Origin of the sequence: Georgenia sp. SYP-B2076 (assembly GCF_003991205.1) — a bacterium.
In the GTDB taxonomy this organism is placed as follows: Bacteria; Actinomycetota; Actinomycetes; order Actinomycetales; family Actinomycetaceae; genus Georgenia.
Window position 1 is genome coordinate 1 of record NZ_RXOZ01000007.1, and the last position, 54,851, is coordinate 54,851.

A 54,851-nucleotide genomic window follows, 5' to 3' on the forward strand; every position below is an offset into this window, starting at 1 on the left:
AAGACCAGCGGCGACTTCCTCGTCCGCCAGATCACCAACGGCGTGTTCGAGTGGACCTCCAAGCTCACCGGCCACACCTACCGCCGCGAGACCGACGGCTCCACCACCGCCCTGCACCCCACCACCCGCACCCCACAAACCCCACCACCACCAGCACCCTGGACCACCACCCGCACCCCCTGGCCCACCACCACCGACCGGGCCACCAACAACAACGACCCAACCACCAACAACGACGACGAACCGCCGTTCTGACGCAGGACGGCCTGTCCAGGGAATCTCGGCGTAGCCGCCTGCGTACGGACGCGCAGACTGGTACGCCGTCAGCCCGGTGAGGTCCTGCGCGATACCGACGCCCGGCGACCGGCGCGTGCGCCAGTCAGAGCACAACGACCGAGATGCCGCCGTCGCCGTACCCGCGGATGGTCACCCCCGTGTCCACGCGGCTGCCGTAGCCGCGCAACCAGCCGGCGACATCGGCCGGGAGCAGCTCCTGCGGGCCGTGCACGCGGAAGAGGCGCACGTGCGGGGCGTCGTCGGCGTTGAGCAACGACGCGGTCACGTTGAGGATCTCGGCGACGTTCTCGGTCAGCGGCTCCGAGAGGTACTGGTTCTCGATGGCGGCCTCGGCGGTGCGCGGCGGCATCAGCGCCAGCGCCGCGGCGGCGCGCGCGGCCAGCGGCATGTCCAGCGCCACGAGCGCGGCGGTGCGCAGGCCCGTCGAGGTGTACACGCCGACCACGACGCCGCCGGGCGTGGCGGGGGTCAGCGGGTCGATGGAGCCGGTGGCGGCGACGTCACGGCCGAGCATGCCGTGCAGCATCTCTACCAGCGCCTTGGTGCTCGGCAGGGGCGTCTCTCTCATCCGAACAAGGGGGCCAGGACGTCCCGGAAGGCCTCGGGGGTGAACGGCTTCGCGATGAGGAACTGCGCGCCGGCGTCCTCGGCGATCTGGCGCATCTGTGTCGACCCCTCCGACGTGATGAACCCGATCGGAACGTCAGAGCCGCCCGCGCGCAGCGCGTGCACCACGTCGAGGCCCGAGAGGTTCGGCATGTTCCAGTCGGTCAGCACCAGGTCCGGGGACTCGCGATGGGCGATCTCGAGCGCCTCGACGCCGTCGGCCGCCTCGAGGACCTCCCAGTCGTCGTAGCCTGCCTGGCGCAGCGTGCGGACGATGATCCGGCGCATGACCTTGCTGTCATCGGCCACAAGCACCTTCATCTCTTCCCTCCCTACCCGTTGCGGGTGCCGTCAGCGAGCCCGAGGACCGAGACCGTGATGCCGTGCCCCCGCCAGTCCAGCACCACCCGCACCTGGGTGGTGCCACCGGGCTCGGCACGGTCGACCTCCGGCAGCCCCAGCGAGCCGCCTGCGGACATCCGGGCCTTGAGGTTCCCGGCCAGCATGTTGGCCACCTCCCCGACAGCATCCACCACCTCGGCCCCGTCGAGCTCCTCGCCAGGTTCGGCGCCGACGAGCGCCCGGGCGATCTGGTCCGCGGTGGCCGCCTCTGCGGAGAGCAGCACCCTGACAGGGTACGTGCCCGCAATGTCCACCCACGCGTGCAGCGGGGTGACATACACCGGCGTCTCCCCGCCCCGGCTGCGCAGCAGCCCGGGCTCGCCGTCGACCATGGTGGCGAAGACGTCCGTGCAGACGTCGACGACGGCGTCGGGGCCGGCCCTCACGCGCGTTCTCCGTGTCCGGTCAGGCCGAGGAGCGTGAGCTTGTCCCGCAGCTGCTCGGCCGTGAAGGGCTTCGTCAAGTACTCGTGGGCACCCGCGGCGAGGGCGCGGACCACCTGATGGTGCTCGCTCTCCGAGGTGATCATCATCATGGTCACGTCGCGCCACTCCCGCCGGGCCCGGATGGCGCCGACCAGCGCCAGGCCGTCCATCACCGGCATGTTCCAGTCGATGCAGATCAGGTCGAAACCGTCCGCGCCCCCGACACCGTGGGTCTCGAGCAGCTCCAGCGCCTCGTGGCCGTGCCCCGCCTCGGCCGTGGCCAGGCCGTGCTCCGCGAGCATGCCCGTGATGATGCGACGCATCGCGCGGGAGTCGTCCGTCACCAGCGCCCTCATCTGGCACCTCCGATCGGTTGGTAGATGGATGTGCCCCGGATCGGCACGCGTTCCCACGCCTCGTCGACGCCGAGGGGCGTCTCCGCGGCGCCCAGCACGAGGAAGCCGCCGGGTGCGAGGCGCTCGCGGACGCGGCCGAGAACCAGGGCCCGGTTGGGCAGGTCGAAGTACATGAGCACGTGGCGCAGGAAGACGACGTCGAAGGTCTGCGGCAGGCTCGTCGCGCCCCCGAGGAGGTTGTGCCGGCGGAAGTCGACCCGGGCGCGGACCTCGTCACGGACCCGCCAGCCGCCGTCGGCGCGGCGGAAGTAGCGAGCACGCGCCTGGCGGGGCAGCCCGCGGCTGACCTCGAGCGCGTCGTACCGTCCGGCCTGCGCGCGCTCGAGCACCGCGCTCGAGATGTCGGTGGCCAGGAGGGAGAAGGTCGAGACGCCGGCGTCCAGCAGGACCATCGCGAGGGAGTAGGGCTCCTGACCGGTCGAGCACCCGGCCGACCACAGGCGCGGACCGCCGGCGCGCGCGGGCAGCGTCGGCAGCAGCGCCGTCGGCACGACGGCGAACGGCTCGCCGTCGCGGAACCACGAGGTCTCGGTCGTGACCATCGCCTCGACCACCCGCTCCTGCTGCGCCTCGTCCTTGCGCTCACGCAGCAGGTCGATGTACGCCTCCACCGCGCGCCTGCCGCGGATGCCCTCGGCGCGGGCGAGAGGGGCGAGCCGGGCCCTCACGAGGTACTCCTTGCCGTCGAGCTCGACGGCGCTCGCGCGGCGCACGAGCTCGGCCACGTAGTCGACGGAGCGCGCGGGGAGGCTCACCGTGCCGTCACCTCGACCGGTGCCCCGGCGCGGGCGATGCCTTGGGCGAGGTTCTCGAGCGAGAGCACCTGGTGCGCCAGGCCCGCGCCGGCGACGGCGCCGGGCATCCCCCACACGACGGAGCTGGACGCGTCCTGGACGTGGACGGTGCCGCCCGCGGCCACGACCGCCCCGGCGCCCTCGCGCCCGTCCAAGCCCATGCCGGTCAGCACGACGGCGTGCACCGCGGCGCCGAAGGTGGCGGCCGCGGAGCGGAAGAGGACGTCCACCGAGGGGCGGTAGAAGTTCACCGGCGGGTCCTCGGTGACGACGGCGCGCGGGACGCCGCCGCCGGGCGCGACGACAAGGTGGCGGTCCCCGGGCGCGATGTAGGCGTGCCCGGGTTCGAGCGGCCCGGTCGTCGCCTCCCGCACGGTCGTCGGGCCGATCCGGTCGAGCCGGCCGGCGAGCTGCCGGGTGAAGACGGGCGGCATGTGCTGGACGATGAGGATCGGCACCGCGGGCGGCTCGCCCAGCGACCGGAAGAGGCGCGCCAGGGCCTCGGGGCCGCCCGTCGACGAGCCGACGACGACCATGCGTGCGGGGACCACGAGCGGCCGGGCGGCGGCCCGGACGAGGGCCGGCCTGGTCAGCGCCTCCGGGGCCGCCCTCGTCCCGCCGAGGGCGTGGATGCGCGGGAGGAGGTCACCCGTGAGCTGGCGCAGCGACTCGTTCAGGCTGGTGGTGCCGGAGGGCTTGGTGACGTAGTCCGAGGCCCCGGCGGCCAGCGCGTCGAGCGTCGCCGACGCGCCCTGCTCGGTCAGGGTCGAGAGCATGATGACCGGCACGCGGATCCCGGCGGCTCGCAGCGCGCGCACCGCCGCGATGCCGTCGAGCTCGGGCATCTCGACGTCCATGGTGACCACGTCCGGGAGCAGCTCGACCACCATCGCGAGCGCGCGGCGCCCGTCCGAGGCCGTGCCCACCACCTCGATGTCCCGGTCCCTGCCGAGCGCACCGGTGATGAGACGGCGCACGACGGCGGAGTCGTCGACGACGAGCACGCGCACCTTGCGCGCGTCGCCTTCGCCGTCGCCCGCGCCGAGGGCGCCGTCCCGGGTGAGCATCAGTACCGGAACTGCTCGACCCGCGCGCGCATGTCGCTGGACATGCGGGCAAGCTCGTCGATCGAGAGGTTCATCTGGGTGAGCGCGCCGTAGCTCAGCGCCGTGGTCTGGGCGACGTGCGCGATGTTGGTGGCGATGTTCATCGACCCGTCGGCCACCTCCTCCACCCCGCGGAGCATCTCGTTCGTGGTGGCGGTCTGCTCCTCGACGGCCGAGGCGATGGTGAGCTGGTAGTTGCTGATGGACGCGACGATCGCGGAGATCTCTCCGATGGCCTCGACGGCGCCCGCGGAGTCCGCCTGGATGGCCTGCACCCGGCGGGCGATGTCCTCCGTGGCGCGGGCGGTCTCGCGGGCCAGCTCCTTGACCTCGCTGGCGACCACGGCGAAGCCCTTGCCCGCCTCCCCGGCACGCGCCGCCTCGATGGTGGCGTTCAGCGCGAGGAGGTTGGTCTGCTCGGCGATCGTGGTGATGACACGGACCACGTTGCCGATCTCCTGGGAGGAGGCCCCGAGCTTCGTGACGGTCGCGTTCGTGGAGGCGGCGACCTCGGTGGCGCGGGTGGCGACGTCGGCCGCCTCGTTGGCGTTCGTGGCGATCTCCCGGATGGAGGCGCCCATCTGCTCGGCGCCCGCGGCGACCGCCTGGACGTTGTGGGACACCTGCTCGGCGGCGGCCGCCGCGGCGCCGGCCTGCTCGGTGGTCTCCTCGGAGCCGCTGGCGAACTGCGTGCCGGCGGCGGAGAGCGCCTGCGACGCGGCCGCCACCGAGCTGGCCGTGCCCGCGACCTCGGCGACGAGCACGCGCAGGCTGGCCTGCGCCTTGGCCAGCGACCTGGCCATCCGCCCGACCTCGTCCCGGCCCGAGACGTCGGCGGGCACGGTGAGGTTGCCCTCCGCCAGTGCGGCGACGGAGCGGCCGACCTTCTCCAGCGACCCGCGGATGGACTGGCCCAGCCGGTACGCGGCGAAGAGGGCCGCGACGAGGGCCAGGGTCGAGGTCGACAGGAGGATGAGCATCCCGCGCTCGGTCCGTGCGTGCGCCTGCGCGGAGACGTTGTCGACCCACGTGTCGACCTCGACGCTGGCCGCGTCGAGCGCCGCGGTGTACCGCTCCGCGAGCTCTTCGCTCTTCCCCTCGGCGATGCGCGAGTAGATCTCCCGCAGGCCGTTCGGCACCAGGGTCTCGTCGCGCAGCACGCTCCACTCCGCCCACGCGGCGTGGAACTCCTGCCAGTGGGGGGAGTCGGCCGAGCCGGAGGCGTCGTAGGCGGCGATGGCCCGTTCGATCCCGGTGGTGACCGACGCCAGCTCGGCGACGAGCTCCTCCTCGGCCTGAAAGTTCGTCTGGGCTTCGATCTTCGCGACGAGGAGCTGGGACTTCAGTGCACCCGTCTCGATGGTGTTGCGAGTCTCGACGACCTCCCGCTGGACGGCGGCGAGCTCGCCCGTATCGCTGGCCATCGTCCGCATCACCGCGGTGGCGTAGAGCGCCGTGCCCACCACCACCACGGCGAGGAGGACGACGATCGTGAAGATGCGGGTCCGGATCGAGGTGAAGCGCAGACGGGTGCGCCGGGCGCGCGGCGGCCGGGTGCGGGCCCGTGCGGCGCGGGGCGCGCGCCGAGGGGGCGTGTCGTCGGACGCGGTCGCCGTGTCGGCCGCCGCACCCTCGCCCGCCACACCCTCGCTCGCCTCGCCGTCGACCGCCGGCACCCGGCCGGCGGGGCTGTCCGACCGGCCGGCGGGTCCGGGGCGGTCTGACAAGCCGGCGAGACCAGGGAGGGCCGCCCGGCCGGCGAGGTCGGGGCTCGTGGGAGTGCCCGGTCCACCCGGCGTCGCACCGCTGACCGGCATGCCGGCACCGCCCGGGGTGGCCGCACGCCCGCCGTCGCCCAGGGCCGTCCACGGGTGGGCCGGGACGATCCGGTCCCACGCCGGCGTAGTCGGCGTCGCGGCCGACGGCGCGGCCGACGTCGCGCCGGGGTCGGCCGGGTCGGTGCGGTCCTGGGCCTTCATGCGGGAGCTCCTTCGTGCTGCGGGGAAGTGGGTGCGGGCGCAGTCAGGGCGGCCAGGTCCAGGACCAGGAGCAGGCCCTGCGGCAGGGGGACCGCGCCGGTGATGTAGGTGCGCAGTGACGGGTGGAGCGTGCGGGGCGCCGCCTTGACCTGGTCCGGGTCGACGTCGACGACGTCCCCGACCTCGTCGACGAGCAGGCCGACCGTCTCCCCGTTCGCCTCGGCGACGATGAGCATCGGGCGCAGCTCCGCGGGCCGGGGCGGCAGCTGGAGGCGCCGGCGGGGGTCGATGCGCATGACGATCTGGCCGCGGAGGTTCGCCAGGCCGTCGACCTCCGGCGGGGCGAGCGGGACGGGCGTGCGGCGCGGTGCGCGCACGGCCTCGCGGACGCTGGCCACGTCCACGCCGTACCGGTTCCCACCCACGGTGAACGTCACGAGCTGGGTCATGACCCCACCAGCTCACGGACGGCGTCAACCAGGGGGTCGCCGTCCTCGCCGTAGAACCCCGGGGTGACGGAACGGACCAGCGCGTCGCCGTCGAGCAGCCCGGTGACGTGCTCGTCCAGGACGGTGGAGCCGATGAGCCCCGTGTCCTCGATGGCGCTGTGGCGGCCCTCGTCGTCCGCGACGATGTCGAGGATCTCGTTCACGACCATGGCCACGCTGCGGTCGTCGTGGTGGTACACGACGACCAGCAGCTCGGCGGGATCGGGGGCGTCGGCCACGCCGAGCACGCGGTCCAGCCGGACCAGGGGCACGATGACGCCGCGCAGCTGGACGACCTCGTGCCGGCCCACCCGTTCCACCCGGGTGGCGGCGATCCGCTCGATGCGGCTGACCGAGGAGATCGGGACGGCCACCCGCCGCCCGTCGCCGACGGCCAGCACGAGGACCCGCCGGGCCTCGGGGGCCGCCGGCTCCGGCACGGCCACCGGGGGCGCGACGCCCAGGACCGCGTGGGAGCGCCGGGCGACGGCCCGGGGATCCAGGAGCAGGGCCACCCGCCCGTCGCCGAGCACCGTCGCGCCGTTGTACGCGCCGACCTGCCGCAGCCGCTCGGGCAGGGGCGTCACGACGATCTCGACCGTGTCCAGGACGCGGTCGACGAGGAGGCCGAACCGGCGCCCGTGGGCCTTGAGCACCACGATGGTGCGGGCGCCCGCGCCGCCGCCGAGCCCGAGGAACCGGTCCAGCGCCACCAGGGGCAGCAGCTCGCCGCGGAGTCGGTACACCGGCGCGGGGCCGACGTGCTCGATCTCCTCTCCGTCGTCGAGCGCGATGAGCTCACGCAGCGCGGCCTGCGGCAGCGCGAAGGTCTGGTCGGCCGTCTCCACCGTGAGCACCGGCAGGATCGCCAGCGTCAGGGGGATCCGCAGGTGCCACGTGGTGCCCTCGCCGACCGTCGAGTCGAAGTCCACCGTCCCGCCGACGGCCTCGACCTTCGTGCGCACCACGTCCATCCCGACGCCGCGCCCGGAGACCCGGGAGACGCTCTCGGCCGTGGTGAAGCCCGGGAGGAACAGGAGCTGGAGGATCTCCGCCCGCGTCATCGTCTGGAGCTGCTCCGCGGTCCGCAGGCCGCGCTCGATCGCCCTGGCGGCGACCTTGGCCGGGTCGATGCCCCGGCCGTCGTCCCGGACCTCGATGACGACGTGCCCGCCGGCGTGCAGCGCCTGGAGCGCGACCGTGCCGAAGGGTGCCTTGCCGGCGGCCATGCGCTCGACGGCGGGCTCGATGCCGTGGTCGACGGCGTTGCGCACCAGGTGCGTGAGCGGGTCCTTGACGGCCTCGAGGAGCGTGCGGTCCGCCTCCGTGCTCCCGCCGACCATGCTCAGGTGCACCTGCCGCTTGCACTCCTCCGCGAGGGTGCGCACCAGGCGGGGCATCGACGAGAAGATCTGGTCGACGGGCTGCATGCGGGCCCGGAGCACGCCCCCCTGCAGCTCGCCGGTGAGCAGGCTCAGGCGCTGAGCGGCCCGCGTCAGCACGGAGTCGTCGCCCGCGTCGGCGATCCGCCCGATCGTGTTGCGTAGCACCACGAGCTCGCCGACCTCCTGCATGAGGTGGTCGAGGAGGTCCACGCGCACCCGGATGGTGCTGTCCGCCGGGCGCGCGGGCGCCGGCCCGGGGCCGGGCTGCGCCGACGCGGAGTCCGCCGCGGTCGCCGAGCCCTGGGTTGGGGCGCCGGGGACCGGTTCGGTATCGACGTCGTCGTCGGGGTCGTCGTCGGGGTCGTCGTCGAGGTCGTCGTCGAGGTCGTCGTCGGGGGCGTCGTCATCGTCGGCGTCGTCCGAGACCGTTCCGCGCGGCTCGGGCGCCGGCGCGTGCGGCCGGTCGGCGCGTTCGGCGGAGGGCCGCTCCGCCGTCGTCGACGCGGCGGGCGAACGCGTCGCCGATCCCGCTGACGGCCGCTCCGCCGTCGTCCCGGCGGCGGAAGGCTGTCCGGCGCCCGACCCGTCGCGGTGAGCCTCGAGCGTCGCCACGACCGGTTCGACGTCGACTGCGGCGTCGCCACCGTCCGACTCGATGGCCGCGAGGATGGCGCGGACCGTGTCGACCAGGGCGAGCAGGACGTCGGTGGTGGGGCCGTCGAGGAGACGGCGGCCCTCGCGCAGGTCGACGAGGAGGCCCTCCCCCGTGTGCGTCAGCCGCTCGAGGTTGCCGAACGCGAGGAACCCGCTCGTGCCCTTGATGGTGTGGATGGTCCGGAAGATGCGGCTCAGGAGCTCGCGCGAGCCGGGGTCGTCCTCGAGCGCCACGAGGTCCTGGTCGAGCTGGTCGAGGTTCTCGTAGCTCTCGACCAGGAACTCCTGGACGATCTCATCGATGTCGTCCAACCCACACCTCCTCGCGCGCCGACAGAAGGGATGCCTCCCACTGTGCTGACATCGGCCGCGAGCGCGACGAAATGAGCGATCGCCTGTACCAGCGTGACTGGACGTGCACAAGTGGTAGGGGTGGCGTGTCATCACCGCAACCCTGCGGCGAATGATGTGCTCCGAGTAGAAACCTCGGTCATAGCCTGAGGGAAGTACTCCGGAGGAGGCGGCGCGGACCCGAACGTGTCAGTGGGGCGGCGGGCCGCGCGGTGTCGGTCGGCTGCGGTGTCAGCCGGCGGGCGTGTCGCGGGGTGCGGTGAGCGCGCGCAGGGCGGCTACGGCGGCGTCGTCGGCCGCGCTAGCCTCGCGGTTGGCCTCCTCGACCGCCCGCCGGACCTCCGCCCGGTTGACGGTGACGCTGCGCGGCGCGGCGATGCCGAGGCGCACGGTGTCGTTGCGGACCTCGACAACGGTCAGGACGATGTCCTCACCGATGACGATCTGCTCGCCCACGCGTCGACTCAGCACCAGCACGCCGACGACACTACCGGGCGGGCGGGGGCCCGGACGCCGGTGAACCGCCGGCCGGGCGGGCGCGGGCCTCGTCGAGGAGGCACGCCCACACGATCCCGGTGGCCGGGAGCCCGTCCAGCCAGCCCACGGGCACGCCGAGGTCGAGGAGCGCCCCGGGGTGGCGCGCCTGCCAGGCCCGCTGCCCCGCGAGGGCGTCGACCCGGCCCGCCGCGAGCGTCGCCAGCTGCTCGGCGAGGTCGCCGGGCGAGCGCCGGGCGTCGACGGCGGCCCATACCTGGTCCGGGTCGAGGGCGGCGACCAGGCTCTCCGCCAGGCGCCGCTCGCCGCGGCTGGTGCCTACGCCGACGGCGACGAGCAGCGCCGTCCCCGCGCTCGCGCTCTCCTCCCGGAGGCGGGCGGCGCGCCGCGGGCTCGTCAGGCGCACGCCGGCGCCCGGCATGGTGGCCTCCGCGCCCGCGAGGACCAGCTGGAAGGGGTGCTCGCGCTCGCGCACGAGCATCTGGGCGCAGGTCTCGAGCACCTCGTCGGCCTCGCCGACGACGACCACCACCTTGCCCGGGCGCAGGGCCGGGGCGAGCGGCCGCGGCAGGCGGTCGGCCAGGGCCAGGAGGGCCGCGCTCACGTCCGCGGTGGCCGGCACCAGCCTGCCGGGCACGCCGAGGTCGCGCAGCAGCGCGGGCGCGGACGTCCGCGAGCGGTCGGCGCGGCCAGGCGCCCCCGGGGCCGTGGCGGGCTCAAACGCCGCGACGCCACCGCCCGGCCCGGTGGAACCCGAGACGGCCGCAGACGCGGCGGCCGTGCCCGTCTCCTCAGCTTGCGCGGGCTGAGGTGTCGGGCTCCCGGCCGAGCCGGGCGTGGGCGCCGAGGCCGCGCTGGGGGTGAGTGGCACCCAGCTCGGCGCGCCGACGCCGTCGCCGCTCTCGGCCGCCGCCAGGAGCGCCGCCAGGCCGGCCACCCCCGCAGGGCCGGCCACGCCCGCAGGGCGGTCGGCGCCGCCCGGGGGCAGCGCGCCCGCGGGACGCCCCACGCCGGCGCCCGGGAGGCGCACGGAGTCGCCCGACGCCGTGCCCGCGCGACCGGCTGCGCCCGGCGAGGCGCCGTCGTCGTCCGCCGCCAGCCCGGGCACGTCCACGGTGACCTCGTAGTGGGACCGGGCGAACGGGCCGAGGCCGCGGCGCACCCGCTCGGCCCGGACCACCCGGCCGCCGAGCTCGCGGGCGCGCTCGAGCAGCGGGTCGAGCTCGTCCCCGTCAAGCAGCAATTGCGTTTCCGACACCCACGACCCCGACCGTATCGATCGTCAGCGTGGTCCCGGCGACCTCGCTGTAGGAGAGCACCGGCAGCCGCGGCACGGCCAGCGCCACGAGGCGGCGCAGCGCCGGGCGGATCGCCGGGGCGCACACCAGCACCACCTGCTTGCCGCTCGCCTCCGCCGCCGTGACCTGCGTGTTCACCGACGCGAGCAGCTGCTCGACCCGGTCCTGCGGGAGGGAGAGCTGGGTGCCCTGCTCGCCGGCCCGCAGGCTCTCGAGGAGCATCTGCTCGGTGGCCGGGTCGATGGTGAGCACGCGCAGCACGCCGTCGGCCGCGTTGCGGTCCACGATGGTGTCCCCCAGCGCCACCCGCGTCGCCTCCACCAGCCCCTCCGGCTCGGTGGAGACCTTCGCGCGCAGCGTGAGGGCCTCGTAGATGCGGGCGAGGTCGAGGACCGGGACCTGCTCGGCGAGCAGGCCCTGCAGGACCCGCTGGACCTCCCCGAGGGTGAGCAGGGCGGGCACGAGCTCCTCGACCACGGAGGGGTTCGTCTGCTTGAGCCCCTCGTTGAGCACGCGCACGTCCTCCCGGCCGAGCAGCCGCGGGGCGTGCGCGCTGACGAGCGAGGACAGGTGCGTGATGATCACCGAGGTCCGGTCCACCACGGTGGCCCCGGCCATCTCGGCGCTGTGGCGCAGCTCGGCGGGGATCCACTTGCCCGGCAGGCCGAAGACGGGCTCGTTGACGAGCGTGCCGGGCAGGTTCTCCAGCCCGTCGCCGAGGGCGAGCATCCGGCCCGACGGCGCCTGCCCGCGGGCTACCTCGACGCCGGACATGCGCACCACGTAGGTCGCGGTGGGCAGGTCGACGGAGTCGCGGGTGCGCACCGGCGGGAGGACGAAGCCCATCTCGAGCGCCGTCTTGCGGCGCAGCGCCCGAACACGGGCGAGGAGGTCCTGGTCGGCGGAGCCGCCCACGAGGTCGACGAGGTCGGGCGCGAGGAGGATCTCCAGCGCGTGGACGCGCATCTGCTCCAGGAGCTGCTCGGTGGTCTCGGTCGCCGGCTGCAGGGCGTTCTCGGCCGGCGGCGCGGCGTCCTGCTCGGCCTGGGCGTCGGACTTGCTCACCCGCTGCGCGAGGAGCAGCAGCAGGGCGCCGACCACCATGAACGGCAGCTTGGGGATCCCCGGGATGATCGCCATGGCGACGGCGGCCCCGCCGGAGATCGCCAGCGCGTTCTTCGACTGCATGAGCTGGGTGGAGGCGGCCGAGCCCATGTCCGACTCCGCCGTCGCCCGGGTGACGACCAGGCCGGTCGCGACGGACATGAGCAGCGCCGGGATCTGGGTGACCAGGCCGTCGCCGACGGTGAGGATCGCGTAGGTCTCGATCGACTCCGCGGCGGACATCTTGTGGGTGACCATGCCGATGATGAAGCCACCGACGAGGTTGATGATCGTGATGATGATGCCGGCGATGGCGTCGCCCTTGACGAACTTCGACGCGCCGTCCATGGCGCCGTGGAAGTCGGCCTCGGCGGCCACGTCGGCGCGCCGCTGGCGCGCCTGGTGCTCGTCGATGAGTCCGGCGTTGAGGTCGGCGTCGATGGCCATCTGCTTGCCGGGCATGGCGTCGAGGGTGAAGCGGGCGCTGACCTCGGCCGCGCGGCCGGCGCCGTTGGTGATGACGGCGAACTGGATGATGACGAGGATCAGGAAGATCACGAGGCCGATGACGAGGGAGCCGCCGACGACGAAGTGGCCGAACGCGTTGATGACCTCCCCGGCGTACCCGTCGCGCAGCACCAGGCGGGTCGAGGCGACGTTCAGGCCGAGGCGGAACAGGGTCGCGATGAGCACCAGCGAGGGGAAGATCGAGAAGTCCAGCGGGCGCTTGATGTACATGGTCGTGAGCAGCACCAGCACCGAGAAGGTGATGTTCACGGCGATGAGGACGTCGAGGAGCGGCGCGGGCATCGGCACCACGAGCAGCATCACGATGCCGACCACGCCGATGGGCGCGCCGACCCGGGAGAACGTGCCGTTCTTCATGAGCGGTCCTTTCTGGGCTGCGGGACCCGGTGCGTGCCGGCGGCGCTGCCGCGCCGGCGCAGGGACATGACGAACGCGAGGACCCGGGCGACGGCCTCGTACAGGTTTTCGGGCACTTCCTGACCGATGTCGCACGCCGCATGCAGCGTACGGGCCAGGCCGATGTCCTGGACGACGGCGACGTGGTGCTGGCCCGCCCGCTCGCGGATCCGCGCGGCCACGTGCCCCTGCCCCTTGGCCACCACGCGCGGGGCGCCCTCCCCCGGCTGGTAGCGCAGGGCGACGGCGATGTGGGTGGGGTTGACGATGACGACGTCGGCGTCCGCGACGGCCGCCATCATGCGGTTGCGGCTCATGGCCAGCTGCCTGGAGCGGATGGCGCCCTTGATCTCCGGGTTGCCCTCGGAGGACTTGTTCTCCTCCTTGACCTCCTGCTTGGACATCCGGGTCTGCTTGCGGTTGCGGCGCATGACGACGACGACGTCCGCGACGGCGAGCGCGAGGCCCGCGACGACGGCCCAGATGATCAGGGCGTTCATCCGGGACTGGACCTCGCCGACGAGCTGGGCGACGGAGACCTGCCCCGAGGTGATCACCAGGGGGACCATCCCGGCGATGGCGAGGTAGAGCACGGTCCCCACGACGGCGGTCTTGAGCGCCGCCTTGGCGCCCTGCCACCAGGCCTGGAGGCCGAAGACCCGCTTGATGCCCTTGACCAGGTTGAAGTTGGTGAACTTCGGCTTGAGGCGCTTCATGGAGGGATGCACCCCGCCCTGCGCGGCCGAGCCGATGATCGCGGCGATCGCGGCGACGGCCAGGACCGGGGTGAGGGTGGGCAGCAGGGAGTCGAACCCGTCGGTGAGGGCCTGGACCGCCGTCGCCGTCTCGGGGGCCTCGACCGCGCTGGCGACCATGGCGAGCTGCCCGCGGGCGGCCTCCGCGCCCGCGGAGATGACCGCCGGCAGGGCCAGCGCGACGGCGGCCACGCCCAGCCAGGCCGAGAGGTCCTGGGAGCGGCCGAGCCCGCCGTCGGCGCGGACCTTCTTCATCCGCTGCGGCGTGGCCTTCTCGGTCTTCTCACCCGCCGAGGAGCTCATCCGGTCGCCTCCGCCAGCCGGCCGAGCGCCGACTCGGCCAGCGCGGAGATCACGCGCGGCAGGGCGATGAGCGCGAACGTGCCCAGGAACAAGGTGATGAGGATCTTCAGCGGGAAGCCGAGCGCGAACGCGTTCAGCGCCGGGGCCACCCGGGTGAGCAGGCCGAGGCCGACGTCGGCGAGGAAGAGGACCGCGATGAGCGGGCCGGCGATCTGCAGCGCCGCGAGGAACATCTGGCCCAGCGCCACGGTCATCGTGTCGGCCAGCGCCCCGAGGTCGAGGGTGGCGCCCAGCGGCAGGGCGTCGAAGGTGCGGGCGAGGCCGCCGATGACGAGCTGGTAGCCGTCGGAGACGAAGAGCAGCACGGTCGCGGTGAACGCGTAGAGCTGGGCGAGGGGGCCGCCGGACATGAGCGTCATCGGGTTGAAGGCCATGCCCATCTGGAAGCCGCCGAACAGGTCGATGAGCTGCCCGGCGGACTGGACCGCCCCGAAGACGAGCGCGACGAGCACGCCCAGGCCCCCGCCGATGAGGGCCTCGCTGAGGAGCTGGCCGAGGAACGCGCCGGTGGTGAGGCTGGCGGCGGGCAGCGCGGGCGAGAGCGCGAACGCGATCGCCACGCCGAGCATCGCCTTGACCGGGCCGGGGATCGCGCCGTGGGAGAACGGCGGGGCCAGGACGAGGAAGACCGTCACCCGCACCGCGGCCAGCAGCAGCGGCTCGAGCTCACGCACCAGGTCCATCTCAGCCGGCCAGCAGCTCGGGGATGCGGTCGAAGAGGGTGTGGGTGGTCATCACGAGCTCGGAGATCATCCAGTTCCCGCACACCAGGAGCGCGACGGCGACGGCGATCGCCTTGGGCACGAAGCTGAGGGTGACCTCCTGGATCTGGGTGACCGACTGCAGGAGGGAGATGGCGAAACCGACGACGAGCGCGGTGATCAGCGCCGGGGCGGCGAGCTTGGCGGCGAGCCCGAGGGCGACCGCGCCGATGTCCAGGACGGCGTTGGTGTCCATCAGTAGCTCCCCACCAGGGTCGTGACGATCAGGCCCCAGCCGTCGACGAGGACGAACAGCAGGATCTTGAAGGGCAGGGAGATCATCACCGGCGGCAGCATCATCATGCCCATGCTCATCAGGACGGCCGAGACCACCAGGTCGATGACCAGGAACGGCACGAAGATGACGAACCCGATGATGAACGCGGCGCGGAGCTCGGAGAGCATGAACGCCGGGATGAGGGTCTGCATCGGCACCACGTCCGGGCTGGCCGGGTTGGGCAGCTCGGCGGCGCGGGTGAGCAGCGCGATGTCCTCCTCGCGGGTCTGGCCGAGCATGAAGCCCCGCAGCGGGGCCTCGGCGGCGCCGAGGGCGGCGGTGAAGTCCATGTCCCCCGCGAGGTAGGGCTGCACGGCCGCGGTGTTCACGTCCCCCAGCACCGGGGCCATGATGAAGATCGACAGGAACAGCGCCAGCCCGGCGAGCGCCTGGTTGGGCGGGACGCCCTGCAGGCCCAGCGCGTTCCGGGTCAGCGCGAGGACGACGAAGATCTTCGTGAAGCTCGTCATCATCAGCAGCAGCGACGGCGCCACCGAGAGCAGCGTGATGCCCAGCAGCACCACCAGCGACGTGGACGGCGGGGTCTCCTCCCCGCCGAGGTCGATGGTGATCTGCGGCAGGGTCGGGTCCTGCGGCCGGGTCGGGTCCGTGGGGGCGGCGTGCGCGCCGGTGGCGCTCAGCACCAGCCAGAGGGCGGCGACGGCGAGCACGAGCGCGGCCAGGACGAGGGCGCGGCGCAGCGCCGGACGGGCGGCGTGGGCGGTCCCCGGACGGGACGCGTGGGCGGTCCCCGGGGACCGGGACGGCGGCGAGGCGGGGGCGCCGAGAGCCGGCGCCGCTGGGGCTTGGAGGACGCTCACCGCGTCGTCCGCTGCTGCAGCGCGGCCCACGTGCGGGTCCACGTGGCCTTGTCGAGCATCGAGCCCGCGAGCGGGCTCGACGACGACGCCGGCGGGGCGATGCGCCGCCGGGCCCGGTGGCGCGGGACCTCCTCCGAGGCCAGGAGGTCCGCGAAGGAGCGGGCCGGCGCCGGCGGCGTGGCCGGAGCGTGGCTCCCGGGCGTCCGGGTCCCGGGCACCAGGCCGCCGGCCGCGCGCAGCCCGTCGGGCGGCGTGGGCCGGCCGGTGGACCGGAATCGGGGGGCGCCCACGGGACCGGCCCCGCCGGGACCGTAGGGCGTGGTGACCTCGCCCGTGGCCGGGCCGTACGGCGTGGCGACCTCGCCCGCGGCGGGATCGTCGTCGGACGGGAGCCTGGTTCCGTCGTCGTCGAGCTCGGTGATCAGCTGCACGCCGGTCTCGCTCACGCCCACGAGGAGCAGGCGGCCGCCGACCTCGACGACCGCCATCCCGGAGCGCCGGCCGAGGCTCTGGCGCCCGAGGACCGTGATGGGCACCCGGCGGGTGGCGCCGGCGCGGCCGTTCAGCTGCCGGGCGACGAACCAGAGGATGACCAGGACGAGTGCGAGGGAGAGGGCGACGCGCAGCCCCAGCATCAGGGCGTCGGCCACTACCCGAGGTTCTCGGTGCCGGGGACGATCTCCGTGATCCGCACGGCGTACTCGTCGTCGACCACGACCACCTCACCGCGGGCGACGAGCCGCCCGTTGACCATGACGTCCGCGGGGCTGCCGGCGGAGCGGTCGAGCTCGAGGACGGAGCCCGGCGTGAGCTCCAGGACGTCGCGCACGGGCAGGCGGGTGCGCCCGATCTCGGTGGTCAGGGTCATCTCGACGTCGTAGAGCACGCGCATGGCCCCGCTGGGCAGCGGCGTGGCGGACTCCGAGGGGTAGCTCGCGGAGGTGGCGGCCCCCTTCTCGCGGATGCCGAACCAGGCCTGGACGGCGCCGTCGGCCTCGAGGGCGAGCACGGCGATGCCGGGGCCGGTGAGGACCTCGGCCGCGGGCCGGAGCTCGGCGGTGCCCAGCACGCCGGCCCCGAGGGTGTGCGCGGCGGCCTCCAGGGCGGGGCGCAGCGCCTCGGCGAGGGACAGGTTGCCGGCGCCGGCCATCGCGTCGGCCACGGCCTGCTGGGCGACGACGACGAGCTCGGCGCTGGTCTGGCCGACGAAGCTGGCGACCACGGCGGTCGCGTCGGCGCCGGGGCGCTCGCCGTCGCGCGCCGGGCGGGGCACGAGGGCGACCGGGGAGGGCAGCAGGCGGGCGAGCTCCTCCGCCGCGCGCAGGTCGCGGCTGGTGGTGGCGATGGGGTTCATGAGCTCTCCTTGACGTGGACGATCATGCCGGCGAGGCGGGAGCCCTGGGCCCCTGGGGCAGCCTGACCGAGCACCCGGTCCCCGACCACCACGTCGAGCGGCCGGGAGGCGGGGTGGTGGAGCGTGAGGACGTCGCCCACGCGCAGCTGGACGACCTCGCGGGGGTGGACGGTGATGGGGCGGAAGCGCACGGCGACGTCGACCGGGACCCGCTGGACGGCGACCTCGAGGATGCGGCTCTGCCGCTGCTCCTCGGCGATGTCCTCGCGGCTGCGCAGGTCCAGGTGCTCGCCGGCGCGCATGGCGGCGACGAGCCCCTCGGCGGGCACCATGACGGTGGCCGGGACCTCATCGTCGTCGACCCGGAGCACGAGCCGCGCGATGATCACCGGCGTCGACGCCTCCGCCGCCTGGACGAACTCGGGCGTGTACTGGATGTTCTTGAACTCCGCCTCGAGCGCCGTGATCCCGGCGAAGGAGTAGTTCAGGTCCCCCAGGGTGCGGCGCAGGAGCTCGCGGATGAGCTGCTGCTCGATCTCGGTGAGCTCGCGCGTGGGCACGGCGCCCGGGGTGCCGGGGCCGCCAAGCATGTGGTCGATCCACACCAGGGCGGAGTCCAGCGGGAACTGCACCACGCCGCGCCGGCCGGGCTCGACCGAGAACAGCACCATAGTGGTGGTCGTGGGCAGGGACGCGACGTACTCGTCGTAGGAGCGCATCTCCACGCCGGTGACGGACGCGGAGACGGAGACCCGCAGCCGCGCGACGAGCTGGTTGGCCCAGTGCCGGGAGAAGGTCTCGAACGCCATCTCGAGCAGCCGGGCGTGCTCGCGCGCGAGCGTCATGGGTCGCCGGAAGTCGTAGGCCACCGGCGCGCGGGTGGCGCCGGGCACGCTCGAGGAGACCGTCACTCCTGGCCAATCGGCCGGGCGGCGGTCTAGTTGAGGGATAACGGAGGGGGAAGTTCCCCTCTCACTGGGTGACGAAGTCCGTGAGGTAGACGTCCATCACCTGCCCCTCGAACGCCTCGCTCAGCTGGCGCAGCAGCTCGTTCTTCAGCTCGGCGCGGCGCGCGGGGTCGTTGAGCTCGGCGGGATCGCGGCCTGAGAACACCTCGATGGCGATGTCCAGGGCCTTGGCGGTCTGGACCTCCGCCGTCGCCTCCTTGGTCATCTGCATCGTGAAGCCGAAGCGCAGGTAGTGCCCGTCCGTGAGGTTGACGCTGATCGGGTCGATCGGGACGACGATGCCCGGCTCAGGCGCCGCGGGGGTGGCGGCCTCGCCGGCGGGCGGGCGCAGCAGCACGAACGCGACGGCGGCCAGGACGACCACGGCCACCACCGCGAGCAGCCACTTCTTGCGTCGGCGCGGCGGGGCGTCGGCGTCCTTGTCCACGGTCTTCCTCGTACTTCCCTCGGGGGCGGGCGTCCCGGTCACGGAGACCGGTCGCCCGACGGTGCGTTGCAGCTCGGCCATCAGGCCACCTCCAGATCGTCGCTCTCGTCCACGTCAGGCCACTCCCGCCTCGGCGACCACCTGCGGCATGAGCATCCGGACCGCCTCGGGGGCGTCGGAGAGGACGACGACGTCGACGCGGCGGTTCACCGTGAGGGGGTCCTGGCCGGGCGCGTCCACGGGGTGGGCGTCACCCAGCCCGACGGCGGCCATCCGGTCCGCGGGGATCTGCCCTGTCTCGACCATCCGGCGCAGCACCTGCGTGGCCCGGTCGGAGGAGAGCTCCCAGTTGGTGGGGTAGCGGCTGGTCGGGAGGACGTTCGCGTGCCCCTCCACCGACATCGAGTAGGGCGTGGTGACCAGGACCGGGGAGAGGGCGTCGAGGACCTGCAGCGAGACGTCGGTGAGCCCGGCGCTCTCGGCGGAGAAGAAGACGTCCGCGCTGACCAGGCCGATGACCAGGCCGCGCTCGGTGATGACGAAGCTGACGTCGCTGCCCAGCTGCCGGGAGTCCAGGGCCTCCGCGAGGCGGCGCTGGAGCTCGGCGAGCTCGGCGACCTCCTCGCGGGCGGCCTGCAGGTTCCCCGCCTCCTCGGCGCCCTGGACGGGGCCGCCGGACTGGTTGGTCACGTCGGGCGGGTCCGGGACCACGGAGTCCGCGGCGAGGACGCCCGTGCCGCCGTCGAGCACCTTGACGTTGGCGCTGGCCGGCTGGCCGAAGCTGGCCGTGAGGGACTCGCGCAGCGCGAAGAACTTCTGCTGGTCCACCTGGCTGATCGCGAACAGCACGATGAACAGGCACATCATCACCGTGACCATGTCCATGTAGCTGGTGGTCCACCGCTCGGTGTTGACCTCTTCCTCCTCGTGACCGCCGCCGCTGCGGCGCCGCCGGCGGGGCGAGGAGCTCACGCGGCCGCCTCGACGATCTCGCTCGCGGGGACCAGGCTGCGGAGCCGGTCGTTGACCATGCGCGGGTTGGCGCCCGACTGCAGCGCGAGGAGGCCCTCGAGGGTGACCTCCATCTGGGCGCACTCGAGGTCGGAGAGGCGCTTGAGGCGGCTGCCCAGCGGCAGCCAGATCATGTTCGCGGAGAGGATGCCCCACAGGGTCGCGACGAACGCCGCGGCGATGAGCGGGCCCAGCGAGCCGGGCTCGGTGAGGTTCTCGAGCACGTGGACCAGGGAGACGACCGTGCCGATGATGCCGATCGTGGGGGCGTAGCCGCCGAGCGCGTTGAAGAAGCCCGACGCGACCTTGTCCTGGGACCGCTTCGTCTCGATGCGGTCCTCGAGCAGCGTGCGCAGGTCCTCGGGGTCCGTGCCGTCGATGGCGGCGATGAGCCCGCCCTTGAGGAACTCGTCCTCGAGGTCGCGGGTCTCGTCCTCCAGCGCCAGGAGCCCCTCGCGGCGCGCCCGGTCCGCCAGGCCGACGATCGTGGGGATCGTCGCGCCCTGGAGGGGCGCCTTGCTGGTCAGCGCGCGGGGCAGCTGCTTGAAGGAGTGGATCGCGTCCTTGAGCATCCCGCCGGCGAGGCCGGCGCCGATCGTGCCGACGAAGACGAGCAGCATCGGCCCGGGCAGCAGGATCGACGTGAGGTGGGTGCCCTCGAGGGTCATCGCCCCGATCACCGCGGCGAACGCGATGACGAGGCCGAGAATGGTTGCCGGATCCATCTACTCGCCCCGGGGACGCGTCGGGAGGGGGACGATCACGTTGTCACTGGTGTTGTCGCTGGCGTCGCGCAGGCGGTGGACGTGCTCGTCCGAGCCGGACATCTGCAGCGAGCGCGCGACGATGCTGGCGCGGTGGTCCTGAACCATCGAGACGATCTCGTCCAGCGACTCGTTCACGATGTAGCGGGTGCCGTCGAGCAGCACCAGGATCGTGTCCGGCGTGCACTCGATCCGCTCGATCAAGTCAGGGTTGATCGCGAACGGCTGGCCCGTCAGGCGTCTCACGATGATCACGGTCGTTCCATCCTGTGTCTTCGGGCCCGTCCATGAGCCCTGCGCAGGCCCCGTCCATGAGGCCTGCACCCTTTCTGATCGGCCACATGCGGCGGGGAATGAGGGATCGGAGCTGCGTGGTCGCGCGACGCCGCGCCGGACCGTCGGCGCGGGGGCGTGCGGGTGGAGGGCGGATTTGGTATCGCCTCATGGTGCTGACAGGTCAAGTCCCGACGAGGTGCCGCGGGATGAGGCGAACGGTGAGGAATCGCAGGCATATGACCGTCATTTCCTCACCGCAACATGAGACGACGACGGCGCAGCGAACCGCCCCGCACCGGGTTGTCCGGGGGCGGGGCGGCTCGTCGTGGACGAAGGCGGTCAGCTAGCGGCGGGACCACCAGCGCGTGGCGACGGGCTCGACCTCACGCTGCTGCTCCCCCTGCTGGGCGGCGAGCACGACGAGCGTCCCCGTCAGCACCGGGACCGCCCACTGCAGCGCCTTGAGCTGCTTCTGCGCGGCGCTGAGCTTGGTGGACGCGCCGGGGGTCGGCTCCGTCGCACCCAGTCCGCCCTCGTCCGCCTTCTTCGCCACCTTCGTGCCCAGCATCCCGCTGTAGGCGGTCAGACCCGCGGCGAGAACGGTGAGCCCAGCCTTGACCACCGTGTTCGCCCCGGCCTCCGGCTGGGCCATCAACCGCTCCTTGTTGCCGGCGAGCAGGCCCAGGCTGCCGATGACATGGCTGCCGACGGCGGCGGCGTTGACCGGGGCCCACATGCCCCAGCCCGTGGAGGCGAGCGTGAGCCGCTCCTTGGGGTCGGCCGCGTGGGATGCCGCGCCGTTGAGGCCGATCGCCCCCATGAGGGAACCGCCGAACCACGCTCCCAGGCCGAGATCGTGCAGGCTCCGCACAAACGTATTGCGTTCAGACATGAGGCCTCCTTGCGACACGGACAACGGACGTGCCGCCCGCGGTGGTCGCCGGCGACACATGTAGTCTTGCCCGCCCGCGGTGGTCGTGTCGCGTCAGGACTGCGCTGACCTCCCGCCCTCGCACATGAGGATCGCCCGGCTCCAAGCGCTGGGTGCGGGGCGATGCGTCGCCGCGGCGCTGCCCACACGTGGGCCGGGGAACGCCTTCCCATTACGGCACGCGCCGACGGCGTAACCCCCGCACGATGAGGACCACCCCCACGACGGCGACGACCGGCCCCACCACCGCCCACGTCGTCACGCCCGTCATGGCGCTCCCAGCCAGGTAGCCGAGCCCCTGCAAGGTCCAGACGAGGCCGACCGCGAAGACCACCACACCGACGGCAACCTGCACGGGGCTGCGCTTCATGCTCCGGCCCTCCTGAGAGACCTCCCAATCCTGAGTGGCCCACCGCCCGCCCACAAGGGGCTGTCGAGGCGCCGGTCCCGCCACGCTTCTCCAGGCGTCAAAGCCGGCGCGCGGCGTCGTGCTACCCGGCGCGCGGCGTCGTGCTACCGGGCGCGCGGCGCCGTGCTGTCTCCGCGCCCCCCGGCCGCGATGGCGGCGTGCCCGCACGCCGGAAGTCCCCCAGGATGGCACCCATGACCGCGTTGCTGTGGTTGCGCCGTGACCTCCGCCTGCACGACCTGCCGGCGCTGCTCGCAGCGCACGAGGCGGGCGGCGACGTCCTGCCCGTGTTCGTCGCCGACCCGACGCTGCTGGGCTCGGCCGGCCCGGTACGGCCCGCGTACCTGCACGCCGCCCTGGCGGCCGCGCAGGAGTCGTACGACGGCGCGATCGTCATCCGCGCGGGCCGCCCAGAAGCGGTGATCCCGGCGCTGGCGCGAGAGGTCGCCGCCACGAGCGTGCACGTCAACAGGGAGACGACGCCGTACGGCCGACGCCGGGACCGGCGCGTCGAGGGGGCCCTGGGCGACGTGCCGCTCGTGACCACCGGCACGCCCTACGCCCCCGGCCCCGGCGTCGTCCGCAAGGGGGACGGCAGGCCCTTCCAGGTGTTCACCCCCTTCTCGCGCGCCTGGCTCGAGCACGGGTGGCACTCCCCCGCGCCAGTCCTGACGGGCCTTCGCCTGCAGCAGGGGGTGTGTCAGAACCCCTGCCCGGGGAAGGCGACGACCGTCCGTTCGCCGTGGCGCCCAGTGGGGAGGCGGCCGCGCACGCCCGTTGGGAGAAGTTCCTCGACATCAACCCGGAGGATTACGGCCGCGACCGGGACCGGCCAGACCTGAAAAGCACCTCCCAGATGTCCGTCCACCTCAAGTACGGCACGATCCATCCGCGCACGATGCTGGCCGACGTCGCCGCACACCCGGCCGGCCAGTCAGAGGGCGCGCGCCGGTTCGTTGCGGAGCTGTGTTGGCGCGAGTTCTACGCGGACGTGCTGCGGCACCGGCCAAACTCCGCCTGGGGCGACCTGCGTACGGACCTGCGGGAGATGGCCTACGAGGCCCCGGGGGGCGCCGCGGCCGGGCACGTGCGCGCGTGGGAGCAGGGCCCGGACGGGGTTTCCGTTCGTCGACGCCGGGATGCGCCAGTTCCTCGTCGAAGGGTGGGTGCACAACCGGGTCCGCATGGTCGTGGCGAGCTTCCTCGTCAAGGACCTGCACATCTGGCGGCCGCACGGCGGATCGTCGACCACGGCACGGAGCGGGCGGAGGCTCGCGGCGCTATGAAGCTGCGCGGATGTGAGTGGTGAGGCGGCCCACCGTCGAGCTTACCGGCCCCGTCTGCGTTGTGCTCAAACAACAAGAAGGGCTTCTCAGGACAATCCTGCGAAACCCTTCTCGTTGAAGCTGGGAACCCGTTACCGCTTGAGGTTGACCAGCTCCTGGAGCAGTTCGTCGGAGGTGGTGATCACCCGGGAGCCGGCCTGGAAACCACGCTGGGCGATGATGAGATTGGTGAACTCCTGAGAAAGGTCCACGTTGGACATCTCCAGGGCGCCGCTGCCCAAGGAACCGCGGCCACCGACGCCCGCCGCGCCGATCTGCGCCTCACCAGAGTTGACGGTGCTGCGGAACGTCGATCCGCCGGCCTTCTCGAGCCCGGCCGCGTTAGCGAAGTTGCCCAGTGCGATCTGGCCAACCGGCTCCTTGAACCCGTTGGAGAAGGACCCGATGAGGGTGCCGTCTGCGTTCATGCTGAAGGACTGGAGCGTCCCGGCGCCCATGCCGTTCTGACTGGCGGCTTCGATCGTCTCGAGATCGGCATAACCCGTTAGCTTGGAGAAATCGACGGCCACCGTCTTGTAGGTCAGGGCAGCGGTCGGTGCCTTCAACGTGCCATCCGTATTGAAAACGACGGTCGAAAGAACGGCGGGAGGCACGGCCGCGTCCGCAGGATCAGTCACATTCCACTGCGACTCGCCGGCGATTGCGTCAGGCGTCCTTGTGAAGCGCAGATTCAGGCTGGTGGCTTTACCAGCCGCGTCATAGACCTCAATGGAGCGATCAAGCCACGTGGCAGGCGCCGCAGGGGTACCAGTCGTGCCGTCCAGCGCATCGGCAGGCAAGTTGCCGGAGAAGACTGCCTCTGTGGTGGCCTTCGCTGCCATGGTTGTGGAGACCGGCAAAGTGATATTCCCCAGCGGCGCGTTCGCATTTACCACGCCGCCAACTGCCGGCCAGCCCTGAACGAGTGCACCGTTTGAGGTGACAAGCTGGCCGAGGGCATCGAGGGTGAACGCCCCGGCGCGGGTGTAGAGCTGCTCCCCGCCCTGCTCGACGATGAAGAATCCGTCGCCGGTGATCATCATGTCCAGGGCGCGACCGGTCTGCTGGGCGGCGCCGGCCGTGAAGTCGTTCGTGATGGCCGCGACCTGCACTCCGAGACCGACCTGCGCCGGGTTGGTACCGCCCTCTGCGTTCTGAGGCGCCCCGGCGGCCTTGACCACCTGGGACAGAGTGTCCTGGAACTGGGTGCGGGCGGACTTGTACCCGGTGGTGTTGACGTTGGCGATGTTGTTGCCGGTCACGTCGAGCATGGTCTGGTGCGACCTCAGGCTCGAAATGCCGGAGAAGAGCGAGCGGAGCATGGGAAGGTCCCTTCTGGTGGGGCGGGTCAGGCCTGGGTGGTGGCGCCGGACGACGCCGCCTTGGCGGAGGGGTCGGAGGCCGGGTCGGCAGGCTTGCTGACGACACCGGAGATGTAGCTGAGCGACACGGAGGCCGTGCCGATCTTCAGCAGGGGGTCAGTGCCAGTGAGGTCGACGGACTCGACTTGCCCCTTGACGGTGTTGCCGTTGCCGTCGAGGTAGCTGACGTACTGCCCGACGAACGCGGCCGCGGAACTGCGCTGCTGCAGCGCGAAGCTCTGCTGGGCCATGGTGGTCAGCGAGACGAGCTGTTCCATCGTGGACAGCTGCGTGGTCTGCGCCATGAGCTCGGAGGTGTCCATCGGCGAGCTGGGGTCCTGGTACTTCAGCGACGCGACGAGCAGCTCGAGGAACGCGTCCTTGCCGAGCGTCTGCTCGCCGGAGGCGGACTTCGTGGCAGTGGTGTCGGTGGTTGCGCCGACGTTCGCGAAGAAGTTTGATGCGCCGGAGACGGCGGGGACGGACATGATCGCTCCTTACGCGAAGAGGTCGAGGCCGCCGGGACGGCCCGGGACGGTCGGGGTGGTTGACGACGGCGGAGCCTGGCCCGGGCCGTCGGCCCGGGCGTCTTCGGTCCGGGCTTTATCGGGGGCGGCCTGGCGGCTGTTGAGTCCGCCGCCCTGGTTCGACAGTGCGTCGCCGCCGCGGTCCTGGCCGAGCTGGAGGTTGGCGTTCAGCCCCGTTGCAGCCAGATCGCGGCGCAGGTCGGTCATGACGTGGCGCAGCGCCTCGCGCGAGGCGTCGGTGCCGCCGAACAGCTCGATGCGCACCCCCTCGCCATTGATGTGCGCCACGACGCGCACCGGGCCGAGGTGCTCCGGGTCGACGCGGAGCGTGAGGACGTGGTCGCCGGCCGGCGCGGTGCGCAGCCGGGCGAGGGGACCGGTGAGCTGCTCTGTCAGCGGCACGGGAGTGCTGGGCGTGGTGCTGACTAGTGGCGCAGCGGGAGCTGCCGCCGTGACGGCGGGGGTTTGTGCAATGACGGGCAGCGCCGGGGCCGCTGTGCTGGCCGCCGGGCTCGGGGCCGCGACGGCCGGCGACGGCGCGACGCCCTCGGCGGGCGACGCGGCGGTGACATTCGGGTCGAGCGCCGTCGACGGAAGCGCGCTCGCCGCGGCGGCTCCAGTGGCGGCTGCGGCCGCGGCGGTCGCGGTCGTTGTCCCGAGCGCAGACGACGCGCCCTGGCTACCGGCGAGCGGCGTTCGACCAGCGGCCGGGTCGGTGCTGGCTTCGGATCCCGGGGCATCGGTGCCGGGCGTAGCGCGGGGGTCCGCGGCCGGGACGATGGCGCCCCCGGTGGTGGTGGTGGTGGCATCTCCGACTCCGGCGGCGGGGATGCCGACGGCGGTGGCGTTGGCGGCAGCGGTGGCGCTCGGGGCGGCGACCACGGTGGCCTCCGCGTCGGCGGTGGCGCCAGAGCTGACGGTCGCCGGTGCAGCGGCCGAGTCCGTGACCCCGACAGTCTCTGCCGTGGCGGCGCCTGCGTCCGGGGGGTTGGCGGTAACCGGAGCGACCACGGCCGCGAGGACTGCGCCGCCCATCAAGGCGGCCGTCGCCGGCGCGCCGGTCGCCGCTACCTCCCCGCTCGCAAGACCCGTGCCGTCGAGCACGCCGGAGGGGTGAGCAGAATCGAGAGCAGCGGCGTCGGCCGGGTCGGCGGCGTCGCGGCCGAGGCGCTCCCCCGGCTTCGGGGCCGAACCATCGTTGTTCTGCGCAGGTCCGGGACGCACGGGCGAGGGGACGTCGCGATCGTCGCGCGCTGGCCGCGAGGGCTTGCGCTCGCCACGGCCGGCGCGGTCGGTCTCGGCGGCGAGGGTTGCCGCGAAGGCGTCGTCCGTGCCGGGACGGGCGGCGCGGGCGGGTCCGCCGCCGCTACCCGGAGCCGGGGCGGGCACGGGCGGCATCAGGGCGATGCTCATGACAGTCCTCCGGTGGTGAGCTGCAGCGCTAAGCGGACGGGATCGGACAGACCGAGTGCCACGGCGTCGGACGTGGTCCCGGACATGCCGGGCAGGCCCGTCGTGGCCGTGGCCGGAGGCAGCACCCGACGGATCGTGTTGATGTCGGCGTCGGTCTCGAAGAGCTCGCGGATGGAGACCTTCTCCCCCGGCCGCGGGGCGTGCAGGATCTTGTTGTCGCCGAGGTAGATGCCGATGTGCGCGCCGCCCCGGGTGACGATCAGGTCCCCGGGCTGCGCCTGCGCGAGCGAGGGCACCGCGGTGCCGACCGTCATCTGCGCCCGCGCGGTGCGGGGCACGGAGACTCCGATGTCCGCCAGAGCGCGCTGCACGAGCCCGGAGCAGTCCATGCCGGAGGCGCTCTCGCCGCCCCAGACGTAGGGCACGCCGAGGTACTTCGACGCCGACTCCACCAGCGCGGCGCCGGTCCCAGAGGCCGCCGTCGCGCCCACGCCGGACAGTCCCGCCAGCCCGTTCAGCCCAGAGAACCCGGACGTCCCCGAGAGCCCGGACACGCCAGACAGCCCCAGGCCGCCCAGCACCCCCGACGCACCGGACGTGCCGGCGCCGCCGAGCAAGGCCCCGGCCGCATCGGCGGCCACAGCCGAGCTCAGCGCCGTCGCGAACGCGTCACCCGACGCAGCGGAGCGCGGCGAGCTCACGGCCTCGATGCGCGTCTGGATCTCGGCGATCCGGGACTGGATGGCGGCGATGCCGGTCATGAGTCTTCCTTGCGGCGGGTCGCCCGCTGCGTCGCGAGCTCGTCGAGGGTGTGCTGCTCGGCGCGGCCCTCGGCCTGCCGCTGGGCGGCGAGGTGCCGCTCGGCGAGCTTGTCCAGGGTCTTGGTGCGCGCGCGGGCCTGCGACCACTCCCCCTGCGCCTGACCCTCCTGCGCCTGGGCGACCTCGGCCGCGGCCTGCGCGGCGAGCACGGTCGAGCTCATGGCGGCCCGGGCGGCGACGGCGGCCTGGAAGATCAGCGCGCTGCCGCCGTTGCCGAGGTCGCTGCCGGCGAGCTGGGCGCGGGCGTTCTCGGTGCGCTTTTCGGCACGCTGGCGCTGGGCGGTGCTGCGGGCCAGCTCCGCGGCGGCCTGGTCCTCCTGGAGCCGGCGCAGCCGCCGGAGCCCGGCGAGGCGGAACGCGCTCACGCGGTCACCCCCATCGTCGCGACGAGCCGGGCCAGCTGCTCCCACGACTGCGCGGCGGGCACGATGTCGTCCATGCCCTGGCGCAGGAAGGCGTCGATGGCGGCGGCGTGGTTGACGGCGGCGTCCACGCGCGGGTTCGAGCCGGCCACGTACGCGCCGACGTCGAGGAGGTCCTGCGCCTGGCGGCGGGCGGCCAGCACGGTGCGCAGCGTCGTCGCGAGGCGCCGCTGCTCCGACGAGGTCACCCGGGACGCCACCCGGGAGACGGAGGCGACGGCGTCCACGGACGGGAAGTGGCCCTCGACGGCGAGCTTGCGGTCGAGCACCACGTGCCCGTCCAGGATGGAGCGGGCGGCGTCGGCGATGGGCTCGTTGTGATCGTCGCCATCGACGAGGACGGTGTAGATGCCGGTGACCGAGCCCGTGGTCCCGGTCCCGGCGCGCTCGAGCAGCTGGGCGAGCATCGAGAACGTCGACGGCGGGTAGCCGCGGGTGGCGGGCGGCTCGCCGACGGAGAGCCCGATCTCGCGCTGCGCCATCGCCGCGCGGGTCAGGGAGTCCATCATGAGCACGACGTCGGCGCCGGTGTCGCGGAAGTGCTCCGCGATGCGGGTGGCCGTGAACGCCGAGCGCAGCCGCACCACGGGTGGCTCGTCGGAGGTGGCGACGACGACGACGGACCGGGCCAGCCCCTCGGGGCCCAGGTCGTCCTCGAGGAACTCGCGGACCTCACGGCCGCGCTCCCCCACCAGGGCGATGACGTTCACCTGCGCCTCGGTACCCCGCGCGATCATCGACAGCAGCGAGGACTTGCCCACTCCGGAGCCGGCGAACAGGCCAATGCGCTGCCCGCGCCCGACCGTGACGAGCGTGTCCAGCACCCGTACGCCCAGCTCGAGCGGGGTGTCCACCCGGGCGCGGTCCAGCGCGGAGGGGGCGTGCCCGGCCACCGGCACCTGCTCGGTGGCACCCAGCGGCCCCCGCCCGTCGATGGGCCGGCCCAGGCCGTCGAGCACCCGGCCGAGCAGCCCGGGACCCACCGGCACGGTCAGCGGATGACCGCTCGAGCGCACGGGCGCGCCGATGCGCAGCCCGTCCAGGGGCCCCAGCGGCATGCACTTGGCGACCGCCTTGTCCAGGGCCACGACCTCCGCGCCCACGACGTGCCTGCCCCCGTCGATGCCCACGAGGTCCCCGACGGCGCAGGGCAGGCCCGCGATCTCGACGGAGAGCCCGACCACGGAGCGCACCGTGCCGACCCGCTGCGGGGCGGCGGTGGCGAGGGTGCGGGCCCAGGCGGGCGTGGCGGTGAGCACCTAGCGCACCTCCAGCGCCGCGCGGGCGCGCTCGACGGCGGCGCTGATGCGGGCGTCGAGGTAGCCATCGGTGAGGTCGCTGATGGCGTCGCCGCGGGCGAGGGCGGGGTCGGCCGCGAGCTCGACGCCGGCGGGGATGTCCAGCTCGCCCGGGTGGGCCTCGATGAGGGCGCGGACCTGGGCGTGGTCCTCGGGGCTCAGGCGCACGCGCACGACGTCGGCCTCGCCCTGGACGGTCAGGGCCCGCAGCAGGGCCGCGCGGGCGGACGTCTCGCCGGTGGCAAGCTCGACGCCGAGCACGGCCTGGGCGAGCTCGAGGGCGCCGTGGCGCACCTCGGTCAGGGCGGCGTCGACGACGGGCGCCGTGCGCCGGCGCGCCGCGGACGCGGCCTGGGCCAGCGCGGCCAGGGCGGCCTCGGCCTCCGCGGTGCGGTGCTGCGCGCGGGCGGCCTCGGCCGCCGCGACGCGGGCGGCCTCGGCGGCGGCGGCCTGGGTGGCCGCGCGCATGCCCGACGCCCAGCCCGCGGCGTAGCCGGAGGCGTACCCGTCGGCGCTCGCCGCGGAGACGCTCACGGACTCGACGCTCGCGGGGGTGAAGGTGACCGGGCCCGCCGAGGGGGCTGCGCCGTCGGGCAGGCGCGCCGGCACCGCGGAGAGCGAGGCGGGCGCGGCCAGGACGAACCCGGACCGGGCGGCGTCAGGAGACATAGTCGTCCTCGCCGTCGCGGCGGATGACGATCTGGCCGCTCTCCTCGAGCGTGCGGATGGCGTTGACGATCTGCCCGCGGGCCTCCTGCACCTCGGAGAGGCGGATCGGGCCGGACATCGACATCTCCTCGGCGAGGTTCTCCCGGGCCCGCTCGGACAGGTTGCGCCGCGTCTTGTCCGAGACGGTGGTCGGCGCGCCCTTGAGGGCGACGGCGAGGGTGGCGATGTCGACCTGGCGCAGCACGAGCTGCACCGCGCGGTCATCGAGCAGCACGATGTCCTCGAAGGTGAACATCATGCCGCGCACCTGCTCGGCGAGCTCGGAGTCGAGCTCGCCGAGGCTCTCGATGATCTGCTTCTCGGTGCCGGGGTCGGCGCGGTTGAGGATCTCCACCAGGGGCTGCACGCCGCCGACGGCGGTCATGTCGCCTGGGGTCAGGACGTTGGTGGCCTTGCGCTGGATGTTGTCCGCGACGATGGAGACCACCTCCGGGGACGCCCGCTCCATCAGGGCGATGCGGTGGGCGACGTCGGTGCGCAGCGCCGGCTCCAGCCCGGTGAGGATCGCCGAGGCCCGGTCGGGGCGCAGGTGCGCGAGCACGAGCGCCATGGTCTGGGGGTGCTCGCCGGAGATGAGGGACTGGACCTGGCGGGCGTCGGCGTGCTGGAGGAAGTCGAAGGGCTGCCCCGCCATCAGCGTGCTGAGCCGGTCCATGACGCCGGCGGCCTTGTCGGCGCCGAAGGACGCCTCTAGGAGCCGCTGGGCGTACTCGAGGCCGCCGTGGCCGACGGTCGGCTGGCCGGTGGTGACCTGCCGGTGGAACTCGCGCACCACGGAGTCGGCGGTGGTCGCCGGCACGTCGTCCATGCGGACGATCTCCGCAGTGATCTCCTCGACCTCCTGCTGGCTGAGCTCGGCGAGCACCTTGGCGGCCCGCTCGTGCCCGAGCTGGAGGAGCACGACGGCGGCCTTCTGCGCGCTCGTCAGCGTCCCGGCGGCCACGCTCATCGGCGCACCGCCAGCCACTCGCGCAGCTGCTTCGCGACGGCGCGTGGGTCGTCCGCGGCCAGGTCCGCCAGCTCGGCGCGCACGGCGTCGGCGGCGCTGGTGACCTGGGGCACCGGGGCGGGCGCCGCGGGCAGGAACGCGGTCTCGTCCATGGGCAGCTCCTCGCCGATCTGGGTGGCCTCGAGCAGCTGGAGCTCGCGCAGGTCGATCTCCTCGCGCCGCTCACGCCGCGCCCGGCGCACCGCGATTGCGATGAGCAGCACGACGACGAGCACGACGGCGGCGATGATCCCCTGGCGCAGCAGCGCGGCCTGCCGGTCCGCGGCGGCGGCGTCCTCCGCGGCGGCGAGCGCGGCGGCGGCGGCGTCGGCGGCCGAGGTGTCGAACGCCATGCGGGAGACCTCCACGACGTCCCCGCGGGCGACGTCGATACCCGCGGCGGCGGTGACCATCCGCTCGAGGTCGGGCAGGTTGAGCCCGGCGCCGGCCTGGGCGTCCACGACCACGGAGACCGACTGGCGGGCCACCCCGCCGGGGGCCACGTCCGTCTGCTCGGTCACCTTGTTCACCGAGTTGTTCAGCACCTGGTCCTCCTTGGTGTAGCTGCCGTCGGCGCCGTTGCCGTTGGGGACGGCAATGTTGTCCGGGCCCAGGACCCCGCCCACCGCGGCGCCGCCGCCGGTGTACTCCTCTTTGGAGGTGGACTCCGACAGCGGCGGCGCGCCGTTCGCGGGGGTGAACGTCTCGGTGGTGCGGGCGGTGGAGTCGCGGTCGAACTCGGCCTGGACGCTGACCACGGCGTTGCCCGGTCCCACGACCCGGTCGAGCATGCCCTGGACCTGGGCGGCGACGCCGTCCTCGTAGTCGGTGTCTGAGCCGACCGCGCCGTCGGCCCCGGTGGCCGAGAGGACCTTGCCGTCGGCGTCGATGACGGAGACGCCGCCGGGCTCCATGTCCGGGATGGAGGAGGACACGAGGTTGACCACGGCCTCGACCGCGTTGGTGTCCATCGTCTTGCCCTGCTGCAGCTTGACGAAGACGGACGCGGTGGGCGCGACGGCCCGCTCGACGAAGACGCTCTCCTGGGGCAGGGCGAGGTGCACGGTGGAGGCGGCGACGCCGTCGATCGCCCCGATGGTCTTGGCGAGCTCACCCTCGAGGGCGCGCTGGTAGGTGACCTGCTGCTGGAAGTCGGAGCTGGTCATGCCCATGTTGTCGAGGAGGGAGTACCCGTCCTTGGAGGTGGGCAGGCCGGTGGCGGCGAGCGAGATGCGCAGGTCGTAGAGCTGGTCGGCGGGGACCAGGACGGTGCCGCCGCCCTCGGCGAGCTCGTAGGGCACGCCGTCGGCCTGGAGCTGGTCGACGACGGCGCTGGCGTCCTCCGCCGAGAGGTTGGTGAACACCGGGCTCATCGTCGGCTTGGACGCCCACGAGTACAAAGCGGCCCCGCCCAGGACGAGGACGGCCAGGCCGATGGCGACGAGGGTGCGCTGGGGCAGGGAGAACTGGTCCCAGACTGCTTTGAGGCGGCCGAAGAACCCGCTGACGGCTGCGGGCATCAGGCCTGCATCCGCATGATCTCGTTGAACGCGTCAACGGCCTTGTTGCGCACCGCCGCGGTCAGCTCCAGGGCCACCTGGGCCTCGGTGGCGGCGATCGTGTAGGCGTGGACGTCCTCGAGCTCGCCGGTCACGGCCTGGACGGCGAGGCCGCTGGAGGTGGCCTGGCGGGCGGAGAGGCCCTCGATGGCGCCGGCGAGGGAGGCGCCGAAGGCGGTGCCGCCGTCGCCGGAGCGCTGGCCCGGCTCGAGGGCGTCGGTGAGGTAGCCGGTGGGGGCAACGCCGGAGAGGCCGCCGATGGCGGGGATGGACATCAGCTCTTCCCGATCTGCAGGGCCGCGGTGTAGGTCTCCTTGGCGCGGTCCACCACGGCCGCACTGGCCTGGTAGCCGCGCTGGGCCATGATCAGCTGCGTCATCTGGCTGGCCATGTCGATGTCCGGGTAGCGCACGTAGCCGTCGGCGTCCGCGAGCGGGTTGCTGGGCTCGTGCACGAGGCGGCCCTCGGCGTCGCCGAGCTCGATCCCGGCGACCTCGACGCCGCCCTCGTCGCCGTAGTCCATGGCCTGCGCGACGACGTAGCGGGCCTGGAACACCGGGTCGGTGGTGGCGGAGGCGTTGTTCATGTTGGCGAGGTTGTCGCTGACCGCGTCGAGCCACTTGCGGTGGACGGTCATGCCGGTGCTCGCGATGCCGATCGCGCCGAAGGTGGTCATCAGTTCGTCCTCAGCGCGGTGCGGATGGAGGTGAAGGAGCCGTCGATGGAGCGGGTGGCGACCTGGTAGCGCAGGTTGGTGTCGATGTTCGACAGCGTCTCGGTGTCGAGGTTGACGTTGTTGCCGTCGGTGCGGGTGGGCTCGAGCGAGCGGTCCACGCGGGCGGTGACCGCGCCGCTGCCGCCGGCCACGGCGTCCGCGAGGGCGTCTTCGAAGGAGACCCGGCCGGCGAGGAAGCCGGGGGTCTGGACGTTCGCGATGTTGTCGGCGATGACGCGCTGGCGCAGCGCGAGCGCGTCGAGCGCGCTCTTCATCGCCACCGTGCTCACGGAGTCGAACATGCCGGGTTGGGCCCCATCCAACTAGCGGGTGTGTTCGGCCGGTCCGTGGCCTGCTACGTGAGCGATCCGTGCTCGTCAGTCCTCATCGGCAGGGTGTTGGCGCAGGTGAGAGATCGATGAGGGGGAAATCCCATCGATACTCAACCGTGATTATTGGGGGCTCAGCCGGCCATGTCGACGTAGACGGGGCGGGCGGGACCGTTGGCGCGCATGGCCTGGACGGCGCGCGCGTGCCGCCGGCTCAGGCGGGCGGCCTCGGTGACCTGCCGGGCTACCTCCATCTGACGCGCGAGGAGGGTCTCCGCGCGGGTGCGAAGCTCGGCCGGGAGCGGGCCGAGGTCGGTCGGGGCCTGCCAGGGGGTGGTGCGGGTGGCGAGGTGGTCGGCGTTCAGGCTGGCCTCCGCCTCAGCGACGTCGAGCTCGAGCTCGGTGAGGGCGGCGGCCCAGCGCGCGTGGAAGCCGTTGGTCTCCTCGGGCGACGGCACGGCGTCAGGCGACACCGAGGTCGCCCATCGGCTGGTACCCCGTCGGGGCGCTCGCCACCGCGGCGGCGGCCCGGGCACTGGCTACTGAGCCGCCGGTCGCCGTCGTGGCGTTGGCGGCCTCGTGCCAGGCGTCGCGCAGCGGGATGAGGAGGTCGCGGCAGGCGGTCACGCGCTTGGAGCTGCGGGCGATGTTCGCGCCGACGAGCTCGGAGAGGAGGTAGCCGTAAAGGTCCATGAGTCCCCGGGCGCCGTCCCAGGCATTCAGGTCTAGGCTGCTGCGGAGCTCGTGGATGATGTCCTGCGCGTGGGTGAGCTGGGTGTTGGCATCGGCGCGGTCGTCGGCCTCAAGGGCGGCGATGCCGCGGTCCAAGTCGAGGACGAGCCGGTCATAGAGCATCGTCAGCAGCTTCGCGGGTGACGCGGTGGCGACGGACTCGGTCTTGAAGCGGTTGAGCAGGGCGGCCTGGTTCATGATCTCCCCGGATTACTTGTTCGAGTTCCATGTGGGCAGGCCGGCGAGTTGGCTGGTGAGCCAGTTCGACTGGGACTGCAGGCCGCTGAGGGTGACCTCTAGGGCCGAATAGGTGCGCTGGAGTCCCTCGCGGCGCTGCGCGAGGCGACGGTCCCACTCCTCGATCTGCTTGCCGAGGTCGGAGACCATGCCCTCCTGGGACTTGATCTTGAGGGTTAGCGTGCCGTCGATGGAGTCCGACGAGGACTTGGCCAGGTCCGCAACGCGCTGCGCGATGGCCATGGCCATCTGCTGGGTGCCGTCGGGGTCCGCGGCCATGGCCTTGTCGAACGCGGCCTGGTCGAAGGTGATGGCGCCGGAGCGGTCCAGCATAATGCCGATCTCCGACGGCGACCGGCCGCTGACGGGCATCGACGCCGCCGAGCGGACGCTGTCCGCCAGGAATCGGATGGCGGAGTCGCCGGAGAAGAGGCCGCCGGAGACCACACTGCGCCCGTCACTGCCGGTCGATGTCGTCGCCGCGGTGCGAGAGGTGATCTCGGACAGGACCACCGAGACCGAGCCGACGACGTCGGAGACGAGCTTGCGCATGCTGTCGTTGTCCGGGGTGACCGTGAGGACCGCGGGTGCGTCCGCCGGTGTCTTGGCGGCCACGCTGACCGTCACGCCAGGGAGAACGTCGGCGAAGGTGTTGGTCGCACTCGACAGAGTGAGCGGAATCGCGGCGCCGCTGGTGGGCCACAGGGTGATCTTGGCATCCGCGGCTTTCACGAGAGGCTTTGTCGCACCCGTTGTCGCGGCACTGTCGACGAGGCGCGCGCCTGCCGTGCCCATCCCGGCGTACACCTCGAATGCGTTTGCCTCTCCGGTCACACCCGAGAGCTGAAGCCGGTACTCGGGTTCGGCGCCGCCCACAGCGTTGCCAACCCGGACCGCGACAGCGCTGATGCCGAGCTCAGCAGCCTTGTTGATGAGCTCGGCCATTTCGGGGGCACTGTTCCCCTTGGCCTCCAGCGTCTTGACGACTCCGCCGCGGACGACCGTGAGGACCGGGGGTGTCCCCGCTTGGGCGAGATCGACCATAGCGACCTGCCCCTTCGCGAGATTATCGACGCTGAACTCAAGCGTTGACACCGTCGCGCCGGCGGATACCCTCGCGGTCACCGCGGTCGATGACGAGGCGACCTTGTGGCCGTCCCAGGACTCCACTTTTGTTGCCTTTGCGGCGTTGGTGGCGAGCGAGGCAACCTTCGTATTGAGCGCCTGAAGTGCGGTGACGAGGATCGAGGCGTTGGCCGACTTGTTCTTTAGCAGTGTCTGCGGAGCAGACTCGATCTGCATGAGGTTGTTGATCAGCGCTGTGGTGTCCAGCCCGCTGACCAGCCCGTCGATGCCAATGCTTGACATCTCGTCCGCCTTCCGTGGGTCATGTGCCGGTACGGCCGGCGGTGAGCGAGTCCCGCTCACCGCCGGCCGCGGTCATTCTGGTTGCTGGGCTCAGCCAGCGAGAATCACTGAAGGAGCTGGAGCACGCCCTGGGGGATCTGGTTCGCCTGCGCGAGCATCGCGGTGCCGGCCTGGGACAGGATCTGCGAACGGGTGAAATTCGTCATCTCCTGAGCCATGTCGGTGTCGCGGATGCGGGACTCCGAGGCGGACAGGTTCTCGATCGAGACGTTGATGTTCTTGACCGTGTGCTCGAGCCGGTTCTGGTAGGCGCCGAGGTCTGCGCGGGCGGTCGAGATCTTCCCGATCTGCGCATCGATCATCTTGATCGACGCCTGGGCGTTAATTGCGCTGTCGAACTTGAGGCCGCCGGTAACGGCGGCACCCGCCACACCCGCGGCGAGTCCAGTGCCACCGGGGGTCGTGTTGTCAGCGGTAGCGAGGGTACGGCCGTCGAGCGCGGTCACAACGATGTCCGTGCCAGCACCGTTTGCGTCCTTCTTGACGGAAACCGAGAAGTGCTCCGCAAACGCCGCATCCTTGCGGAGCGCGTCCGCAAGACCCTCGACACTGGTGAAGGCGCCCGGAGCACCGAGGTTGCCAGTTGTAACTGTCGTCTTCTCACCACCGCCATTGGTAGTGAATGAGAAGGCGCCGCCCACCGCCGCGATGCTCGCGACCGCAAAGGTGGTGCCAGAGGTGGTCAGGTCCCCGCCTGTGAGGGTGTTAGCCACCGCCTTGACATTCGCGGCTCCGAGGTTGACGGCGATCTGACTGTTGGTGTCGCCATCGGCTCCGACCTGAAACTTCAAGGTGCCAGCCGTACCGTCCAGCAGCTTAGTGCCGTTGAAGTTAGTGGACTGCCCGATACGGTCGAGCTCAGCGACGAGGTTGTCAGACTCGGTCTTGATGTTGGTGCGTGCCGCGGGGTTGTTCGAGTCGTTGGCCGCCTGAACACCGAGGTCGCGCAGACGCTGCAGGATCGAGTGCACCTCGGTGAGCGCACCCTCAGCGGTTTGGACGACAGAGATACCATCCTGGGCGTTGCGGGCAGCGACCTTGAGGCCACCGACCTGCGAGCGCAGGCCCTCAGATATGGCCAGACCGGCGGCATCGTCCGCGGCCCGGTTGATGCGGAACCCGCTGGACAGCTTCTCCAGCGACTTGCCGAGGTCGTTCTGGGTGTTGGAGAGGTTGCGGTACGCGTTGGTCGCCGCAATGTTCTGGTTGATCGAGAGACCCATGGTGTCTTCTTCTTCCTGAAGGCTGATCGAGAAACCGCCCTTCCGTGGGCAGTCACCCGTTACATCGGCCGTAGACCTTCAGGTGTGAGGAATTGGAGGAAGACTCTCTCAGACCGCTTCCAACTCCACTGATGTGCGGGCTGTAGCTACCTGGGTTGCCGAGGTGCGGGAGATGGTGCCGGTGGCGCGCTCGGCGACCGCCGCGTAGTACGCCTGCCGTCGGCGCTCGGCAACTCCAGGAACCGGGGGTGCCATCGGCACCAGCTCAGGGTCGAGCGAAGTATTGATGGCGTCCTTTAGCATCGACAGCGCCTGCGTGCGCAGCTGGCTGATCCGCGACTGGGTCACGCCCATCTCGGCGGCCAGATCGACCACCGGCCGGTCGCGGAAGAAGAGCTCCTCGACAACATGGCGCAGCCGCTCGGGCAGCTCGACTACCGCGGCTGTGAGGTAGTGCAGTTTTTCGCCGACGAGCAGGCGCTCCTCTGGGCCAAGGCCGGAGGCCGACAGGTTTTCCGCGGCGGCGGCGCCATCACCGTCGATGCTGAGGACGCGCCGCTCGACATCACCCTGGGTGGCCTCGACCTCGGCGACGTCGACCCCCATGGCTTCGGCAAGCTCCTCGCGGGAAGGCTTGCGCCCCAGTGCTGCGGTGAGCTGGTCGCTGAGCTCGGTGAGCTGGCGCGCGCGATGACGGGCCCCGCGGGACGCCCAGTCCATCCCCCGCAGCTCGTCCACGATGGCGCCGCGCACCCGGACTGTGGCATAACGCCCAAAAGGCACGCCAAGGTCGGGATTGAACGCCCGAGCGGCCTGGACCAGCGCGAGCGACCCGGCGGCCGCGAGCTCGTCGCGCTGGACGTGTGCGGGGACGCGTCGGATCATCTCGGATACGTGGTACCCGACGAGGGGCAAGTTTTGGACGATGAGCTCGTCCTGCTCGCGGCGACCGATCACGGGCCTGTCTCCAGTCGGGACATCCCTATCTCGGCAGACCGAGATCAGGACGGTGTACGGGGAAGTTGATAAATAACAGATAGAACACGTTCATCAACAAGCGATGAACACTCTGTCGTCAGGAATTCCGCCGCCCACCGGGTGCGTCATTCTTAGACAACCGGACGGTCTCACACCGCAATGTCGGGAGCAAGCATTTCCGAAGGTGGTGTGATCGACGTCACAGCGCAAACTTCTAAGACCGCGTCAGAGACGCTTCAGCAAGCGGCCAAGGCGCCCCCGGAGCGTGAAGCACAGCCACGATGTCCTCACACAACGCCCGCCGCGGCCGATCGTGAGGTCGACCGGCAAGTTGGCGATCGACAACGGAGGTGGGACATGCCCCTCAAGGACCTGTCAGATGTCCTCTGGCGCGAGCGCGAACTCCTCGAGCAGCTCCTGTTCAAGCTCGAGGTCGAGCAGCTCCTCCTGGTCAGCGGGCGCACCAAGCGTCTCCCGCTGGCCACCCGGGAGGTCGAAGAGGTTCTTGAGCTCATCCGTGAGGCCGAGCTGGGCCGCGCCGTCGAGGTCGACTACGCCGCCACCACGCTGGGCCTGCCCGAGGGCGTCAGCCTGCTGCAGCTTGCCCAGGCCGCGCCGGCCCCGTGGGACGGCATCCTGCTCGAGCACCGCACCAACTTCATCCGGTTGACGGCCGAGGTCTCGGACATCGCCCACAGCAACAGGGACCTGCTGGCGTCGTCGCACCGGGCCACGCAGGAGACCCTGATGGGTCTGCAGCTCAGCGTGCAGACCTATTCCCCCACCGGCGCCGCTACGCCCGCCTCGGTCGGCGCCCAACTGTTCGACGAGAAGTTCTGAGGATTCATTGATGAGTACCTTCTCCGGCCTCAATGGGGCGCTGACGTCGCTCGTCGCCCAGCGCCAGGCGCTCGAGATCGCCGGGCAAAACATCGCCAACGTCAACACCCCCGGTTACACCCGTCAGCGGGCGAACCTGCAGTCGATAGAGGGCTCGGCGGCGCCCTCTATGAACAGCACTGCCGGAGCCGGTCTGAACGGCGGCGTCAACGTCACCTCCTTCGATCGGCTCGGCGACATCTTCCTCGAGGCTCGGACACGCCAGGAGACCTCCTCGGCTGCTTACCTCGATGCCATCGCCGAGGCCTATTCGCTCCTGGAGTCTGGCATCGCCGAACCCGGCGAGAAGGGCCTTTCGGCTCAGCTCGACACCTTCTTCACGTCCTGGGAGGACGTCGGCAACCGCCCGGACGACCCGGCCGCCCGCGCCGTGCTGCTGGAGAACGCCAGTGCCCTGGTGGCCCGAATTGCGACCGGCTATCGCGCCGTGGAGTCCCAGTGGGAGGCCACACGCACACAGGCCGACGCGCTGAAGACAGAGGTCAACACCACCGCCGATGCCGTCGCCGACCTTAACGGCCGGATCCGCACCATCACCGTCTCGGGTGGCAGCCCCAACGCGTTGATCGACCAGCGCAACCAGCTCCTCACCAGCCTCGCATCGCTCATCGGTGGCGAGGCGCGGGCGCGCGAGGACGGCACGGTCGACCTCATGGTCGGCGGCAACGCGCTGGTGCGCGGCGACAAGGCCAATCATGTGGAGGTCGAGGGCGCAAGCACGCTGAGCGCGCTCGGGACACCCCCGGGGGCCACGGATCCGGTTGTGCTGACGTGGAAGGGGTCCGGCAATACGGTCGGTGCCACAGGCGGGCGTCTGGCTGGTTTGCTAGCCGTCCTCGCGCCGTCGAACGGTTCAGGCACAGGCGGCCCGCTTGCCGAGATGGCAAGCAAGTACAACGCGCTCGTCACCAACAACGGCGTTCCCTCAACGGGCCTGGTAGACGTTGTCAACGCGGCTCACCAAGGCGGCTATTTGCCAGACGGCACCACGGGCGGCCCATTCTTCACCGCGCCGCCCTACTCCGGAGCCGCCGCCCTCTCCGTCAAGGTGGAAGTGCCGAACATCACCGGAGTCGCCACGGTCGGGAAGGACGCAGCCGGCATCGGGCCCCTGGGTCCGATGGACGGCTCGAACGCAGAGAAGATATCGCGCCTGGCCGGTGGGGTCGGCGCACTCTGGTCCCGGACCGTCGTCGACCTCGGTGTCCAGACCCGTACGGCCACCCAGCGTGCGGCCAGCGCCGAGTCCACCCGGTCGGTCGCCGAGGGCCTCCTGCTGTCGCAGACCGGCGTCAACCTCGATGAGGAGACGGTAAACCTCATGGCGAGCCAGCGCGCCTACGAGGCGGCCGCCCGGGTGATCACGACAGTGGACGAAATGCTCGACACGCTCATCAACCGCACCGGCGTGGTGGGGAGGTAGCCATGATCGGACGCGTCACACAGCAGGGGCTGCAGCAGGCCTCGCTGAAGAACCTGCAGAGCAACCTGTCGAGGATGTCGCAGCTGCAGTCCCAGCTCTCCTCGGGCAAGGGCATCACCAAGGCGTCGGACGACCCGGCCGGCATGGTCGACGCCATGCGCATCCGTTCGGACCAGCGCGCCACCGCGCAGCACGCGCGCAACGCTTCGGACGGTGTCGGCTGGCTCAGCACCGTGGACACCGCGCTGCAGAACTCGACCGCACTCCTGCGCCAAGCTCGCGACCTTACGGTGCAGGGCGCCAACAGCGGCGCGCTCAGCCAGTCCGCCCGTGACGCATTGGCGGCGGAGATCCGGGCCACCGGTGAGGCGATTCGGGAGCAGGCGAACTCCAAGTACCTAGGCCGGTCCGTCTTCGCGGGAACCTCCAATGCCACCGTAGCCTTCGACGGCCCTGGCGCTTCGCCTGGTACCGGCTACGGATTTAATGGCAATAGCGGCACGGTGAACCGCCGGATCTCCGATGCCACCACCGTGCGCGTCGACTCGAACGGCGCGGCTGTCTTCGGCACGGAGCAGTGGCCGGCAAGCGGATCTGCCGCTCCCGACGTCTCCGTGTTCGCTCTGCTTGAGAAGATCGCGACGGACCTCGAGGCAGGGACTTCAAACGTCAGCACTCATCTCAACGACATCGACATCCGCATGAACAAGATGCTCGGCGAAATCGCCACCTCCGGCACCCGCTACAAGCAGGTCCTCGAGGCCCAGGACACCATCGAGGGTCGCGCACTCACCTTGAAGACCCAGCTGACCGCCGTCGAGGACGTCGACCTCGCCGAGACGATCGTCGAGCTCCAGATGCAGGAGGTGGCCTACCAGTCGGCGCTCAGCGCCACGTCCCGGGCGCTGCAGCCGAGTCTCCTAGACTTCCTGCGATGAGCACCGCCCCGAACGACGCCCCCGCGCAGACCACCACTGACGACGGCGCGACCGTCCTGACGTTCCTCGAGCCGCCGCCAGGACTGGGGCACCTCGACCGCTTCGCGCTCAAGCCACTCGACGAGTCCGGGCAGCTCTTCACGCTGCGCAGCGTCGACGCCCCGGAGACGCGGCTGTTCCTGCTGGACCCGGAGCCTTTCTTCCCGGATTACCGCCCTCGCATCGGCGCCGAGACCTTCCAACGCCTCGGCGTGGACGGTGGCGAGGCGACCGTGCTCGTAGTCGTCCGCCCCGGCACGGAGGGCTCGCCGCACACGGCGAACCTGCTCGCACCCGTCGTCATCAACGCGGCCACGGGCACGGCCGTGCAGACCGTGCTCGACGGCGACGAGTGGCCGCTACGCGCACCGCTGACCGCCGCCTGAGCGTCGTCGCCTGATACCGCGCCTCAGCCGGCCGCGTCCGGCCCCAGCTCCGGCGCCTGCCGGATCCCGAACCGCTCCCCCAGCGCGCGCCGGGCCGCGAACCAGCCGCTCATCCCGTGCACGCCCGGCCCGGGCGGGGTGGACTCCGAGCACAGGTACACCCCGGGCACCCCGCCGTCGTACTCGTTCCACGCCACCCGGGGGCGGGCGACCATCCGGAACATCGTGATCGCGCCCGCGGCGATGTCCCCGCCGATGTAGTTGGCGTTGTGCTTGGACATCTGCGCCGCCGGGATGCACTGGGAGGCCACGACGACGTCGCGGAAACCCGGCGCGAACCTCTCGATCTGCGCGATGACGGTCTCCGTGATGTCCAGGGTGGACCCGGCGGGCACGTGCGCGTACGTCCACAGCGGCCGCCGCCCGCCCACCTCGCGGCCAGGGTCCGTCACGGTCGGGTCGGACACGAGCATCGCCGGGTGCTCGGCGTGCCGGCCGCTCGCCACGGTCGCCTCCGCGGCCGCCATCTCCGCGCGCGTGCCGCCCACGTGGACGGTGCCTGCCGCGCCCACCCGCCCGTCCGCCCAGGGCACCGGCCCGGAGAGCACGAAGTCGACCTTCGCGGCCGCGTTGCCGTACCGGAACCGCTCGAACGCAGCCCGCACGCCGGGCCGCATCCGCTCCCCCCAGATCTCGACCAGCGCCCGGGGTGTGGTGTCGAACAGGTACGCCCGGGCCCGGGGCAGCTCGCGCCAGGACGTCACCTGCGCCCCGGTGCGCAGCTCGCCGCCGTGGGCGCGGATGTCCGCGACGAGGGCGTCGGTGATGGCCTGGCTGCCGCCGACGGGCAGCGGCCAGCCGTGGGAGTGCGCCAGCGTCCCCAGCAGCAGCGCGGTGCCCGCCGTCGCGAGGGAGGGCATGGTGGTAACGGCGTGCATCGCGATGCCGGTGAGGAGCGCGGGGGCGACGTCGCCCGTGAAGCGGAGATTCCACGCCCGCGTGCCCTGCTCGAGCATCGCGGCGCCGAACGCGGCCGCGCCCAGCAGCCCCTTCGGGCTGAACACCTCCCTCGGGACCGAGCGGTGGTCGCCAAGGCCCAGGGCGACCACGGCGTCGGCGCCGGCCACCAGCGGGTTCATGAGGCGGCGCCAGGCGGCCCCGTCCGCGCCCAGGCCGGCCGCGGTCTTCTCGAGGTCGGGGTAGGCCAGGCCGGCCGGGCGACCCTCGAGCGGCTGGGCGTAGGAGACCTCGGGGACGCGCAGCTCCACCCCGCGCGCCGGCAGGTCGAAGGCGCTCAGGAAGGGGCTGGCGAAGCCGAGGGGGTGGACGGCGGAGCAGACGTCGTGCAGGAGGCCCGGGGCGAGGCCGAGCTCGAGGCTCCGGGCGCCCCCGCCGAGGGTGGGCTGCCCCTCGAGGACGAGGACGCCCAGCCCGGCCCGCGCGAGCGTGACGGCGGCGGCCAGGCCGTTGGGCCCGGCGCCGACGACGACAGCGTCGTGCTGCTCCCGCGCACCCGTCACCGCATCAGTGTGACCTAGTTGTAGTCGCCGCGGACCACGATCGCGATGTCGCTGTTCGCGGTCGCGCTGGCGGACTCGACGATGTTCGAGATGCCCAGGACCTTGGCCACCTGCTGCGCCGTCGCCTTGAGCTCGGCGTTGTTGTAGTACAGCGTGGTCGAGGCCGGGGCGGCGGAGCGGTAGTCGGCGGCGGCGCCGCCGCTGAAGCCCTCGCTGCTCAGCTCGGCGACGAGGTCGCCGGCGAGGCCGTTGATGCCGGCGCCGTTAAGGACGGCGATCTGGGCGGAGTACTTCACCGCGGGGGTGGGCTCCTCCTTCGTCGGCTCCTCGGTCGGCTCCGCGGTCGCCTCGGGAGTCGGGCTCGGCTCCGGGGTGGGCTCCGCCGTCGGGGTCTCGGGGGCCGCCTCGGCGGTCTCGGCGGCGGCCGGGGACGGCTCTGTGGTGGCGGTGGCGGACGCGGTGGGTGCGGCGTCGCCGGTGTTGCCCAGGAGCGTGATCGCGCCCCAGGCCAGGAGCGGGGCGAGGACGACGACGGCGACGATGGGGGCCAGCGCGTGCCACAGCGGGCGCGGGCTGCGGTGCACGCCCTGGGGGTTGCGGTCCCGGCCGGCGCGGTCGAACTCGTCCTCGGGAAAGTCCTCGTGGCTGTGCGTACTCACGGGGTGCAGGGTATCCGTTCAGCCGCGCGCGGGCCGACTCCGACCCGGCCGAGGCGGCGCATTCGTGCCGTGCGCGAGTGGTTTGTCCTGTGAACCGTCCGGTGGGGCTACAGGCCGGAGCCGAGGCGCCGCGAGGAGCGCTCGCGCTGGCGGGCGTCGCGCATGCGGCGCAGGCGCTTGACCAGCATGGGGTCGGCCGCGAGGGCGGCCTCGTTGTCGAGGAGGTGGTTGAGGACCTGGTAGTAGCGCGTGGCGCTCATGTCGAACAGCTCACGGATCGCCGTCTCCTTCGCGCCGGCGTACTTCCACCACTGGCGCTCGAAGGAGAGGATCTGGGCCTCGGTCTCGCTCAGCCCCGCGGGAGCTGCGGCGTCGGCGGACGTGGCTGCGTCGTCGGCGTTCACGTGCGCTGAAGCCATCTCTGATCCTCCGGTCCGGCGGGCCTGCCTGTGGGGTGAGCCTCCCTATGCTAGGTGGCCCGCGGGGGGCGTGTCATGCCGTCCGGCGTGGCGCGCATGGGCGTGGCGCGCGGGGCCTGGGCGCAGCGTGCGGGTGCCCTGATCTGCGGTGATGCCGTCGGGGCCGACGTGACGCCATCCTGATCAGGGACGACGGCGGCGGTCGCGAGGCGGCCCGACACCCCCAGCGCCGGGGCTGCTCCGGCGCCCCGCGATGCCGTCTGGCCGGCGTCCGGCGTGGCCTGCCGGCTCGAGTTCGGCATGGCCCTCGCCCCCCCCCTTTCGACGTCGCCCGCTGACCGCCGTCGGCGTGCCCACTGGTCACCGTCGGCGTGGGGACGACGGCCCCGCCCGGGCGTGGTTACCCTCGCCGGGTGAGCGCCACTCCCCTCGCCGCCGTCCCGCCGCTGTCCGAGCTCGTCGACCCGGGCTGGGCCGCCGCCCTGGCACCCGTGGAGCCGCAGATCCACGCGATGGGCGCCTTCCTGCGCGGGGAGATCGCCGCCGGCCGCGGCTACCTGCCGGCCGGCAACGACGTGCTGCGCGCCTTCACCTACCCGCTGGACGCGGTGCGGGTGCTCATCGTGGGCCAGGACCCCTACCCCACGCCCGGGCACCCGATGGGCCTGTCGTTCTCCGTCCAGCCGGACGTGCGCCCGGTCCCCCGCTCGCTGCAGAACATCTACCAGGAGCTGCACGACGACCTCGGCCTGCCCATCCCCACCACGGGCGACCTGACCCCGTGGGCGCGGCACGGTGTCCTGCTCCTCAACCGGGTGCTCACGGTCCGCCCGGGCGACGCCGGATCCCACCGCCGCCAGGGCTGGGAGGCGATCACCGAGCACGCCATCCGGGCGCTGGTCGCCCGCGACGCCCCGCTGGTGGCGATCCTGTGGGGCCGTGACGCCGGCACGCTCCAGCCCATGCTCGGCGCGACGCCGGTGATCGCCTCGGCGCACCCGAGCCCGTTGTCGGCCCGGCGTGGCTTCTTCGGCTCGCGGCCCTTCTCTCGGGCGAACGCGCTGCTGGCCGAGCTCGGCGCCGAGCCGGTGGACTGGTCGCTGGACTGATCCGCACCGCGGCTGTAGGCGCCCTTTACCTGCCCGCGCCGCCGGGCGCCTCGGGGCGGGAAGGTCGTTCGCGGACCGCGAGTTCCCTGGCCCCGGCGGCGTGATCCGGGCATGATCGAGGTTGTGGACGGCGTCACACCGAGACGCCGTCCCGGTGCCCCACGAAGGACCGAGGAGAAGTCGATCATGAGCACGCGCGCACCCGGCTGGAGACCAGACCTGGTCCGAAACGCCCTCATCCACCGCGGTCTCGTGCAGCCCGAAGGCGTCAACGCCACGGAGCGCGCGCGTGTGCGCGACGTCCTCGGGGGCGGCATCGCCAGCAACGCCCCCCGCACCGACGAGGAGCGCTGGGGCCGGGACGCCGAGCTGGTCGGCGCCGGGCCCGACGACGACGAGCTCTTCCAGGACGACTCCGGCCAGGACGACGGCAAGATGGCCTGACTTGGTCCCGGCCAGCACGCCGCGTGGCTGCGGTCCGTGTGGACCACCATGGAGCCGCCTGTCGGAATCGAACCGACGACCATCCGCTTACAAGGCGGAAGCTCTGCCAACTGAGCTAAGGCGGCGAGGCCGGGGATGAGTCTGCCATGAAACCGGGACGGGACTCATCCCGCGGCCACGGACCGGCCCGGCGTCGCCGCCCGGCCGGCCCGTCGGCGTCAGGCCGCGGCGACCGCCTTGGCGAGGGCGCCCTTCTCGCTCCAGCCCTCGAAGTCCTTGCCGTTGATCAGGACCGTCGGGGTGCCGCGGTACCCGTCCTTGGCGAACTGCTCGAGCGACGCCTTCGCCCAGTCCTTGAAGGTGCCGGCGGTGAACGTGTCGGCGACGGCCTGGGGCACGCCGGCCTGGACGGCGGCCGCGGCGATCTGCTCGCCGGTCGGGTTGGGGTCCGTCGCGTTGGCGTAGAGGGCGAACAGGGCCTTCTGGAACGCGTTGTACGCCTCGGGCGCCTTGTCGGCGACGGTCGCGGCGGCGTTGACCGCGCGGCCGGAGAAGCCGGAGAGGTCACCGGACTGGTCGAGCAGCGGGATCGGGTGGTACACGACCGTGGCCTTGCCGGTGCTGACGAGCTCGTCGACGTCGGCGCCGTTGATCTTCTCGAAGTCCGCGCAGTGGGGGCACGTGTAGTCGAGGTAGACGTCGATCGTCGGCGCCCCCTTGTTGGCGGTGCCCGCCACGAGGCTCGAGCCGAGCGAAATGCCGCCGTCGGCCATGGAGCTGTTGGCGGGCACGTCGGAGACCTGTTCGATGGCGCTCTGGCCGGCCTTCTCGTTGCCGGCGGAGACGATCGAGTACACCGCGACGGCGACGATCGCGATCAGCGCGACGATGCCGATGATGATGAGGTTGCGGTTGCGCTTCTCCCGCTTGGCCTGGGCCTCGCGCAGCACGCGGGCCTGCTCCCGGGCCGCCTCGCGCTTCTCAGCCTTGGACATGTTCGACGAGCTGCTGGGCATGGTGGGTTCCTGTCCTTCGTGGGGTGGTCGGGGCGGCGCGTCGGTCCCGGCCTGGCCTGCGGGACGACGCATCCGGAGGGCACGACGTCGGCGCTTCAGCCGACGGCGCCCAGCAGCACGGGCGGGCCGCGCCGGTGCGGCCGCTGATCCTGGATCCGCCGCGCGGGTGCCGGGCGCGCGTCGGCGACGCCGAGACGCGGCTGCGGCGTCAGGGACACCGGCGCGCCCGGTGCGATGCGGGCCACGAGGTGCCGCGCGGCGGCGGCGATCACGGCGTGTGCGGCTCCGACGAGCGCGGCGGTGCCGCCGAGCAGCACGAGCTGGGCGAGCATGACCGGGACGGCCACCGCGACGACCAGCGTGATCGCCTGACCGGCGGCGCCGACGGCGAGAGTGCCGTCCGGGCAGGCCTCGTCGGGGCGCAGCACCGCGAGCCGCAGCCCGGCCTGCGCCCAGGCCCCCGGCGCGGGCACGCAGGCGTGGATCGTGGCCAGGCCGCTGAGGAGGGCGAGGAGCATGGGGGCGAGGACCAGCACGGCCAGGGCGGCCGGGGCGGTCACGGCGGCGAGGGCGGCCGGGCGCCGCCACTTGTCCCGTCGCATGCTCACCGCACCAGCGTACGGCGCCCGCGCCCGCGCCATCTGGGACGAGACGCGAGCATGGCGGGCGCGCGGGACGACTCAGGCCACGAACGGCAGCGCGGGGACCGGCAGCGGCGCCCAGTTGGGCTCGGGTGTGCCGCCGAGCACCGTCTGCGCCGCCATGACCGCGACGACGGCGAGCACGAGCACCACCAGCAGCGTGCGGAAACCCCGGGTCGGGGTGAGGACCGCGATCATGGCGCGGGCGCCCTCTCGGGACGCCGCGCTCGTCGGCATCAACCACGCGATGAGAAGAGCGATCAGTCCCGCCCCCCACAGGACGACCTGCTCGGTGAGCCGCGGGTCCGCCGCCCCGGACCCCGCCCACCAGACCGCCGCCCACCAGGCCGCCGCCCCGAAGGCCCCACCGATGAGCACGCCGAGCAGGGAGCTGAAGATGCCGTGCAGCAGGTGCAACGGGAGCGCGACGAGCATGCGGGCGTCGTCGCCCTTGCGCGGGCCGCGGCGCAGGCGTGAGGTCCGCCGGGTGCGCCCGGCCCAGCCGGTGGTGGCGGTCAGCACGAGAAGCCCCACGGCGACCAGCACGAAGAGGCCCGGCAGGGGCGCCGCGAGCGCGCTGACGCCGAGCCCGACGGTGCCGACCACAAGCGTGCGTCGCCGCGGCTGGATAGCCCACGCCGGGGCGCGTTCGGGGGCGCCCGGGTAGCCGCCGTCCTGCGGGTAGCCGCCTGGCGGATAGGCGCCCTGCGGGGTCGGCGGATAGCCGCCTCGGTCATAGCCCTGCAGGCCGGTGCCGTCCTGCGGATACTGGCCGCCCGGGGCATTCCCGCCCGCCTGTGGGTATCCGACCTGACCGGGGTATGCCTGGGCCCCGGGAGGCGACTGCCAGGAACCTGCGCCGTCGTAAGGCTGGACGGCGGTGGCGCCGCGAGCGTCGCCGGGGAGGTATGTCGGAGGGGGCGGGGACGGCGTGGCCGCGTCGGAGCCGTAGGACGCGTCGTCCGGCCTCGCGAGCGGGATGGCGCGGGTGGCCGACTCGTCCCGTGTGGCCGACTCGCGCGGCAGCGCGCGGGCCGACTTCTGCGGCAGGACGCTGGTCGCCGGGTCCTGGGGCAGCGCCCGCGTCCCGGGCCCCTCGGGCAGCGCCCGTGTGCCCGACGTCGGCAGCACGCTGGTCGCCGGGTCTGCGGGCAGCCCCTGCGTCGCCGGGTCCTGGGGCAGCGCCCGCGTCCCGGGGCCCTCGGGCAGCGCCTGTGTGCCCGACGTCGGCAGCACGCGCGTGCCGTCGTCGAACGGCGAGGTGGCCGCGTCCCCGTGCGCTCGGCCAGCAGCGCCCGCCCCGACCGCAGGCATCGCCTCGGTGCCGACCCCGCCGTCGCCCTGTGCGGCGCCATCGGCGATGGTGGCCGCGCCGCCCAGGGCCGCGGCGCCGTCCCACCGGGCGGTGACGTCCCCATCGGCGTCGCTCTCACCCGCGGGATGTTCGAGGGCCCAGGCCCCCGCCGCGCCCGCGGCGACGACGCCCGCCGCGAGCGCCCCGGCGCCTTCCCCGTCACCGGACCCCACGCCAACTCCGCCGTCGAGCACGCCGGAGCCGCCCTCCCCCGTCGCGCTCAGCACCTGGGTGAGCTTCGCGTCGCCCCACTGCCCGTCGAGCACCGCGAGCACCGCGTCCGGGCCGAGCCGGTTCCGGGGCACCGGGTCCAGCGCCGCGCGCAGCGCCCGGCCGACCACGGGCTCGAGGCCCACAGTGTCGGCCTGGCCGGTGGCCACCCGGGCGAGGACCGCGCCCGTCGGGCCGCGACCGAACGGCGGCCGCCCGGTCGCGGCGAAGACCAGCACTGCGGACCAGCCCCACCAGTCGCACACGGGGCTCGGCTCGGCGCCGGCGATGACCTCCGGGTCGAGGTAGCCGGGCGTCCCCGTCACCAGGCCGGTCTGGGTGAGGCGCGCGTCGTCGGCGACCTGCGCGATCCCGAAGTCGATGACCACCGGGCCGTGGTCGCTCATCATGACGTTGCCCGGCTTGAGGTCGCGGTGGACCACCCCGACGGCGTGGATGGCGCGCAGGGAGTCGGCCAGGCCGTGCGCGAGCGTGGCGAGCTCCTCGGGAGCGAACGGGCCGTCCGCGGCGACGTCGTCCTCGAGGGTCGGGCCGTCGATCAGCTCGGTGACGACGAAGGCCTCGGCGTCCTCCACCTCGGCGTCCAGGACACGGGCGACCCCGTCGCCGCGCACCCGGTGCAGCAACGACACCTCCCGGGCCAGGCGCCGGCGGGCGGTGGGATCCATCCCGATGTGCGGGTGCAGCAGCTTGAGGGCGACGTGGTGGCCGTCGCCGTCGACCGCCTCGTGCACCGTGCCCATCCCGCCGGACCCGAGGGTGCGCAGGAGACGGTAGCCGCCCACCTCGCGCTGGGAGTCTCCGGCAGTCATGCTCACAACCTACCTAGCGAACCTTGACGTGCTACCCCGCCGGGCTTGGCGTGCGCCCAGACTGGCCCCGCGGCGGCACCGAGTGCGCCGCCGCGCAAGGCGCCGCCCCGGGATCACGAGGTCGAACATCTGCGGCGAAATCGCCGGTTTGGGACCACTACCTCGCCGCAACTGTTCGACCTCGACGCAAAGGTTCGACCTCGCGATTACGGCGGCCAGCCGGTGCGCTCCGGCCAGGTAGCGCCGACAGCCGTCCACCCGCCGTCCACCCGCCGTCCCTCCATCGTCACCGCACCCCCGCCCGCCCATCGCGTGAGCGGCGCCACACCACCGGGCGCGCGGGCCGGGCCGCCGGTAGCGTGGCCGCTGACCGCTGCAACCTAGGAGCTGATCCCCCCATGCCTGCCGGAGCGCATGACTTCGTCGTCGTGGCCAACCGTCTTCCCGTCGATATCACCGTCCAACCAGACGGCTCTCTGACCTGGGAGCGCTCCCCCGGCGGCCTCGTCACCGCGCTGGCCCCGATCATGCAGAAGAACGCCGGCGCGTGGGTCGGCTGGTCCGGCACCGCCGGCTTCGAGCACGAGCCGTTCGATGGCGACGGCATGCGCCTGTGGCCGGTGCCGCTGAGCGAGCAGGAGATCGCCGACTACTACGAAGGCTTCTCCAACGGCACACTCTGGCCGCTGTACCACGACGTCATCGTCGAGCCGGAGTTCCACCGCACGTGGTGGAACTCGTACGTCTCGGTGAATCGCCGCTTCGCCGCGGCGGCCGCAGAGGCCGTCGCCCCGGGCGGCACCGTGTGGGTGCACGACTACCAGCTCCAGCTCGTCCCGTCCGTGCTGCGGCTGTTGCGCCCGGACGTGCGGATCGGCTTCTTCAACCACATCCCCTTCCCGCCCGTGGAGATCTTCAGCCAGCTCCCCTGGCGCCGGCAGGTCCTCGACGGCCTCCTCGGCGCGGACCTCGTGGGGTTCCAGCGCCCCGGGGACGCCTCGAACTTCCTGCGCGCCACCCGGCGCCTGACCGACTTCCAGGTGCGGGGGCCGCAGGCGACGATCCCGGGCCGCTGGTCGCGGCCGGACCGGCAGGTCCGCGCGCAGGCCTTCCCGATCTCCATCGACGCGGCCGCCTTCGACGAGCTGGCCCGCACCCCGGCGGTGCTCGCCCGGGCCAAGGAGATCCGCAAGGAGGTCGGCAGCCCCGACGTCCTGCTCCTGGGCGTGGACCGGCTCGACTACACCAAGGGCATCCGCCACCGGCTCAAGGCCTTCGGCGAGCTCCTCGAGGACGGCCAGCTCCGCGTGCCGGAGGCCTCGATGGTGCAGGTGGCCAGCCCGTCGCGTGAGCGCGTCGAGCAGTACCAGACGCTGCGCGACGAGGTCGAGGTCACCGTCGGCCGCATCAACGGCGACTTCGGCACCCTCGGGCGGGCAGCGGTGCACTACATGCACCACTCCTACCCCGTCGAGGAGATGGCGGCCATGTACCGGGCCGCCGACATCATGCTCGTGACCTCGCTGCGCGACGGCATGAACCTCGTGGCCAAGGAGTACGTCGCCGCCCGCAGCGACCTCGGCGGCGCCCTCGTGCTCAGCGAGTTCACCGGCGCGGCCGACGAGCTCACGCAGGCGCTGCTGATCAACCCCCACGACATCGACGGCACGAAAGCCACGATCATGCGCGCCATCGGCATGGACGCCAAGGAGGGGCGCCGCCGCATGCGGAGCATGCGCCGCCGGGTCCTCGAGCACGACGTCCAGCGCTGGGCCGACGACTTCCTCGGCTACCTCGCGATGTCCGCGCCCAGCGTCGCACCCGCCGCGGACCTGGCCGGGGGCGCGGACGGCGCCGCCCCGGGTGGTCCCGACGGCGAACCTGCCGCCCCGGCGGCCACCGACAGCACCGAGAGCGCGGCCCGCTCATGACGACGACACCGGACCCCGGCGCCCACGACCAGCTCGTCGGGCCGCGCGGCGCGGCCGGCGAGCCGGACGCGGCCGGTCCCGACGCCGGCGTCCCCGGCCCCGGCGTGGGTGCGCCGCTGTTCACCGCCCACCTCGAGGAGGGCCTCGACCGCGCGCTCCGCGACCTCACCCGGGCGCCGCGCCTGCTGGTGGCCCTCGACTTCGACGGCGTCCTCGCCCCGCTCGTCCTGGACCCGAAGGACTCGCGGGTGCTGCCGGCGTCGGCCGCCGCGCTGGCCGAGCTCGCCCCGCTGGACGGCGTCGACGTCGTCCTCGTCTCCGGCCGCGAGGCCACCGACCTGATCCGCCTCGCCGAGGTCCCGCCGGGGACCCGCGTCATCGGCAGCCACGGCGCCCAGTTCGGCCGCACGGTCACCTCGCCCACCGGCGAGACGGTCCTGGAGGCCGAGCCCGTCGGGCTGACGGCGGAGCAGGCGGCGCTGCGCGCGGAGCTGCTGCGCGAGACCGAGGCGCTGGTGGCCGGCGCCGAGGGCGCGTGGGTGCAGGCCAAGCCGGCCGCCGTCGTCCTCCACACCCGCCAGGCGGCCCGGGACGACGCCGCCCGCCTCACCCGGGCGGCGGTGGACGGGCCGGCCGCCCGGCCCGGCGTCACGACGATCGTGGGCAAGGAGGTCGTCGAGATGGCCGTCCTCGACGTGACCAAGGGCGACGCCCTGGTCCGCCTGCGCGACGCCGTCGGCGCCGATGCCGTCCTGTACGCGGGGGACGACACCACCGACGAGGACGCGTTCGCGGTGCTCGGCGAGGGCGACGTGAGCATCAAGGTCGGCGACGGCGAGACCGGCGCGGCCTACCGGGTCACCGATCCCGACGAGTTCTCCGCGGTCCTGCTGCGCCTCGTCGAGCTTCGCGGCCACGCCACGGACACGCGCCCGTAACCCTGCTGTGACACTATGAGCCCAACGCGGTCGTGAATTTTCGCGGGTGCGCTGTGTCAGAGCGGACACGACCTGGCACCTTCACAACGGATCGTCCGGCACGTACCTGCCGGTGAAGGAGTGTGTATCACCATGGCCTCTGTCACCTTCGACAAAGCCACCCGCGTCTACCCCGGCGGCGAGCGCCCCGCGGTGGACGCCCTCGACCTGGAGATCGCCGACGGCGAGTTCCTCGTCCTCGTCGGGCCGTCCGGCTGCGGGAAGTCCACCTCGCTGCGGATGCTCGCCGGGCTGGAGGACGTCAACTCGGGGCGGATCTTCATCGGGGACCGCGACGTCACCGACGTCCAGCCCAAGGACCGTGACATCGCCATGGTCTTCCAGAACTACGCGCTGTACCCGCACATGTCCGTCGCCGACAACATGGGCTTCGCCCTGAAGATCGCCGGCACCCCCAAGGCCGAGATCGAGACCCGGGTCAAGGAGGCCGCCAAGATCCTCGACCTGACGGAGTACCTCCAGCGCAAGCCGAAGGCCCTCTCCGGCGGGCAGCGCCAGCGCGTGGCCATGGGCCGCGCGATCGTGCGCCAGCCGCGCGTGTTCCTCATGGACGAGCCGCTGTCCAACCTCGACGCCAAGCTACGCGTGCAGACCCGCACCCAGATCGCCTCGCTCCAGCGCCGCCTCGGCGTCACCACGGTCTACGTCACCCACGACCAGACCGAGGCGCTGACCATGGGCGACCGCATCGCGGTGCTCAAGGACGGCGTCCTGCAGCAGGTCGGCACGCCCCGGGAGATGTACGACACCCCGGCGAACGTGTTCGTCGCCGGGTTCATCGGCTCCCCCGCGATGAACCTCGGCGACTTCAAGGTCGCCGAGGGCGAGGCCGTGCTGGGCGAGGCCCGGGTGCCGCTGAGCCGCTCGACGATCAGCGCGCTCACCGCCGCCGACGACGGGAAGGTCATCGTCGGGTTCCGTCCCGAGTCCCTCGACCGGGTCGCCGTCCCCGAGCCGGGCACCATCCCCGTCTCGGTGAACCTGGTGGAGGAGCTCGGCTCCGACGCCTTCGTCTACGGCGAGCTGCACGGCTCCCGCGAGCTGTCCGAGCACCTCGGCTCGGGCGAGGACTCGAGCCAGGTCATCGTGCGCATCGACCCGCGTGACGTGCCGATGAAGGGCGACCTCATCCACGTGCGCATCCGCCAGGGCGAGCAGCACGTGTTCTCCTCCGCGACGGGCGAGCGCCTGCCGCAGTAGCCGCGTCCCTCCCGGATGTCCTCCGGAGGAGATTCCTCAGCCCTACGCCGAGGTTTCTCCTCCGGAGCGCACGGCCGGGCCCGCCGCCGCCCGCCCCGCTGTCCCGCCGGCCAAGCCCGCGGTGCGGGGTCTCGACGTCGGCGCCGGGACCCGGACGCACCTCACACCCCCGCCGGCCGCCGATCGTCGTCCCCGCACGTCCGACCTGGGAGAATCACCCCATGGCCCAGCAGCTGCAGATCACCGCCGCGAGGGTGGACCCGGCGCTGCTCGACCTGCCCTGGGAGGTGCCGCTGGAGGAGTGGCCCGCCGACGTCCTCGCCGCCCTGCCGCGCGGCCTGTCCCGGCACGTGGTCCGCTTCGTCAAGCTCTCCGGCCGCGTCATCGCGGTCAAGGAGATCGGCGAGAAGGTCGCCCACCACGAGTACGACCAGCTGCGGGCCCTGAACCGGCTGGAGACCCCCGCCGTCGAACCCCTCGCCGTCATCACCGGCCGCTCGGCCCCCGACGGCGAGCCGCTGAACTCGGCGCTGATCACCGAGCACCTGCAGTACTCCCTGCCCTACCGCGCCCTCTTCAGCCAGTACATGCGCCCGGAGACGGCGGACCGGCTCATCGACGCCCTCGCCGTGCTCCTCGTGCGCCTGCACCTGACGGGGTTCTACTGGGGCGACGTGTCACTCTCCAACACCCTGTTCCGGCGCGACGCCGGCGCGTTCGCGGCCTACCTCGTGGACGCCGAGACCGGGGAGCTCCACCCCGACCTCACCCGGGGCCAGCGCGCCTACGACGTCGACCTCGCGCGCACGAACATCATCGGCGAGCTCATGGACCTGCAGGCCGGCGAGGTGCTCGACGAGGACGTGGACGTCATCGAGGTGGGCAACCAGATCGTCGAGCGCTAC

At 72.6% G+C, this 54,851-nt stretch carries 60 protein-coding genes, 1 tRNA gene and 1 pseudogene (1 of these 62 running past the window's edge); 13 read left to right on the forward strand and 49 right to left on the reverse strand.

Translation table 11 applies throughout. The features are described from left to right. Positions 1–255: pseudogene (locus tag EJK16_RS19455) on the forward strand (hypothetical protein); the annotation flags it as partial. Between the two features lie 124 nt (positions 256–379). Here EJK16_RS19455 and EJK16_RS03535 read toward each other — a convergent pair. The 25 genes from EJK16_RS03535 to EJK16_RS03655 form a co-directional block, all read right to left on the reverse strand. After that, complete coding sequence (locus EJK16_RS03535; RefSeq protein WP_127126416.1) at positions 380–865, reverse strand: hypothetical protein; 486 nt, start codon at positions 863–865, stop codon at positions 380–382. After that, complete coding sequence (locus tag EJK16_RS03540; protein ID WP_127126418.1) at positions 862–1,224, reverse strand: response regulator; 363 nt, start codon at positions 1,222–1,224, stop codon at positions 862–864. The genes EJK16_RS03535 and EJK16_RS03540 overlap by 4 nt, the downstream gene beginning before the upstream one ends. Positions 1,225–1,235: 11 nt before the next feature. Then, a complete protein-coding gene (locus EJK16_RS03545; RefSeq protein WP_127126420.1) occupies positions 1,236–1,691 on the reverse strand; it encodes a chemotaxis protein CheX in 456 nt (151 codons plus the stop codon). After that, positions 1,688–2,086 (reverse strand): response regulator, encoded by a 399-nt coding sequence (locus EJK16_RS03550; protein WP_127126422.1) that lies wholly within the window; start codon positions 2,084–2,086, stop codon positions 1,688–1,690. The genes EJK16_RS03545 and EJK16_RS03550 overlap by 4 nt, the downstream gene beginning before the upstream one ends. After that, positions 2,083–2,901 (reverse strand): protein-glutamate O-methyltransferase CheR, encoded by an 819-nt coding sequence (locus tag EJK16_RS03555; protein WP_127126424.1) that lies wholly within the window; start codon positions 2,899–2,901, stop codon positions 2,083–2,085. Before EJK16_RS03555 ends, EJK16_RS03550 begins: the two co-directional genes overlap by 4 nt. Continuing rightward, entirely contained in the window at positions 2,898–4,007 is a 1,110-nt protein-coding gene (locus EJK16_RS03560) for a chemotaxis response regulator protein-glutamate methylesterase (RefSeq protein ID WP_127126426.1), read from the reverse strand. Before EJK16_RS03560 ends, EJK16_RS03555 begins: the two co-directional genes overlap by 4 nt. Further along, the gene (locus tag EJK16_RS03565) at positions 4,007–6,025 is read right to left on the reverse strand and encodes a methyl-accepting chemotaxis protein (RefSeq protein WP_240645753.1); all 2,019 of its coding nucleotides are present in this window, start codon (positions 6,023–6,025) and stop codon (positions 4,007–4,009) included. The genes EJK16_RS03560 and EJK16_RS03565 overlap by 1 nt, the downstream gene beginning before the upstream one ends. After that, entirely contained in the window at positions 6,022–6,474 is a 453-nt protein-coding gene (locus EJK16_RS03570; protein WP_127126428.1) for a chemotaxis protein CheW, read from the reverse strand. The genes EJK16_RS03565 and EJK16_RS03570 overlap by 4 nt, the downstream gene beginning before the upstream one ends. After that, a complete protein-coding gene (locus EJK16_RS03575; RefSeq protein WP_127126430.1) occupies positions 6,471–8,864 on the reverse strand; it encodes a chemotaxis protein CheW in 2,394 nt (797 codons plus the stop codon). The genes EJK16_RS03570 and EJK16_RS03575 overlap by 4 nt, the downstream gene beginning before the upstream one ends. A 270-nt stretch (positions 8,865–9,134) precedes the next feature. Next, on the reverse strand, positions 9,135–9,380 hold the full coding sequence (gene csrA, locus EJK16_RS03580) for a carbon storage regulator CsrA (protein WP_127126432.1): 246 nt from the start codon (positions 9,378–9,380) through the stop codon (positions 9,135–9,137). Positions 9,381–9,390: 10 nt separating this feature from the next. Beyond that, positions 9,391–10,641, reverse strand: coding sequence for a hypothetical protein (locus EJK16_RS03585; protein WP_127126434.1), 1,251 nt, complete (start codon positions 10,639–10,641; stop codon positions 9,391–9,393). Next, complete coding sequence (flhA, locus tag EJK16_RS03590) at positions 10,631–12,685, reverse strand: flagellar biosynthesis protein FlhA (protein WP_127126436.1); 2,055 nt, start codon at positions 12,683–12,685, stop codon at positions 10,631–10,633. The genes EJK16_RS03585 and flhA overlap by 11 nt, the downstream gene beginning before the upstream one ends. Then, positions 12,682–13,782 (reverse strand): flagellar biosynthesis protein FlhB, encoded by a 1,101-nt coding sequence (locus tag EJK16_RS03595; RefSeq protein ID WP_127126438.1) that lies wholly within the window; start codon positions 13,780–13,782, stop codon positions 12,682–12,684. The genes flhA and EJK16_RS03595 overlap by 4 nt, the downstream gene beginning before the upstream one ends. Further along, the gene (locus EJK16_RS03600) at positions 13,779–14,516 is read right to left on the reverse strand and encodes a flagellar biosynthetic protein FliR (protein WP_370275908.1); all 738 of its coding nucleotides are present in this window, start codon (positions 14,514–14,516) and stop codon (positions 13,779–13,781) included. The genes EJK16_RS03595 and EJK16_RS03600 overlap by 4 nt, the downstream gene beginning before the upstream one ends. Positions 14,517–14,526: 10 nt before the next feature. After that, on the reverse strand, positions 14,527–14,799 hold the full coding sequence (locus EJK16_RS03605) for a flagellar biosynthetic protein FliQ (protein WP_127126442.1): 273 nt from the start codon (positions 14,797–14,799) through the stop codon (positions 14,527–14,529). After that, the gene (gene fliP / locus EJK16_RS19790) at positions 14,799–15,581 is read right to left on the reverse strand and encodes a flagellar type III secretion system pore protein FliP (protein WP_370275914.1); all 783 of its coding nucleotides are present in this window, start codon (positions 15,579–15,581) and stop codon (positions 14,799–14,801) included. The genes EJK16_RS03605 and fliP overlap by 1 nt, the downstream gene beginning before the upstream one ends. Before the next feature lie 116 nt (positions 15,582–15,697). Continuing rightward, positions 15,698–16,351: a flagellar biosynthetic protein FliO gene (locus EJK16_RS03615; RefSeq protein ID WP_127126444.1), complete on the reverse strand. Its 654-nt coding sequence runs from the start codon at positions 16,349–16,351 to the stop codon at positions 15,698–15,700. Then, positions 16,351–17,055 (reverse strand): flagellar motor switch protein FliN, encoded by a 705-nt coding sequence (gene fliN / locus EJK16_RS03620; RefSeq protein WP_127126446.1) that lies wholly within the window; start codon positions 17,053–17,055, stop codon positions 16,351–16,353. Before fliN ends, EJK16_RS03615 begins: the two co-directional genes overlap by 1 nt. Beyond that, positions 17,052–17,966, reverse strand: a complete 915-nt coding sequence (locus EJK16_RS03625) for a flagellar motor switch protein FliM (RefSeq protein WP_240645754.1) — start codon at positions 17,964–17,966, stop codon at positions 17,052–17,054. Before EJK16_RS03625 ends, fliN begins: the two co-directional genes overlap by 4 nt. Before the next feature lie 61 nt (positions 17,967–18,027). Then, complete coding sequence (gene fliL / locus EJK16_RS03630; RefSeq protein WP_127126448.1) at positions 18,028–18,531, reverse strand: flagellar basal body-associated protein FliL; 504 nt, start codon at positions 18,529–18,531, stop codon at positions 18,028–18,030. 33 nt (positions 18,532–18,564) lie between these two features. Beyond that, entirely contained in the window at positions 18,565–19,422 is an 858-nt protein-coding gene (locus EJK16_RS03635; RefSeq protein WP_127126450.1) for a flagellar motor protein MotB, read from the reverse strand. Then, positions 19,419–20,186, reverse strand: a complete 768-nt coding sequence (locus EJK16_RS03640; RefSeq protein ID WP_127126452.1) for a motility protein A — start codon at positions 20,184–20,186, stop codon at positions 19,419–19,421. The genes EJK16_RS03635 and EJK16_RS03640 overlap by 4 nt, the downstream gene beginning before the upstream one ends. Then, the gene (locus EJK16_RS03645) at positions 20,187–20,480 is read right to left on the reverse strand and encodes a flagellar FlbD family protein (protein WP_127126454.1); all 294 of its coding nucleotides are present in this window, start codon (positions 20,478–20,480) and stop codon (positions 20,187–20,189) included. A 364-nt stretch (positions 20,481–20,844) separates the two neighbouring features. Further along, positions 20,845–21,393 (reverse strand): hypothetical protein, encoded by a 549-nt coding sequence (locus EJK16_RS03650; protein ID WP_127126456.1) that lies wholly within the window; start codon positions 21,391–21,393, stop codon positions 20,845–20,847. Positions 21,394–21,604: 211 nt separating this feature from the next. After that, entirely contained in the window at positions 21,605–21,802 is a 198-nt protein-coding gene (locus EJK16_RS03655) for a hypothetical protein (protein ID WP_127126458.1), read from the reverse strand. Between the two features lie 233 nt (positions 21,803–22,035). Here EJK16_RS03655 and EJK16_RS03660 point away from each other — a divergent pair, with 233 nt between their 5' ends. After that, complete coding sequence (locus EJK16_RS03660) at positions 22,036–22,683, forward strand: deoxyribodipyrimidine photo-lyase (RefSeq protein WP_164737187.1); 648 nt, start codon at positions 22,036–22,038, stop codon at positions 22,681–22,683. A 114-nt stretch (positions 22,684–22,797) separates the two neighbouring features. Beyond that, positions 22,798–23,127: an FAD-binding domain-containing protein gene (locus EJK16_RS20400; protein ID WP_255411465.1), complete on the forward strand. Its 330-nt coding sequence runs from the start codon at positions 22,798–22,800 to the stop codon at positions 23,125–23,127. 131 nt (positions 23,128–23,258) lie between these two features. Here the strand turns inward: EJK16_RS20400 and EJK16_RS03670 are convergent, their stop codons facing one another. The 17 genes from EJK16_RS03670 to EJK16_RS03750 all read right to left on the reverse strand — a co-directional run bounded on the left by EJK16_RS03670 (position 23,259) and on the right by EJK16_RS03750 (position 37,905). Beyond that, the gene (locus tag EJK16_RS03670) at positions 23,259–24,488 is read right to left on the reverse strand and encodes a flagellar hook protein FlgE (RefSeq protein WP_127126464.1); all 1,230 of its coding nucleotides are present in this window, start codon (positions 24,486–24,488) and stop codon (positions 23,259–23,261) included. 26 nt (positions 24,489–24,514) lie between these two features. Further along, positions 24,515–25,015 (reverse strand): flagellar hook capping FlgD N-terminal domain-containing protein, encoded by a 501-nt coding sequence (locus EJK16_RS03675; RefSeq protein WP_127126466.1) that lies wholly within the window; start codon positions 25,013–25,015, stop codon positions 24,515–24,517. A gap of 9 nt (positions 25,016–25,024) precedes the next feature. Then, positions 25,025–26,467, reverse strand: coding sequence for a flagellar hook-length control protein FliK (locus tag EJK16_RS03680; RefSeq protein ID WP_127126468.1), 1,443 nt, complete (start codon positions 26,465–26,467; stop codon positions 25,025–25,027). Then, positions 26,464–27,228 carry a C40 family peptidase gene (locus tag EJK16_RS03685; RefSeq protein WP_127126470.1) on the reverse strand — a complete coding sequence of 255 codons (765 nt, stop codon included), beginning with the start codon at positions 27,226–27,228 and terminating at the stop codon, positions 26,464–26,466. The genes EJK16_RS03680 and EJK16_RS03685 overlap by 4 nt, the downstream gene beginning before the upstream one ends. After that, positions 27,225–27,653: a flagellar FliJ family protein gene (locus tag EJK16_RS03690; protein ID WP_164737188.1), complete on the reverse strand. Its 429-nt coding sequence runs from the start codon at positions 27,651–27,653 to the stop codon at positions 27,225–27,227. Before EJK16_RS03690 ends, EJK16_RS03685 begins: the two co-directional genes overlap by 4 nt. Beyond that, on the reverse strand, positions 27,650–28,969 hold the full coding sequence (locus tag EJK16_RS03695; RefSeq protein WP_127126474.1) for a FliI/YscN family ATPase: 1,320 nt from the start codon (positions 28,967–28,969) through the stop codon (positions 27,650–27,652). The genes EJK16_RS03690 and EJK16_RS03695 overlap by 4 nt, the downstream gene beginning before the upstream one ends. Next, on the reverse strand, positions 28,970–29,677 hold the full coding sequence (locus tag EJK16_RS03700) for a FliH/SctL family protein (RefSeq protein WP_127126476.1): 708 nt from the start codon (positions 29,675–29,677) through the stop codon (positions 28,970–28,972). Beyond that, a complete protein-coding gene (gene fliG, locus EJK16_RS03705; RefSeq protein ID WP_127126478.1) occupies positions 29,667–30,686 on the reverse strand; it encodes a flagellar motor switch protein FliG in 1,020 nt (339 codons plus the stop codon). Before fliG ends, EJK16_RS03700 begins: the two co-directional genes overlap by 11 nt. Next, complete coding sequence (fliF, locus tag EJK16_RS03710; protein WP_127126480.1) at positions 30,683–32,245, reverse strand: flagellar basal-body MS-ring/collar protein FliF; 1,563 nt, start codon at positions 32,243–32,245, stop codon at positions 30,683–30,685. Before fliF ends, fliG begins: the two co-directional genes overlap by 4 nt. Beyond that, entirely contained in the window at positions 32,245–32,559 is a 315-nt protein-coding gene (gene fliE / locus EJK16_RS03715) for a flagellar hook-basal body complex protein FliE (RefSeq protein WP_127126482.1), read from the reverse strand. The genes fliF and fliE overlap by 1 nt, the downstream gene beginning before the upstream one ends. Continuing rightward, complete coding sequence (locus EJK16_RS03720) at positions 32,559–32,960, reverse strand: flagellar basal body rod protein FlgC (RefSeq protein WP_127126484.1); 402 nt, start codon at positions 32,958–32,960, stop codon at positions 32,559–32,561. The genes fliE and EJK16_RS03720 overlap by 1 nt, the downstream gene beginning before the upstream one ends. Next, on the reverse strand, positions 32,960–33,301 hold the full coding sequence (locus EJK16_RS03725) for a flagellar basal body protein (RefSeq protein ID WP_127126486.1): 342 nt from the start codon (positions 33,299–33,301) through the stop codon (positions 32,960–32,962). Before EJK16_RS03725 ends, EJK16_RS03720 begins: the two co-directional genes overlap by 1 nt. Before the next feature lie 161 nt (positions 33,302–33,462). Beyond that, positions 33,463–33,786 carry a hypothetical protein gene (locus EJK16_RS03730; protein WP_127126568.1) on the reverse strand — a complete coding sequence of 108 codons (324 nt, stop codon included), beginning with the start codon at positions 33,784–33,786 and terminating at the stop codon, positions 33,463–33,465. Between the two features lie 4 nt (positions 33,787–33,790). Further along, positions 33,791–34,258 (reverse strand): flagellar export chaperone FliS, encoded by a 468-nt coding sequence (gene fliS, locus EJK16_RS03735; protein ID WP_127126488.1) that lies wholly within the window; start codon positions 34,256–34,258, stop codon positions 33,791–33,793. Between the two features lie 12 nt (positions 34,259–34,270). Beyond that, positions 34,271–35,665, reverse strand: coding sequence for a flagellar filament capping protein FliD (gene fliD, locus EJK16_RS03740; RefSeq protein WP_127126489.1), 1,395 nt, complete (start codon positions 35,663–35,665; stop codon positions 34,271–34,273). Between the two features lie 104 nt (positions 35,666–35,769). Continuing rightward, complete coding sequence (locus tag EJK16_RS03745) at positions 35,770–36,948, reverse strand: flagellin (protein ID WP_127126491.1); 1,179 nt, start codon at positions 36,946–36,948, stop codon at positions 35,770–35,772. A 108-nt stretch (positions 36,949–37,056) separates the two neighbouring features. Next, positions 37,057–37,905, reverse strand: a complete 849-nt coding sequence (locus EJK16_RS03750; protein ID WP_127126493.1) for a sigma-70 family RNA polymerase sigma factor — start codon at positions 37,903–37,905, stop codon at positions 37,057–37,059. A gap of 378 nt (positions 37,906–38,283) precedes the next feature. On the opposite strand from EJK16_RS03750, the gene EJK16_RS03755 reads away from it, so the two are divergent. The 4 genes from EJK16_RS03755 to EJK16_RS03770 are packed head-to-tail and all read left to right on the forward strand — an operon-like array spanning position 38,284 to position 41,612. Continuing rightward, entirely contained in the window at positions 38,284–38,766 is a 483-nt protein-coding gene (locus tag EJK16_RS03755) for a flagellar protein FlgN (RefSeq protein WP_127126495.1), read from the forward strand. A 10-nt stretch (positions 38,767–38,776) separates the two neighbouring features. Then, positions 38,777–40,249 (forward strand): flagellar hook-associated protein FlgK, encoded by a 1,473-nt coding sequence (gene flgK, locus EJK16_RS03760; protein ID WP_127126497.1) that lies wholly within the window; start codon positions 38,777–38,779, stop codon positions 40,247–40,249. A gap of 2 nt (positions 40,250–40,251) precedes the next feature. Continuing rightward, positions 40,252–41,187, forward strand: a complete 936-nt coding sequence (flgL, locus tag EJK16_RS03765) for a flagellar hook-associated protein FlgL (RefSeq protein WP_127126499.1) — start codon at positions 40,252–40,254, stop codon at positions 41,185–41,187. Then, positions 41,184–41,612, forward strand: coding sequence for a flagellar assembly protein FliW (locus EJK16_RS03770; RefSeq protein WP_127126501.1), 429 nt, complete (start codon positions 41,184–41,186; stop codon positions 41,610–41,612). Before flgL ends, EJK16_RS03770 begins: the two co-directional genes overlap by 4 nt. Positions 41,613–41,635: 23 nt before the next feature. Here the strand turns inward: EJK16_RS03770 and EJK16_RS03775 are convergent, their stop codons facing one another. The 3 genes from EJK16_RS03775 to EJK16_RS03785 form a co-directional block, all read right to left on the reverse strand. Further along, positions 41,636–43,132, reverse strand: a complete 1,497-nt coding sequence (locus EJK16_RS03775) for an NAD(P)/FAD-dependent oxidoreductase (RefSeq protein ID WP_127126503.1) — start codon at positions 43,130–43,132, stop codon at positions 41,636–41,638. A 14-nt stretch (positions 43,133–43,146) separates the two neighbouring features. Next, positions 43,147–43,791, reverse strand: a complete 645-nt coding sequence (locus EJK16_RS03780) for a LytR C-terminal domain-containing protein (RefSeq protein WP_127126505.1) — start codon at positions 43,789–43,791, stop codon at positions 43,147–43,149. 107 nt (positions 43,792–43,898) lie between these two features. Continuing rightward, the gene (locus tag EJK16_RS03785; RefSeq protein WP_127126507.1) at positions 43,899–44,210 is read right to left on the reverse strand and encodes a DUF3263 domain-containing protein; all 312 of its coding nucleotides are present in this window, start codon (positions 44,208–44,210) and stop codon (positions 43,899–43,901) included. Between the two features lie 413 nt (positions 44,211–44,623). On the opposite strand from EJK16_RS03785, the gene EJK16_RS03790 reads away from it, so the two are divergent. Continuing rightward, positions 44,624–45,319, forward strand: a complete 696-nt coding sequence (locus EJK16_RS03790) for a uracil-DNA glycosylase (protein WP_127126509.1) — start codon at positions 44,624–44,626, stop codon at positions 45,317–45,319. A gap of 186 nt (positions 45,320–45,505) precedes the next feature. Next, on the forward strand, positions 45,506–45,763 hold the full coding sequence (locus tag EJK16_RS03795; RefSeq protein ID WP_127126511.1) for a hypothetical protein: 258 nt from the start codon (positions 45,506–45,508) through the stop codon (positions 45,761–45,763). A 49-nt stretch (positions 45,764–45,812) separates the two neighbouring features. On the opposite strand, the gene EJK16_RS03800 is transcribed toward EJK16_RS03795, so the two are convergent. The 4 genes from EJK16_RS03800 to EJK16_RS03815 all read right to left on the reverse strand — a co-directional run bounded on the left by EJK16_RS03800 (position 45,813) and on the right by EJK16_RS03815 (position 49,817). Continuing rightward, positions 45,813–45,888: transfer RNA gene (locus tag EJK16_RS03800), tRNA-Thr, on the reverse strand. 93 nt (positions 45,889–45,981) lie between these two features. Then, a complete protein-coding gene (locus tag EJK16_RS03805) occupies positions 45,982–46,779 on the reverse strand; it encodes a thioredoxin domain-containing protein (RefSeq protein ID WP_127126513.1) in 798 nt (265 codons plus the stop codon). A 95-nt stretch (positions 46,780–46,874) separates the two neighbouring features. Further along, a complete protein-coding gene (locus EJK16_RS03810) occupies positions 46,875–47,387 on the reverse strand; it encodes a hypothetical protein (RefSeq protein ID WP_127126515.1) in 513 nt (170 codons plus the stop codon). Positions 47,388–47,459: 72 nt separating this feature from the next. Further along, a complete protein-coding gene (locus EJK16_RS03815) occupies positions 47,460–49,817 on the reverse strand; it encodes a serine/threonine-protein kinase (protein ID WP_127126517.1) in 2,358 nt (785 codons plus the stop codon). A gap of 398 nt (positions 49,818–50,215) precedes the next feature. Here EJK16_RS03815 and EJK16_RS03820 point away from each other — a divergent pair, with 398 nt between their 5' ends. From EJK16_RS03820 to EJK16_RS03835, 4 genes are all read left to right on the forward strand, one after another. After that, positions 50,216–51,748 (forward strand): trehalose-6-phosphate synthase, encoded by a 1,533-nt coding sequence (locus EJK16_RS03820; RefSeq protein WP_127126519.1) that lies wholly within the window; start codon positions 50,216–50,218, stop codon positions 51,746–51,748. Further along, positions 51,745–52,686: a trehalose-phosphatase gene (gene otsB, locus EJK16_RS03825; RefSeq protein ID WP_127126521.1), complete on the forward strand. Its 942-nt coding sequence runs from the start codon at positions 51,745–51,747 to the stop codon at positions 52,684–52,686. The genes EJK16_RS03820 and otsB overlap by 4 nt, the downstream gene beginning before the upstream one ends. Before the next feature lie 132 nt (positions 52,687–52,818). After that, positions 52,819–53,946, forward strand: a complete 1,128-nt coding sequence (locus EJK16_RS03830) for an ABC transporter ATP-binding protein (RefSeq protein WP_127126523.1) — start codon at positions 52,819–52,821, stop codon at positions 53,944–53,946. A gap of 221 nt (positions 53,947–54,167) precedes the next feature. Next, on the forward strand, positions 54,168–54,851 hold the 5' portion of the coding sequence (locus tag EJK16_RS03835; protein WP_127126525.1) for a DUF4032 domain-containing protein. Its footprint extends 561 nt past the window's final position; the window shows 684 of its 1,245 coding nt (coding positions 1–684); it begins with the start codon at positions 54,168–54,170; its stop codon lies off the right edge, out of view.

What these genes read in the sequence shown, in the direction of transcription:
- EJK16_RS03535 (WP_127126416.1), bottom strand. Translation starts at nt 865, where the DNA reads ATGAGAGAGACGCCCCTGCCGAGCACCAAGGCGCTGGTAGAGATGCTG.
- EJK16_RS03540 (WP_127126418.1), bottom strand. Translation starts at nt 1,224, where the DNA reads ATGAAGGTGCTTGTGGCCGATGACAGCAAGGTCATGCGCCGGATCATC.
- EJK16_RS03550 (WP_127126422.1), bottom strand. Translation starts at nt 2,086, where the DNA reads ATGAGGGCGCTGGTGACGGACGACTCCCGCGCGATGCGTCGCATCATC.
- EJK16_RS03560 (WP_127126426.1), bottom strand. Translation starts at nt 4,007, where the DNA reads ATGCTCACCCGGGACGGCGCCCTCGGCGCGGGCGACGGCGAAGGCGAC.
- EJK16_RS03565 (WP_240645753.1), bottom strand. Translation starts at nt 6,025, where the DNA reads ATGAAGGCCCAGGACCGCACCGACCCGGCCGACCCCGGCGCGACGTCG.
- EJK16_RS03570 (WP_127126428.1), bottom strand. Translation starts at nt 6,474, where the DNA reads ATGACCCAGCTCGTGACGTTCACCGTGGGTGGGAACCGGTACGGCGTG.
- flhA (WP_127126436.1), bottom strand. Translation starts at nt 12,685, where the DNA reads ATGAAGAACGGCACGTTCTCCCGGGTCGGCGCGCCCATCGGCGTGGTC.
- EJK16_RS03595 (WP_127126438.1), bottom strand. Translation starts at nt 13,782, where the DNA reads ATGAGCTCCTCGGCGGGTGAGAAGACCGAGAAGGCCACGCCGCAGCGG.
- EJK16_RS03605 (WP_127126442.1), bottom strand. Translation starts at nt 14,799, where the DNA reads ATGGACACCAACGCCGTCCTGGACATCGGCGCGGTCGCCCTCGGGCTC.
- fliN (WP_127126446.1), bottom strand. Translation starts at nt 17,055, where the DNA reads ATGAACCCCATCGCCACCACCAGCCGCGACCTGCGCGCGGCGGAGGAG.
- fliL (WP_127126448.1), bottom strand. Translation starts at nt 18,531, where the DNA reads ATGGCCGAGCTGCAACGCACCGTCGGGCGACCGGTCTCCGTGACCGGG.
- EJK16_RS03640 (WP_127126452.1), bottom strand. Translation starts at nt 20,186, where the DNA reads ATGGATCCGGCAACCATTCTCGGCCTCGTCATCGCGTTCGCCGCGGTG.
- EJK16_RS03650 (WP_127126456.1), bottom strand. Translation starts at nt 21,393, where the DNA reads ATGTCTGAACGCAATACGTTTGTGCGGAGCCTGCACGATCTCGGCCTG.
- EJK16_RS03655 (WP_127126458.1), bottom strand. Translation starts at nt 21,802, where the DNA reads ATGAAGCGCAGCCCCGTGCAGGTTGCCGTCGGTGTGGTGGTCTTCGCG.
- EJK16_RS03660 (WP_164737187.1), top strand. Translation starts at nt 22,036, where the DNA reads ATGACCGCGTTGCTGTGGTTGCGCCGTGACCTCCGCCTGCACGACCTG.
- EJK16_RS03670 (WP_127126464.1), bottom strand. Translation starts at nt 24,488, where the DNA reads ATGCTCCGCTCGCTCTTCTCCGGCATTTCGAGCCTGAGGTCGCACCAG.
- EJK16_RS03675 (WP_127126466.1), bottom strand. Translation starts at nt 25,015, where the DNA reads ATGTCCGTCCCCGCCGTCTCCGGCGCATCAAACTTCTTCGCGAACGTC.
- EJK16_RS03680 (WP_127126468.1), bottom strand. Translation starts at nt 26,467, where the DNA reads ATGAGCATCGCCCTGATGCCGCCCGTGCCCGCCCCGGCTCCGGGTAGC.
- EJK16_RS03685 (WP_127126470.1), bottom strand. Translation starts at nt 27,228, where the DNA reads ATGACCGGCATCGCCGCCATCCAGTCCCGGATCGCCGAGATCCAGACG.
- EJK16_RS03700 (WP_127126476.1), bottom strand. Translation starts at nt 29,677, where the DNA reads ATGTCTCCTGACGCCGCCCGGTCCGGGTTCGTCCTGGCCGCGCCCGCC.
- fliG (WP_127126478.1), bottom strand. Translation starts at nt 30,686, where the DNA reads ATGAGCGTGGCCGCCGGGACGCTGACGAGCGCGCAGAAGGCCGCCGTC.
- fliF (WP_127126480.1), bottom strand. Translation starts at nt 32,245, where the DNA reads ATGCCCGCAGCCGTCAGCGGGTTCTTCGGCCGCCTCAAAGCAGTCTGG.
- fliE (WP_127126482.1), bottom strand. Translation starts at nt 32,559, where the DNA reads ATGTCCATCCCCGCCATCGGCGGCCTCTCCGGCGTTGCCCCCACCGGC.
- EJK16_RS03720 (WP_127126484.1), bottom strand. Translation starts at nt 32,960, where the DNA reads ATGACCACCTTCGGCGCGATCGGCATCGCGAGCACCGGCATGACCGTC.
- EJK16_RS03725 (WP_127126486.1), bottom strand. Translation starts at nt 33,301, where the DNA reads ATGTTCGACTCCGTGAGCACGGTGGCGATGAAGAGCGCGCTCGACGCG.
- fliS (WP_127126488.1), bottom strand. Translation starts at nt 34,258, where the DNA reads ATGAACCAGGCCGCCCTGCTCAACCGCTTCAAGACCGAGTCCGTCGCC.
- fliD (WP_127126489.1), bottom strand. Translation starts at nt 35,665, where the DNA reads ATGTCAAGCATTGGCATCGACGGGCTGGTCAGCGGGCTGGACACCACA.
- EJK16_RS03745 (WP_127126491.1), bottom strand. Translation starts at nt 36,948, where the DNA reads ATGGGTCTCTCGATCAACCAGAACATTGCGGCGACCAACGCGTACCGC.
- EJK16_RS03755 (WP_127126495.1), top strand. Translation starts at nt 38,284, where the DNA reads ATGCCCCTCAAGGACCTGTCAGATGTCCTCTGGCGCGAGCGCGAACTC.
- flgK (WP_127126497.1), top strand. Translation starts at nt 38,777, where the DNA reads ATGAGTACCTTCTCCGGCCTCAATGGGGCGCTGACGTCGCTCGTCGCC.
- flgL (WP_127126499.1), top strand. Translation starts at nt 40,252, where the DNA reads ATGATCGGACGCGTCACACAGCAGGGGCTGCAGCAGGCCTCGCTGAAG.
- EJK16_RS03770 (WP_127126501.1), top strand. Translation starts at nt 41,184, where the DNA reads ATGAGCACCGCCCCGAACGACGCCCCCGCGCAGACCACCACTGACGAC.
- EJK16_RS03785 (WP_127126507.1), bottom strand. Translation starts at nt 44,210, where the DNA reads ATGGCTTCAGCGCACGTGAACGCCGACGACGCAGCCACGTCCGCCGAC.
- EJK16_RS03795 (WP_127126511.1), top strand. Translation starts at nt 45,506, where the DNA reads ATGAGCACGCGCGCACCCGGCTGGAGACCAGACCTGGTCCGAAACGCC.
- EJK16_RS03805 (WP_127126513.1), bottom strand. Translation starts at nt 46,779, where the DNA reads ATGCCCAGCAGCTCGTCGAACATGTCCAAGGCTGAGAAGCGCGAGGCG.
- EJK16_RS03815 (WP_127126517.1), bottom strand. Translation starts at nt 49,817, where the DNA reads ATGACTGCCGGAGACTCCCAGCGCGAGGTGGGCGGCTACCGTCTCCTG.
- EJK16_RS03820 (WP_127126519.1), top strand. Translation starts at nt 50,216, where the DNA reads ATGCCTGCCGGAGCGCATGACTTCGTCGTCGTGGCCAACCGTCTTCCC.
- otsB (WP_127126521.1), top strand. Translation starts at nt 51,745, where the DNA reads ATGACGACGACACCGGACCCCGGCGCCCACGACCAGCTCGTCGGGCCG.
- EJK16_RS03830 (WP_127126523.1), top strand. Translation starts at nt 52,819, where the DNA reads ATGGCCTCTGTCACCTTCGACAAAGCCACCCGCGTCTACCCCGGCGGC.